Genomic DNA, 56,450 nt, shown 5'->3' with positions numbered 1-56,450 from the left:
CGCGAGGGCGACGCCGGCCACGCCGGCCGACCCGGACGGGTAGGCGCCTGGCGCGGCGCCGCCGCATTCGACGGTGCCGCGCCCGAGGCCGCGGCACCCGAGGGCGCTGTGTTCGAGGGCACCACATGTGACGGCACCGCACTCGCCGGCGCGACGTTCGACGGCACGGCGCGCGGGGGCACAGGAGCGCCGATGAGGTCCGAGGCGTCCACGACGCCCAGCTCATCGAGTCGTTCCCGACGGGTGACCGGCGTCAGCCCAGCCCGGCTGAGATAGCGCCGGGCCCGCACGACGTCGACGATCATCGCCGGGGTGTGCCGGGTCATCCGGAACGTCCCGCCGGGGGTCTCGTTCCAGCGCACCGGAACCTCCGCGATACGGTAGCCCATCGAGCGCGCGATCGAGAGCACCTCGACGTCGAAACCGAAGCCGGTCGACCGGGCGAGGCTGAACAGGATCTTGGCTTCGGCGTGCCGGAAGGCCTTGAAGCCGCACTGGGTGTCGGCCACGTCCAACGCGGCGAGCGAACGGGTGAGCTGGTTGAAGGCCCAGCTCCCGGCCTTGCGCCCGCTGGTCCTGGTCGCGCCGTCACCGATGCGGCGCGACCCGAGCGCGACCTCCGCGTGCTCGAGCGCGGCGAGCAGCAGCGGGAGGTCGTTCACGTCGGAGGCGCCGTCGGCGTCCATGAAGACGATCGACTGGCCGTGGGCGGCGGCGACACCGGCCCGCACCGCGGTGCCCTTCCCGCAGTTCCACGGCAGGCGCACGACCCGATGGCTCGGATGATCCCCGAACAGGTCCTCGGCGATGCCGGCGGTGCCGTCGGTGCTGCCGTCGTCGACGACGATCACCTCGACCCTGGGGATCCGGCTCACCACCGCCAGCAGGTGCGGCAGCGACTGCGGAAGTCGCTGCGCCTCGTTGTAGGCGGGGATGATGACGCTCACGGGCACTCGGTCCACTACTCACCCCTCGGCTGCGACGACAGGTGTGATGACCGGACTCTCATCGGATGGCTTCTGTCCGTGGCGACCAGTCTGAATTGCCGAGTTTCGGGGGAATTGTGTTCCCTGTCAACTTCGCACCATCTTGGCATGGCCAACGCGCCTGAGGGCCACCGGGGCCCACGCTTACCAGCCATGCCGGCACAACAACGGCAACAACTTGACCGTCAGCACACGGACTACCCCGGAGGTCGCACTTTCGGAACGGTCATGGCCGGTTGCCGGCACACCCGCAACCAGAAGGGCGGGACCCAAAGAAACCGCCCCGTCACCCAACGCCATTGCCACCTCCCGGGAGCGTCCGTCCTGTCACCTGCGGAAACGGGACTCGGTGAGGCGACCGGTCGAACGGTCACCGCCGCTGTCGACGTAGACACTTGCACGACAGGTCAGCTGGTGCGCCGCCCGCAAACCGCGCACCAGGCCCCCGCCGGGCCTCACCGGCGCTCCCCATCCGCCGCCCGCGAACCGCCATACCGGGCGGCTCAATCGCGTCGCACCCACTGCTACCAGCGGTTTCACCGGTGATGCCGCGCGGCCGGACCAGGCCCGCCCGCCACCACGAAATGCAGGTCGTCACTGCGGCAACGGAATAGCACCATCGAGCAACCGGACGCTGAGCCACCGGATCGGGCGGAGAAGTCCACCCGCTCGCGGGGCGCCGCGACGCATCCGGGCGTCACCTCGTGCACCATACGGACAGGCACCGCGCGGACGGCCACAGCGGCCACAGCGGCCACCGGTCGGCGCCGCAGGTACACCGGCCCCAGCGCGCCGGTACGCCCGGATCCGAGGGGGCCCGCATGCCAAGAGATGATCAGCATCGAGCGGACGCGATGTTGCGGGGGCTCGTCGGCGGCGGCCGCTCGCGGCTCAGCCTCAGCGCGGCGATGCGGGCACGGGACGTCGCCCAGCTCACCGACGCCGATCTCGCCTGGGCGGAGGCGACCGTGGTGCTACGCCATGCCTATCCGGCGCCACCGCGGCCCGAGCCCGAACCCGGAGCCGAGCCCGGAGCCGGACCGGCGCGGGGGCCCGGCGCAGTCACGGACCCTGGCGAGGCACGCAGGCGCCCGCCGGCGCCGCCCGGCGACCAGGCGGACGCCTCCCGGCGCGCGGCGTCACCGCCGAACGTGCACCCACGGCCGCCAGGCACCGCGGACGGGCGGGGTCGGGGCCGGGGCACCCGCCCCCGACCGGGCAGCGCCCGCCCGGGCGGGGGGAACGGTCAGGACGCCGGCGCGGCCGGTGACGCCTCGGGGAGCTCACCCGAACGCTCGTAGGACGAGATCATCCGCAGCCGGCGGACGTGACGCTGCTCCTCGCTGAACGGCGTCGTCACGAAGGCCTCCACGAACCCGATCGCCTCGGGCACCGAGTGCATCCGGGCACCGACGCTGACGACGTTCGCGTCGTTGTGCTGGCGGGCCAGCGTGGCGGTCTGCTCGCTCCACACCAGCGCCGCCCGCACCCCGGCGACCTTGTTCGCGGCGATCACCTCGCCGTTACCGGAGCCGCCGATCACGATCCCCAGGCTGTCGGACTCGGCCGCGGCCGCGGCCGCGGCGGCCATCACGAAGGGCGGGTAGTCGTCGTCGGGGTCGTACTCGGCCGGCCCGTGGTCGACGGGGGTGTGGCCGAGCTCTGCGAGCCGTGCGACGAGGGCTTCCTTCAGGTGGAACCCAGCGTGATCAGAACCAAGATGGACGCGCATGATGCGCCATCATGCCTGCTCGCCACCCACCACCGCGCGGCCGGTGACGTACCGCTCGCCCCAGCCGCGCCTCGGCCTCACCTCAGGCCGCACCTCGGTCACGCTCCGCGGACCGGTTCAGTCGAAGACCGGGTCCTGATCACGGGTGCGCTTGAGCTCGTAGAAGCCGGGGGTCTGGGCGACGAGCAGGACGCCGTCCCACAGCTTGCCGGCTGCCTCGCCCCGGGGCGCCGGGGTGACCACCGGGCCGAAGAACGCCGTGCCGGCGACGGCGATGACGGGTGTCCCCACGTCCATGCCGACCCGGCTGATGCCGTCGGTGTGGCTCGCGCGCAGGCGCTCGTCCCACTCGGTCGAACGCGCGGCGGCCGCCAGTGCCGGGTCCAGGCCCACCTCGACCAGGGCCGCGGCGAAGGTCTCCTCGGTGAGCTCGGCCTTCTGCAGGTGGCGGCGCTCACCGAGCGCCGTGTAGAGCGGGAGCAGCACCTCGTCACCGGCGGTGGCCGCCGCCGCGATGCAGACCCGGACCGGCCCCCAGGCCTGCCGCATGGCCTCCCGGTACTGCTCGGGAACGTCGCGGCCTTCGTTGAGCACGGCGAGGCTCATGACGTGCCAGCGCGTCCGCACCGACCGGACCTTCTCCACCTCCAGCATCCAGCGCGACGTCAGCCACGCCCACGGGCACAGCGGGTCGAACCAGAAGTCCGCGTCGAGGACCGGCTGGTCCGCCGCGGAGCCGGAATCATTGCTGACGGAGTCGACCGCGAGGGCGGAATCGGCTGTCATGGGTCCTCCTGTACGCCTGTACGGCGGTACGGCTGAACGGGCAGGGCCGCTCGGGCGGAGCCCGCCCGCGCGAGTGGGACGTGACCGGACCGTTCCTCGGACCGGCCACCGCGATCCCCTGCCCACCTCAACCGTCCGCGGGCGTCGGATCCTTCCCTTCTGCGGCGAGATAGGTCGCGACCTTGTTCACCACGGCCACGAAGGGCACCGCCGCGATCGCCCCCGGAATGCCGGCGAGCACGCTGCCGGCTGACAGCGCGATGACGATGGCCAGCGGATGCAGTCGCACCGCCCGGCGCATGATCAGCGGCTGCAGCAGGTGGCCCTCGAGCTGCTGGACGGCGATCACCACACCCAGGATGATCAGGGCGTCACCCAGCCCGTTCGACACGAGCACGACGAGGACGGCGGCAATCCCGGCGACGGTCGCACCGATGATCGGGATGAACCCGCCGAAGAACGTCAGCAGAGCCAGCGGTGCCACGAGCGGCGCGCCGACCGCGAGCAGCCCGATCGTGATGCCGATCGCGTCCACGGCGGCGACGAAGACCGTCCCGCGGATGTAGCCGGTGATCGTGTTCCAGGCCTCCCGGCCGGCGCCGCGAACCCGGTCCTCCGCGCCGGCGGGGAAGCGGGTGACGATCCAGTCCCAGATCCGCTCACCGTCGTAGAGGAAGAAGAAGGTGGAGAACAGCGCGACGAGAATGCTGGTCAGGACCTCCGCGGCCACCGACGCCGTCGACAGCACGCCGGAGACCAGCTTCCCCCGGTTGTCGGTGATGCTCTTGCGGATGTCGTCGACCAGGTCGTCGATCTGCCCCTCGGACAGGTGGAACGGCCCGTCCGTCAGATAGTCGCGGACCTGGTCGATGCCCTCGCTGACCTGGTCGGCCACGGCCGGGATCTCGTTGGCGGCGTTGAAGCCCACGGCCACGCCGGCCCCGGTCACGATCAGGAAGAACACGATCAGCGCCGCGAACGCCGCGCCGAGCCGCGGCAGGCCCAGTCGCTGGAAGCGCTGCGCCAGCGGATGGATCAGCGCGGCGATCAGCAGGCCCGCGATCACCGGGATGACGACGGTACGAACCCTGCCGACCATCATGCTCAGGATGTAGACGGCGGTGCCGATGACGATCAGGCGCCATGACCAACCGGCGGCGACCCGCAGGGCGACCGGGACGTGCTGCTCGGCCCGCCGCACCGTCGAGCCCGCGTGGGCTCCGTTCACGATCGTTCGCCGCCCGGGCGCCGAGGAGCCTCCCGCGCCGTCGCCCCCGGACAGCCGCCGCTCACCCCGCAGGGGCACCCGCCCCAGCCCCGCAACCCGACGCACGGCCCACCCCCTCGCTCCGGCGTCCGACAACCCCGCCCACCGGCCCCTGCGCCCTCCGGCACATGCGCCCGCGGCCCTGCACCAACGGCCCTGCGCCAACGGCCCTGTGACCGCCGGCGCATCGCCCGCCGGCCCCGGGCCCGCTGGCCCGTCAGGTGCTGTCCTCACGGACATCCAACCCGACGGGCCGGGCCGAATTCCACCAAGTCCCCGAAGAACCCGCGCTCCGTACGCGGTCGGGAGGCAACCGGCGTGCCCGCGCGCAGATCGGAACATCCCCGGGGGCGCGGCAACGTTGCGCCGTTTCCGCACCAGAATTCGACGGCCTCCGGCGAGGCCATCCGGCGCTGTGCGGCGTAACCCGTAGGTGGACGGAGCCCACCGCCGGGCGTGGGAGACTGACCAACAAGCAACGCCCATCCCAGCTGACACCGTTCTTCCAGCTGGCACCGCCGTCCCAGCTGACACCGCCGTTCCCCGCCGACACCGCCGTTCCCCGCCGACACCGCCGTCCCCCGCCGACACCGCCGTCCCCCGCCGACACCGCGGCGTTTCCGCGAAAGGATCCGGGTGCCTCACAACCTCACCCGCGACGAGGCGCGCGAGCGCGCCCGCCTGCTGGCCGTCTCGTCCTACGACGTCGAGCTTGACCTCACGGTCGGTGACGAGACATTTCTCTCCAGCACCACCGCCACGTTCACCTGCGGCGAGCCCGGGGCGTCGACCTTCGTCGAGCTGGCGGCGCCCGCGGTGCGCGAGATCGTGCTCAACGGCCGCCCGCTCGACCCGGCCGAGGTCTTCGACGGCTGGCGGATCGCCCTGCCCGGCCTCGCCGCGACGAACGAGCTGCGGGTAGTCGCCGAATGCGCCTACTCCCGGACCGGTGAGGGCCTGCACCGCTTCGTCGACCCGGTGGACGGCGCGGTCTACCTGTACACCCAGTTCGAGACGTACGACGCGCACCGCATGTACACCTGCTTCGACCAGCCCGACCTGAAGGCGGTCTTCACCCTCGCGGTGACCGCACCGGCCGACTGGAAGATCATCTCCAACAGCGTCGTCACCGGAACCGCCGCGGCCACCGGGCCCGCCGACGGGGCCACCCGGACGTCCTTCGCGCCGACCCCGGTGATGTCGACCTACATCACCGCGCTGGTCGCCGGGCCCTACCACGAGGTGCGCGACCACCACGACGGCATCGACCTCGGCATCTACTGCCGCGGCTCGCTGGCCGAGTTCCTCGACCCGGACGAGATCTTCCAGATCACGAAGCAGGGCTTCGACTTCTACCACCGGGTCTTCGACTACCGGTACCCGTTCGGGAAGTACGACCAGCTGTTCGTGCCGGAGTTCAACGCCGGCGCGATGGAGAACGCCGGCTGCGTGACCTTCCTGGAGGACTACGTCTTCCGCGCGAAGGTCACCGAGGCGCGCCGGGAGCGCCGCGCCGAGACGATCCTGCACGAGATGGCGCACATGTGGTTCGGCGACCTGGTCACCATGCGCTGGTGGGACGACCTGTGGCTCAACGAGTCGTTCGCCACCTACGTGTCGGTGCTCGCCCAGGTGACGTCCACCCGGTTCACCAACGGCTGGACGACCTTCGCGAACGCGGAGAAGGGCTGGGCGTACCGCCAGGACCAGCTCTCCTCCACCCACCCGATCGTCGCCGACGCCCCCGACATGGACGCGGTCCGCACCAACTTCGACGGCATCACCTACGCCAAGGGCGCCTCGGTGCTCAAGCAGCTCGTCGCGTGGGTGGGCCAGGAGGAGTTCCTCGCCGGGCTGCGCAGCTACTTCCGCCGCTACGAGTACGGCAACACCTCGCTGCGCGACCTGCTCGTCGAGCTGGAGAAGGCCAGTGGGCGTGATCTGGCGCCCTGGTCGGCCGACTGGCTGGAGACCACCGGGGCGAACACGCTGCGCCCCCGCTTCAGCACGGATTCGTCCGGTCTGTTCACCTCGTTCGAGGTCGTCCAGGAGCCGGCGAGCGCGCCGGCCACCGCGTCGCGCACGCTCCGGCCGCACCGGGTCGCGATCGGCCTGTACGACCGGGGCGCCGACGGCCGGCTGGTCCGGCGCGAGCGCGTGGAGCTGGACGTCGTCGGTGCGAGCACCGAGGTCGCGAAGCTGATCGGGGTGCGCCAGCCCGATCTCGTCCTGCTCAATGACGACGACCTCACCTACGCGAAGGTGCGCCTCGACGAGCGGTCGCTCGGCACCCTGATCGACTCGATCGGGACGATCTCGGAGTCGTTGCCCCGGACGCTGTGCTGGGCCGCGGCGTGGGACATGACCCGCGACGCCGAGCTGGCCGCGCGTGACTACGTCCGGCTCGTCCTGTCCGGGGTCGACGCCGAGGACGACATCGGCGTCGTCCAGTCACTGGTCGCCAAGGCGGCGCTGACCGTCGACAGCTACGGCGATCCGGCTAACCGACCGGCGGCGCTGCGGGAGCTGACGGCCCGCGCCGAGCAGCTGATGCGCTCCGCGGAACCGGGCAGCGACCTGCAGCTCGTCTTCGCCACCGCGTTCGCCCAGACCGAGCAGCCGGAGCAGATCGCCCGGGTGAAGGCGATCTTCGAGGGCGCCGACGTGGTGGACGGGCTCGCCCTGGACACCGAGCTGCGCTGGACCCTGCTGATCCAGCTGGTGGCACGCGGCGTCTACGGCGACGCCGAGATCGACGCGGAGCTGGCCCGGGACAACACGGCGACCGGCGAGAAGCGGGCCGCCACGGCACGCAGCGCCCGTCCGACGGCCGAGGCGAAGGCCGCCGCCTGGGCGGCGGTGATGGAGTCGGACACGCTGTCGAACCATCTGGCGGTCGCCACGATGAACGGCTTCTGGATCAGCGACCAGCTGGAGCTGACCCGGCCGTATGTCGACCGGTTCTTCAACGAGATCGGCGGCATCTGGCAGACCCGGACGTTCGACAGCGCCCAGACCATCACCCAGATGCTCTTCCCCTCCGGCGTCATCGAGGAGGAGACGGTGCGGCGGGTGGACGCCTACCTGGCCGAGCAGGAGCCGGTGCCGGCGTTGCGGCGGGCACTGATGGAAGGCCGGGACGGTCTGGTGCGTGCGCTCGCCGCACGCGCGAAGGACGCCGCCGCGGGTTGAGCGGTCCGTCGGTCCGTCGGCGAAGGGCCGGTCCTGAGAGGGGCCGGCCCTGAGTGAGGGGACCGTCCGGAGAAATCGGGTCCGCCGCGCCGGGCAGGACAGCCGGCGCGGCGGGCGGCTCAGCGACGAGCAGCGGCGTGGCCGGCGGGAACGCGGACAGCGGCGGGCGCCCCGGCGGCGTCGGCTAGCTGGCGCAGACCCGTGACCACACCGCCGACGAGATCGCCCAGCGCGAAGCTGGACGTCATCGCCAGGGTGGCGAGGCCGGCCGCGGCGTCACTGACGCGCTTCCTCGCGGCCGGCGTCGTCACGATCTGGACGAACCGCTGCCCAGGCGAGACGGCGATCAGGACCGCCTCGTCGTGGTGCCCATCAGCGAGGCCCCCCAGCAGACGCTCGGCGGCGAGCTTCGGGTCGTCGCCCAGACCGCCGATGCGGACGGCGAACCGGATGCCGGACTGGCTCTGCGCCGCCTGGCGGGCGCGTTCGAGCCGGTCAGCCTGCTCGGGGGTGAAGGCCTCACCAGGTGCCACTGGCACCACCCGTGCCCGGCGTCGTCGCCGAGCGCTTGTCGTCGAGGTCTTCCGACTTCTCACCGATCCAGGTCGTGTCGTGCTCCCATGGCTGACCCGGACGGTAGCGCGACGGCCGGCTCAGACGGCTCGTCAGCGCGGTGAGGATGAACGCCAGCAGGAAGCCGCCGACGACCGTGCCACCGTAGATCGTCCACGCGTGGACGGCCGACAGCGGGTCGGGGTCGTAAGTGGTCCCCACATCCTGCGCGGACGCGGACACCGCCAGGAACGGCACGGTGAACAGGGACAACGCGGCAACGGTCAGAGCGCGGCGCGCGGCGACCCGTCGGCCCGACCGGGAGGTCGAGGACAGGTCGCTGGCCGCGACGGACCGCCGAGACGTACGGCGCGGACGACGTGGAATCACGACCGGAAGGGTACCGGGAACAGGTGTCACCGTCCGACCTCAGGGGTGCGAGCTAGCTCGCCGAGGTCGCCGACCGGCCCGACCTCGGCGCCGCGAGGTGGGACACAGCGGTTCAGGGGCGCCGGGGGGTGCCGGTGCCCGCCCGATCGACGGTGCGTGCGCCGCGGTCGGCCGTACGCGCACCGAGGGCCTCGGCGAGGCGCCGGGGCCGCGGGTCGGTGAGCAACCGCTCGACGGTGACCGGCCTGCCGTCGCCGTCGAGCACCGGCAGCCGCCAGTTCGGATAGCTGTCGACCGTACCGGGCAGATTCGGCTGGCGAAGGTCACCGAACGCGTCACCGGGAGCGATCAGGACGACCCGGGCCCGCGACCGGCCGAGCACCGCGTGCATCCCGAGCACCACCTCCTCGTCGGCCGGTCCCTTCTCCGCCAGGCCCTCGTCGGGCAGCAGGTTCTCGGCGGCGAGCAGCCGCAACAGGTCGGCGCGCTCGGCGAGCCAGGCCGCGCGCTCGGCGTCCCCCGAACGGGCGAGCACCCCGAGCCGCTCACGCACCCGCACATGCTCGCCGTCGAGAAACCCGGCGGCGGTCGGCAGGTCGTGCGTGGTGACGCTGGCCATGGAACTCACCCGGTACTCATCCGGCCGGCGCGGCGACCCGTCCGCGGCGCGCTCGAACCAGAGCACCGAGGAGCCGAAGATCCCTGCCTCGTCGAGGGCCGTGGCGACCGACGGCTCGACGGTCCCGAGATCCTCCCCGACGACCAGGGAGCCGGCCCGGGCCGCTTCCAGCGCGAGCAGCCCCAGCAGCGCCGACGCGTCATACCGGACGAAGGTCCCCCCGGCAGCGCCGGCTCCGACCGGCACCCACCACAGGCGGAACAGCCCGAGGATATGATCCACCCGGATGCCACCGCCCCGGGCGAGCACCGCGCGGACCATCGCCCGGAACGGGGCGTAGCCCGCCTCTGCCAGCGCCGCCGGCCGCCACGGCGGAAGGCCCCAGTCCTGGCCCTGCTGGTTGAAACCGTCCGGCGGGGCTCCCACGGAGGCACCGGCGGCGAGCACCGCACGCATCGCCCACGCGTCCGCGCCACCCGGATCGACGCCGACGGCCAGGTCGTGGACGATGCCGACCCGCATCCCCGCCGCCCGGGCGGCCTCCTGCGCCGCCGCGAGCTGCTCGTCGCATCGCCGCTGCAGCCAGGTGTGGAAGGCGACGCGGTGCGCGAGCTCGGCGCGCGCGGCGGCGACCGCGGGAGCTGCGGGGTCACGCAGGTCCTCCGGCCAGACCCGCCAGTCCCGGCCGTGTCGCTCCGCGAGCGCCGACCAGAGCGCGAAGTCGGCCAGCGCCGAACGCTCGCCGTCCGGGTCACTCGAGGCGTGCCCGCCGCCGGCTGTGCCGTTCGGCGCCGGCACGCCCGGCACGCCCGGGGCGGCCGGGGCGGCCGGGGCCTGGCTCGCGAACAGAAGTTCCAGCGCGGCCAGCTTCGCCCGCCACACGACGTCCCGATCGATCAGGCCGGCCTGGAGCCCGTCGGCGCGGGCCTGGCCCGCCAACCGGTCGACGTCCGCCCGGACCGCGCCGTCCGCCTGCAGGTACTCGGGCGTGATCTCGGGCCGCAGGTACAGCGGCGAGACGAAGCGACGGCTCGACGGCGAGTAGGGCGACGGCTCGACCGGGAACGTCGGTGCCGCCGCGTGCAGGGGGTTCACCAGCAGGACATCGGCACCGTTGTGGCCGGACCAGGCGGCGATGGTGGCGAGGTCGGCGAAGTCACCGATCGCCCAGGATCCGGCGGAGGCGAGCGCGTACAGCTGGATCATCCAGCCCCAGGCACGCCCGCTGGCGCCCCCGTCCGGAGCACGCCCGCCCGGACCGTTCACGGCGGGCAGTCCGTCGGCGTCGCCGAGGACGTCGGGCACCCGGTCCGGCACCACGATCAGCGGGCACTGTGCCGTGTCCGCGCCGAGCCGCAGCACCAGCTGATGATCGCCCAGCGGCAGGCCGGCCGGGAGATCCACCAGGCCGGCCTGGACCCGGTTGCCGTCCACCTCCCGCGCGCCGTCGGTCAGCCGGACCGCTGCCGCGACCTCACCGCCGTCCGCCAACGCGACGAACGCGGTGGCGGCGGGGACGGGTGTGGGGCTGGGGCTGGGGGTGCCAGCGACTGTCCCGGTGGTCTGCGGGCCTGCGGGCAGGTGCACCGCGACCGGCTCCGGAGCCGAGGAGCGAGCGACTGCCACGGGTGGCAGCGGTCGCCGCCAGCGGGCCGCGTGGGCGTCGTCCAGGGCCCGGGCCGGATCACTGGTGTCGACCCCGAGCAGGTTCAGCACCGCCTGGACCGCCGACGGCGCGACCGTGACCGGCGCGCCGTCCTGCCCGTCGTACGACGTCGCGACACCGAACTCGGCGGCGAGCTTCGCGAGGTCACCGAACTCGGACCAGACCGCCGCGGCCTGGGCATCCGCGGCTGCGGGTGCCTGGTCCGGTTCGTTCCGGGCCACGGAGGGGTCGCGCCGTCGGGAGCCTTCGTCTGCGGACGTCACCTGCCAGATATTGCCCGTTGATCGGGCTGCGCCCACGCACCCGGGGACCGCTCGCCTTCCGGACCGGGTGTGGTAGATGGATCACCACCGCCAGGCGACGGCGCGGCGCCCGGCGCAGGGGGCGATTGCGGCGCCGGATGCGTTGGAGGCGCCGGATGCGTTGGAGGCGCCGGATGCGTTGGAGGCGCCGGATGCGTTGGAGGCGCCGGCGGGCGAGTGGGCGGCGCGGCCGGTCGTTGCCAGGGTGACTCCGGGCCGACTGCATCACCTGGATTAACTGGGCTACCCGGGCCAGAGCCACCAGGCCTCCCCGACCCGCCAGAACCACCGCCCCGACCGTTTCCCGGGCCACCAGGCGCGGCTGGTGGGATCGGGTGAGCGAGACCCACGGGCATCGCGCTCCCAGGCGGGCTGGCGGGCCCAGGCGGCGCGACAGGACCGGGCGGCACTGTCGGGCCCTCCCATGGAAGCCCGGCCGACCAGCCGGGTGCCGCGAGCGGCAGCGTCATACGCATCAGCGCCCCGCCGGACGGCGCGGCCTCCGCGCGGACGGTCCCGCCGTGCATGGCGACCGCGTCCGCCACGATCGCGAGCCCGAGGCCGGAGCCCGGCCGGCCCCGAGCCGACATCGCCCGGTAGAAGCGCTCGAACACCTTCTCCCGGTCGGACGGCGCGATGCCCGGCCCCTCGTCGGAGACCGTCACCTCCCCGCGGCGGCTGGCCACCCAGACGGTGGAGGACGCCGGGCTGAACTTCACGGCGTTGTCCAGCAGGTTGGTCACCGCCCGTTCCAGCAGGCCGGGGCGCCCGGCCACGATCGAGGGCTCCGTGACCACCTCGATGTGGATGTTCCTGGACTTCGCCCGCCGCCGTGCCCGCTCGACGGCGGAACGCACAATGCTGGCGAGGTCGAGCTGTTCCACCTCCTCGGTGGGCGCCTCGTCCCGGGCGAGCTCGATGACCTCGTTGACCAGATCGGTCAGTTCCCGCATCTGCGCGTCGACGTCGCGCAGCAGCGCTGCCCGGTCCTCCGCCGGCAGGGCCCGGTTCGGCGTGGACTCCGCCCGCAGCAGCAGCTCGATGTTGGTACGCAGGCTGGTCAACGGCGTGCGTAGCTCGTGGGCGGCGTCGTCGACGAGCTGGCGTTGCCGCAGCCTGGAGGCTTCCAGTGCCCGCAGCATGCTGTTGAGACTGGTCGCGAGGCGCGCGATCTCGTCGCTGCCGGTCACGGGTATGAGCGCCGACAGGTCCTGGGTCCGCGCCACCTCCTCCGCGGCGGCCGCGGCGGCGTCGACCGGTTTCAGGGACGCCCGCGCGACGAGCCGGCCGGCGATCACCGAGCCGACTACGCCGACCAGGCCGACGACGAACAGCACGACGCCGAGGTCGCGCAGGGTCCGGTCGACGTCCGAGGTGGGGCGGGCGAACTGGAGAGCGCCGGTGGCGTTCAGCGGCGGCGGGTAGCGCAGCGGGACTGTCACCACCCGGTAGCGCGCGCCGTCGACCGTCACGGTGTGCAGGTTCTTGCGCCGCAGCCCCTGGGCGACCTGAACGTCCTGCGCGTCCACGGGGATCGCGAAACTCTTCAGCGAGGGGAACTCGCTTTCCAGCGGCACGCCGTCGGAGTCGAGGAACTGGATCTCCATACCGAAGTTCAGCGCGCCGACGTTGATCTTGGTCGCCTGCAGGTTCGCGCTGGCCTGCACGTTCGCGGCGGAGGCTCTGGCCTGTTCCAGCAGCTGGTCGTCGATCGCCTGGTTGAGCACGATTCTGGTCACGCCGAGCGCGACGCCGGCGACCACGGCGACCGCCGCCGCGACGGCGACGCCCGCGAGCAGTGACATCCGGGCCCGCAACGTCAGCCGCGACAGCAGCCCCGACCAGCCGGGCGGCCGGTGCTCGGGCTCACGAGATGCCGCGGACCCGATCCGCCGCCCTTCCGCCTCCAGGTTCATCGAATGCTCACGCCCGGTCGGCGGCGGGCAGCTCACGCAGGACGTAGCCGACACCGCGCACGGTGTGCAGTAGCCGGGGCTCGCCGTCTGCCTCCAGCTTGCGGCGGAGGTAGCTCACGAACACCTCCAGCGAGTTGGAGGAGGGGCCGAAGTCATAGCCCCACACCTTCTCCATGATCGTCGAGCGGGAGAGCACCTGGCGCGGATGGCTCAGGAACAGCTCCAGCAGCTCGAACTCGGTCTTGGTCAGGGTGAGCTCGCGCGGGCCGCGCAGGACCTGGCGGCTCACCGGGTCCAGCCGGACGTCCGAGTACAGCAACGCCGAGGCCCCGTCCCGATCGGCTGCCTGGCCCTGGCCGGCCGCGCCGCGCGTGGTCAGCGTGGCGCGGCGGATCAGGGCGCGGAGCCGGGCGAACAGTTCCTCCAACGCGAACGGCTTCACCAGGTAGTCGTCGGCGCCGACGTCGAGGCCGCTGACCCGGTCGGCGAGGGCGTCGCGCGCGGTCAGCATGAGGACCGGCACGTCGTTGCCCCGCCCTCGCAGCCGCCGGCAGGTCTCCAGCCCGTCCATCCGGGGCATCATCACGTCGAGGACGACGATGTCCAGCTGTTCGCGCCCCACCAGGTCGAGAGCGTCCACGCCGTCCGCGGCGGTACGCACCTCGTACCCCTCGAAGCGCAGCGACCGCTCCAGTGACTCACGGACAGCGTCATCGTCGTCCACAACCAGTACGCGCACGCCCCCAGTGTGCCTGCCACCGCGGACAGTTCCGGGCTTTGGACGCGCCTCTCAGCAAGACCTTCCGGGATCCTCAGCCCAGCTTCAGACAACGAGGCCGACGCGGCGCGAACGGGGTCAGCGCGGACCTCCCGCGCCGGCTCCGGGACCCGGGCCAGCCCCCGCACCGGCTCCAGCGCCAGCGCCCGCACCGGCTCCAGCGCCAGCACCGGCACCGGCACCGGCACCGGCCTGGCCGCCGCCGGATGTCGACGAGGACGGCAGCGGCGGATCGATCCGCGGCGCGGGCAGATCGCCACCACCGCGGCCGGAGGAGTCGGTGGAGCCGTCGTTCGAGCTCGTCTCGTCCTCCTCCGCGGCCGCCTCCTCCTCGTCATCGTCGACGACCACGACCTCACTGCGCTGTACCGTGCCCAGCGCGATGCCCGCGGCACTGAGCACGGCCCGGACCCGTTCACGAAGCTCGCGGGCCACATCCCACTGCTTGAGGGGCTGGGTCTTGATCGCGATCCGCAGGGTGTAGCCGTCGGCGGTCATGGTCTCCATGCCCCAGACCTCGGGCTCGTCGAGGATCAGCGCCGACCACTCGTCGTCCTGCCACAGCTCGTCCGCCGCCCGGCGCAGGAGGCGCTTGGCCTCGGTAACCTCGGTGTCGTAGTCGAGCGGAACGTCGAGAACCGTGCGGGCCCACTGCTGGCTCTTGTTCCCGACCCGGGTTATCTCGCCGTTACGGACATACCAGACCGTGCCCTCGACGTCCCGCAAACGCGTCATCCGCAGGCTCACCGCCTCGACGGTGCCCGAAATCGGGCCGACGTCGATCACGTCGCCGACGCCGTACTGGTCCTCCAGAAGCATGAACATGCCCGACAGGAAGTCGCGCACGAGGTTCTGCGCGCCGAAACCGACCGCGATCCCGAGCACACCGGCGCTGGCGACGATCGGCGCGAGATTGATCCCCAGCTCGCCGAGGATCGTCAGGAAAGCCAGCCCGAAGATAAAGATTGACGTCACGCTACGCAGCAGGGAACCGACGGTCGCGGCACGCTGGCGGCGGCGTTCGATCAGCACCGTCGGATCGCCGAATGCACCCAGCAGGGTGTTGGAGCGCAGCCCTCGCAACGGACCCGAACTGCGGCCGGACGCAGCTCGCCCGGTGGCCCGCCGGATGAATCTGTGCAGGAGCGATCGCACCATCAGCGCGATCATCAGAATGAGCAAAATCTTGATCGGAGTACCGAGAAACACCTCGGCACCAGACGCAAGATAGTCACTGTGAGTGACGTTGTAGACGGTCCGGCAGGTGATGCTGGCGTCGGTGCCGCAGGCCTCTCGCAACGCCTTGCCCACCCCCTCGATCGAGACGATCGGATCGTCCGTCGCGCCGGGTGACACCGAGGGAATCGGGGTCGGCGAGGCGGACCCGGCCGCCGTGGTGGGCGCGGGGGTCGGGGACAGGAACGCACCGAGCATCGGGATGACCGACTTGGCCGTCACGGGCGGACCCGGCCCCGCGACGACGCATGGCACCCGGGCCCACGGCGGCTTGACGCGAAGCACGCCGAACCGGAAACGCTAGATGGGCACACCGTTGGCCATCCTCCGTAGCTGGTTCTGTCGGTCAGATCTGGCGCATCGGCGCCGGCTCGGGACCCGCCCGGCGCCACCCACGACCTGGAGGGTCGGCGGAGGCCAGCGGACGGCCAGCCGTGGACGAACGCCCACGCTCCCGCGCTCGGCCACCGATGTCGACCTTGACAGTGTCGCCCATCGGCGACCTTCGACGGCCGGACACCCCCACCTCGACCACGAACAGACACAACGCTACCCGTGACCACGCAACGTAATTACGCGGTCACGACACATGACCTGATGGGCTTGTTATTGGTCACAAACCGGGCCGGATATGCACATCAGCGCTTAGGCCGGGCCGATGACCATGCAAACAGGCTCGCGTTCCGACGCAGAAGAAGGTTGACTGTCCATTGTCACCGGAGACGCTGGGTAGGACGGTCCGCGAGGGCCCTCGGGTGGGCAGGAGGTCGGCGCGTGGCAGAGGCGCTGGTTCTCAATGCCACGTACGAGCCTCTGTGCGTGGTGTCACAAAGAAGAGCACTGGTGCTGGTCCTGACCGACAAGGCCGTCATGGTCGAATCCGCCGGTCAGGTACTTCGTTCGACGACGAGCTCGGTCGAGGTGCCGATCGTGGTGCGGTTAGCGCGGTTCGTGCGCGTGCCATACCGTTCCCAGGTTCCGCTAACCCGCAAGGGCGTCCTGGCACGTGACCATCATCGGTGTGTGTATTGCAACGCCCCGGCAACGTCGCTGGACCACGTCATCCCCCGCTCTCGCGGCGGGCCGCACGTATGGGAGAACGTCGTGGCGGCCTGCGGCCGCTGCAACCATGTCAAAGCCGACCGAGCGGTTGCCGATCTCGGTTGGCGGCTTCGCACGGCACCTCGAGCGCCGAGCGGAGCCGCCTGGCGCATTCTGGGGTCCCGGCGGATGGATCCACGGTGGTCGCGCTACCTGAGCACCGTGTCCGACGTCCCGACGGACATCTCGGGGGCGGCCGCCAGCGCCTGATCGTGCTACACCGAGCCCGCGCTCGGGTGCCTGACACGCCGCCCGCACGGTCCCGCGCCATCGGCCCGGTGCCCGCGGGCTGACAGGCGCCCGGCGCGCGGCCGCGTCGGGCGGCACGCGTTCGCCTGGTGGTACGCGTACCTCCCCACGCGTCCGCCGGCAGGTTCCTGCCGGCGTGCGTCCATACTCGCCGGGGCGTGGTAGCGCGCCGCGGCACCGGGGCAGGTACACCGCGTGCGCGTACTCGTCACCGGCGCGACCGGCTACATCGGCGGCCGGCTGGCCCCCCGCCTGCTGGCGGGCGGTCACCACGTCCGCTGCCTGACCCGCGATCCGGCCCGGCTCGCGGACGTCCCCTGGGCACACCACCGCAACGCGGAGATCATCCGCGCGGACGCGCTGGATCCGGCCTCGCTTCGCCCGGCCCTGGCGGGCGTCGACGCCGCCTACTACCTGATCCACTCCATCGACAGCGGGGGTGACTTCTCCGCCGTCGACCGCGCGGCCGCCCACGCCTTCGCCGACGCCGCGCGGGCCGCCGGCGTGCACCGGCTGATCTACCTGGGCGGTCTGAGCCCCGCGACCCCGGCGGGGGCGGCGGAGGCGGGCAGCGGGGCGACGGCCAGCCAGCCAGTCGACGGGCCGAGCCGCGGAATCTCGGAGCATCTGGCGTCGCGCCAGGAGGTGGCCCGCATCCTGCTCGGCTCCGGCGTTCCGACCGTCGTCCTGCGGGCCGCGGTCATCATCGGCAGCGGCAGTGCGTCGTTCGAGATGCTGCGCCATCTCACCGAGCGACTGCCGATCATGGTGACCCCGCGCTGGGTGCGGACCCGCATCCAGCCCATCGCCGTCCGGGACGTCCTCTATTACCTGATCGGATGCCTGGACCTCCCGGCCACGGTCAACCGCTCGTTCGACATCGGCGGCCCGGACATCCTGACCTATGCGGGCATGATGCGGCGCTTCGCCGCCGTCGAGGGGCTGCGTGAACGAATCATCATCCAGGTTCCCGTGCTGTCACCCGGCCTGTCCTCACTCTGGGTGGGCCTGGTCACGCCGGTGCCCCGGGCGATCGCGCGCCCGCTGGTCCGCTCGCTGCGCACGGAGGTCGTCGCGAGTGAGCACGACATCGCCGACTGGGTGCCCGATCCACCCGACGGACTCGTCCCGTTCGACACCGCCGTGGCCTACGCGCTCGCGAAGGTGCGCGACCGGGCGGTCGAGACACGCTGGTCCACCGCCCGCTGGCCGGGCGCCCCGATCAGCACCCCCTTCCCGCAGGCCATAGCCGCGCTCGTCGGCGTCCCGGGGCCGCCCGGCGAGCCCGCCGTCACCGATCCGACCTGGGCCGGTGGCTCGCTCTACACCGACGAACGCACGCGCCCGGTCGCGGCATCGGCGGACCGCCTGTGGGCCGTCATCGAGGGCATCGGCGGCGAGAACGGCTGGTACAGCTGGCCGCTGGCCTGGTCCGCGCGGGGATGGGTGGACATCCTGGTCGGCGGGGTCGGGCACCGGCGCGGACGGCGAGATCCACGGCAGCTCAGAACCGGCGAGGCGATCGACTTGTGGCGGGTCGAGGAGATGGTTCCGGGCCGGCTGCTGCGGCTGCGCGCGGAGATGAAGCTGCCCGGTCAGGCCTGGCTCGAGCTTCGGGTCGAACCAGCCGACGGCGCGGACAGTGGCGGCGGCGGGGGTGGCGGCGGCACGGAACGCGGCGCTGGGGACGGTCAGCGTGGCGTCGTCTACCGGCAGCGGGCGTTGTTCCTGCCCCATGGGCTGCCCGGGCATCTCTACTGGAAGGCGGTCAGCCCCTTCCATGCCGTGGTCTTCGGTGGCATGTTGCGGACAATCGTGCACCGAGCCGAGGCCGACCAGGACGTCCCACTCCCGCAGCACGCGGCCGAGCACCATCGAGCGGTCCGGTAGGAGCTGCCGGCGCGCCGGTAGGCGCAGTCGGCACGGCAGCAGGCACGGTCAGCACGGTCGGCAGGGGAACCACGGTCGGCACGGCAGGCGCCGTGGGGCGGGCCGTCAGGCCTCGTCCGGGATCTCCATCTCGAACCAGACCCGCTTTCCGTCCGGTGTCGTCTCGACGCCCCAGGCCTGGGCGAGTGCCTCGACGAGCAGCAGGCCCCAGCCGTGCTCGGCGTCGATCTGGTCGGTCGACTCGTCACCGGGCCTCGGCAGCGCCGATCCCTCCCTGTCCTCGACGCTGATCCGCAGCCGCCCGGGTTCCAGGGTCGCCCGCAGCACAAGGTCACTGCGCGCATGCAGGACCGCGTTCGTGACGACCTCGCTGACCAGCAGGATCGCATCATCGAGGGAGCTGATCCCGGCGTCGTGCAGGGCCGCGCGCACGGAGGTCCGTGCCTGGCCCGCGGAGGCCGCCACCGCGGGCAGCGCGAGCTGGATCAGGGGTGGGCGCACCGACCTGGTCACCAGCACCAGCAGCGCGATGTCGTCATCCGTGCGGGCCGGCAGCTCCGCGGCGAGCAGGCAGCGCTCGAGCACCGTCCGCGCGGTCTCCTCAATGGGGCCGGGACCGTCCCACGTCACGGCGTCGGGGCCGGACCAGCTCCGGGCCGCGAAGGAGCCCGCACGGCGGCGGTCACCGGCGTTGCGTGACCTGCGGTAGCCACCGCGGCGGTCCCGGCCGGACCGGCGCTCGCGGATCCGCCGCTCAGGCAGCACAGCGGACGCAGATGCCGTGGCCGCCGGGCCACCGACCGCGGTGCCGTTGGCATCAGCACCGCTGGCTGCGACAACGCTTCCACCGGTACCGCCGGCACCGGTACCGCCGGCCACAGCGCCAGCGGCCACCGAGTCGCCGGCCACCGAATCGGCTGGCAGGACGTCCGCCTCGGTCCCGTTGTCGGCGGCCCCGTTGGACGAGGCCCCGTTGGACGAGGCCCCGTTGGACGAGGCCCCGTTGGACGAGGCCCCGTTGGACGAGGCAAGGTCGCGTGCGGCCCGTGGACGGGTGACCTGGTCGGCCAGGCCGGACCGCAGGTGTTCCAGGCCGTCGGCGAGTGAGCGCCGACGTGACTCGACGAGCCCGTCGGTGAACAGCACCAGGGCGGAGCCCGGGGGCAGCGTGATGGTCGTCTCGGAGAACGAGTCCGCCTCCCCCGTCCCGAGTGGCAGACCGGGTTCGAGGACGAGATAGTCCGGCTGCTCGTCGGGCAGCAGCAGCAACGGCGGCGGGTGGCCGGCGCTGGCGATCGTTGCACGGCCGGAGTACGGGTCGTACACGGCGTACATCGACGTGGCGAGCTGCAGCCCGGGCAGCGAGTCGACGACCCGGTCCAGACGCGCGAGCAGTTCGGCGGGGCCCCAGTCCTCCAGCGCGTAGGCCCGGAGCGCGGCCCGGAGCTGGCCCATCACCGCCGCCGCGTGCAGCCCGCGCCCCATCACGTCACCGATGGCGATGCCGGCGCGGCCACCGGGCAGCGGAATGACGTCGTAGAGATCGCCGCCGACCTCGGTCCCGGCAGTGCCTGGCCGGTACTCCATCGCGATCTCCATCCCGTCCAGGGCCGGCGGGTGGGCGGGGAGCAGGGAGCGCTGCAGGGTCAGCGCGGACTCCTCCACGTCACGGAAGAGCTGCGCGTTGTCGAGCGCCGCACCGCCGCGCCGCGCGAGCTCCTCGACGAGATGGATGTCGAGTGCCGAGAACGGCTCCATGCCCGCCCGGTCGACCGTGAGAGCGCCGAGCACCCGCCCGCGCGAGTGGATCGGCACGGTGATGGTGGGCCCGGACGGGAACTCCCAGAACCTGTCGTACGCCTCGCGGGCGAACAGCTTTCCGACGATCTTCTCGGTGTATTTCGGGACGTAGTACGACTGACCGGTCCGGACGACGGAACCCGGCGGGATCTCCTGGTCGACGGTGGCCGGGCGGATCTGGTACGCGGCCCGGACGAAGCCCGCGGCCTTCGGGTCCAGGAAGGACGACGCGGCGATCGGGACGGAGTTGCCCTCCCCCCGCAGCCAGACGATCGCCGCGCTCCCCAGCCGGGGCACCGCCAGCGCCGCCGTCATTTCGACGATCCGCTGCGGGTCGAGGGAGGTGCCCAGGACCATGCTCGCGTCGGCAAGGAAGGAGCACTGCGGCAGCGCCGCCTCCTCCGCGGACCGCGAACGGCGCCGCCACGCGCCGGACAGCTCCCGGACCACCGCGCGCCCGACCGAGGCTGTCGTTGCCGCCCAGCCACCATTGGCCGGATCGGAGCCGGCCCGATCGGAGCCGGGCCGATCGGCACAGGCGGGGTCCACGCAGGCCCGATCCATGCCAGCCGCGGCCATATCGGGCACGGCAGTGCCGGGACGTTTCGCCACCAGGCCACCTCCACCCCATGGAAGCAATCCATAACGGACTGTGACGTCATCCACTCGCGGAAGTGTAGGCCGGTAGTCGGATATCGCGCCCGACGAGCGGCTCGGCCACCACTTTCCGTAACCATGCCCCCCGTTTACTTCGCACCCGCGAAGAAGGTTTGATGCGGTCATGGATCCCGTTGTCACGGACCGTGCGGACGCTCCGACACCAACCGACGGCACCCCGACGAAGCCGACCGGCGGTGGCGGGCCGGGCTCCGGGCCGGCAACGGCTCCCTGGTGGCGCGACGCCGTGATGTACGAGGTCTACATCCGCAGCTTCGCCGACACCGACGGCGACGGAGTCGGCGATCTCGAAGGCATCCGGGGCCGGTTGCCGGACCTCGCGGACCTGGGCGTCGACGGGATCTGGATCAGCCCGTTCTACCGCTCCCCCATGGCCGACCACGGGTACGACGTCGCGGACCACACCGACGTCGACCCCCTGTTCGGCACGCTCGACGACCTCGACGCGCTGCTGCGTGACGCGCACACCTGCGGGTTGAAGGTCATCGTCGACGTGGTCCCCAACCACTCCAGCGAGCAGCATCCGGCGTTCCAGGCCGCGCTCGCCGCCGGGCCCGGCTCACCCGAGCGGGAGCTGTACCTGTTCCGGGACGGACGCGGGCCCGACGGCGCGCTGCCGCCGAACAACTGGATCTCGGTCTTCGGCGGCCCGGCCTGGAGCCGCGTTCCGGACGGCCAGTGGTACCTGCACCTGTTCGCCCGGGAGCAGCCCGACTGGAACTGGCGGCATCCGCAGGTGCGCGCGGAGCACCGGGAGATCCTCCGCTTCTGGCTCGACCGCGGCGTCGACGGCTTCCGTATCGACGTCTCGCACGGCCTGGTCAAGGACGACGCGCTGCGCGACCACCCCACCCTCGCTGCTCACCCCACCGCCGGCCACGCCGACGGCCACGCCGACGGCCACGCCGGCGACCACGAAGGCCACGGAGAAGGCGACGGAGGAGCCGACGGAGGAGCCGACGGAGGAGCCGACGGCGAGGCCACCGGAGCGGCTGGTGCGGCTGGTGCGGTCCCCACCCCGGAGACGGGTTTCCGGGAGCTGTTCGAGCCCTACTCCTGGGATCAGGACGGCGTCCACGAGATCTACCGCGAATGGCGGGCGATCCTGGACGACTACGACCGTCGCGACGGGCGGGACAGGGTTCTCGTCGGCGAGACCTGGGTCGCCGACCCCGAACGGCTCGCCCGGTACGTCCGCCCGGACGAGCTGCACCTGACCTTCACGTTCTCGCTGCTGTACGCGCCGTTCTCGGCACCGGCGTGGCGCAGCGCCATCGACGCCGCCCGGGCCGCCACGTCCGCGGTCGGCGCGGTGCCCACCTGGGTGCTGGCGAACCACGACGTCGTCCGGCCGGTCAGCCGGTACGGCGGCGGCGCGACTGGCCTGCGCCGGGCCCGGGCGGCCCTTCTGGCCATGCTTGCGCTGCCCGGGACGGCCTATCTCTACCAGGGCGACGAGCTCGGGCTGCCGCAGGTCGACGTACCGCCCGACCGGCGCCGTGACCCGGTGTGGGAACGCTCCGGGCACGCCTCACCGGGGCGGGACGGGACCCGGATTCCGATGCCGTGGTCCGGCCAGTCACCTCCGTACGGCTTCACCGACGACGAGGTCGAGCCGTGGCTCCCGCAGCCACCGGACTGGGGTGCGCTGACCGCCGCCGCCCAGTCCGAGGACCCGCTGTCCACCCGGGTGCTCGTGCACGGCGCGCTGGCGTTGCGCCGGGCCCTGCCGTTCCTCGGCAGCTCGGCTGGCCCGGACGAGGCCCAGCCCGGGTTCCGCTGGCTCGCCGACCTGCCCGTCGACTGCCTCGCCTTCGACCGCACGGCACCACCGGCCCGCACGGCACCACCGGCCCGCACGGCACCATCCGGCGACACAGCACCATCCGACGACATTCCCCCGCCTGCCGCCGGTGCGCCCACGCTCGGTTCCGCGCTGACCTGCGTCATGTCGACCGACGAGGAGGTGCGCCTCGCGCTGGCCGGGCGTCTGGTCCTGGCGAGCAGTCCCGTCAGCTACGACGGCGCGACGCTCGTTCTCCCACCCGCCACCACCGTCTGGGTCGTCCCCCGTTCGGGTTGACTCGGCCGAGAGAGAACAGATCCGTATCTGCGGCACCGATCGACCGGTTCACCTGCAGATGAGGGATGCCTGTCGCCCTTCTATGCCATGAAGGCCAAAACCGGACGGCGCCGCGGCGGAGCCGCCGCCTTCTGGTGGCGCAGAATGGATGGGTGAACCAACCGTCACCCGTACGACCACGAGCAGACTTCTACGAAGCCGTCGGCGGCGAGGCGACGTTCCGGGCGCTGGTGGCACGGTTCTACGAGGGTGTGGCGAGCGACCCTGTCCTGCGCCCGCTCTACCCGGACGAGGAGCTTGCCGAGGCCGAGGAGCGGCTGCGGATGTTCCTCATCCAGTACTGGGGTGGGCCGTCGACGTACAGCGAGCTGCGGGGGCATCCGCGGCTGCGGATGCGGCACGTGCCGTTCGCGATCGGCCCGGCGGAGCGGGATGCCTGGATCCGGCACATGAAGGCGGCCGTCGACAGCCTCGACCTCGCTGCGGACCTGCACAAGGAACTCTGGGACTACCTGCTGATGGCCGCGAACTCCCTGCAGAACCGCCCCGGCTGACCCGCCGCCGGCCTGGCTGCCGACCCGCGGCCAGGCCCCACCGTGCCTGGATGCCGCGCCTGCCTGGATGTCCGTCTGGTCGAGATGTTCGTCTGACCGGGATGCCTGCTGCCGCTGAGGCCGGTTGGCGTGACCGGCCTCAGCAGGCGGAAGGTGCCAGCGGGCGGCGGGCGCCGCCCGCGGCGGTCAGTCTCGGGTGAGCTTGCGGTAGGTGACCCGGTGCGGACGTGCCGCCTCGGGGCCGAGGCGCTCGACCTTGTTGGTCTCGTAGTCGGCGAAGTTGCCTTCGTACCAGAACCAGCGGGCCGGGTCGGTCTCGGTGCCCTCCCAGGCCAGGATGTGCGTCGCGACGCGGTCGAGGAACCACCGGTCGTGGGAGACGACCACCGCGCAGCCCGGGAACTCCAGCAGCGCGTCCTCCAGGGAGCGCAGGGTCTCCACGTCGAGGTCGTTGGTGGGCTCGTCGAGGAGCAGCAGGTTGCCGCCCCGCTTGAGGGTCAGCGCCAGGTTCAGCCGGTTGCGCTCACCACCGGACAGCACGCCGACCGGCTTCTGCTGGTCAGGACCCTTGAAGCCGAAGGACGACACATACGCCCGGCTGGGGATGTCGGTCTTGCCGACGACGATGTGGTCCAGCCCGTCGGAGACGACCTGCCAGACGTTCTTCTTCGGGTCGAGCCCGGCACGGCCCTGGTCGACATAGGCGATGTCGACGGTCTCGCCGACCTGCAGCTCGCCACTGTCCGGCGTCGCCTCACCGGAGATCATGGTGAACAGCGTGGTCTTGCCGACACCGTTCGGGCCGATCACGCCGACGATGCCACCGCGGGGCAGGGTGAACGACAGGTCACCGATGAGGATCCGGTCGCCGAAGCCCTTGGACAGCTTCCTTGCCTCGATCACCAGGCTGCCCAGGCGCGGGCCCGGCGGGATCTGGATCTCCTCGAAGTCGCGCGGACGCGCCTTGTCCGCCTCGGCGGCCATCTCCTCGTAGCGGGACAGCCGCGACTTGCTCTTGGCCATGCGCGCCTTCGGGTTCGAGCGGACCCACTCGAGCTCCTGGGCGAGCATCCGCCGCCGCTTGGCGTCCTTCTGGCCCTCGACCTTGAGACGGGCAGCCTTGTTCTCCAGGTAGGTGGAGTAGTTGCCCTCGTACGGGTGGGCGCGGCCGCGGTCGAGCTCGAGAATCCAGCCGGCGACGTTGTCGAGGAAGTACCGGTCGTGTGTGACCGCCAGCACCGCCCCCGCGTAGCGCGCCAGGTGCTGCTCGAGCCAGGCGACGCTCTCAGCGTCCAGGTGGTTGGTCGGCTCGTCGAGCAGCAGCAGGTCGGGCGCCTCCAGCAGAAGCCGGCACAGCGCGACCCGGCGGCGCTCACCACCGGACAGCGGAGCGACGTCGGCATCACCTGGCGGCAGGCGCAGCGCGTCCATCGCCTGGTCGATCTGGCTGTCGAGCTCCCAGGCGTTCGCCGCCTCGATCTTGTCGATCAGGACGGCCTGCTCGGCCAGGAGTGTGTCGAAGTCCGCGTCGGGCGCGGCCATCTTCTCGTTGATCGCCTCGTAGCTTGCGAGCACCTCGCGGATCTCGCGGACACCGTCCTCGACGTTGCCGCGGACGTCCTTGCTCTCGTCGAGCACGGGCTCCTGGGCCAGCATCCCGACGGTGTAGCCGGGGCTGAGGACCGCGTCGCCGTTGCTCGGATGGTCGAGGCCGGCCATGATCTTCAGCAGCGACGACTTCCCCGCGCCGTTCGGACCGACGACACCGATCTTCGCGCCGGGCAGGAACGCCAGGGTGACGTCGTCGAGGATCACCTTGTCGCCGTGGGCCTTGCGGGCCTTGCGCATCTGGAAGACGTACTGCGCCATGTGCCAACCCTAGGGCATGGTGCCCGGATACCTCACGGCGGTGATCCGAGGGATGACCAGCGGACACATCCACCCGTGTTCACCCCACTCCCAGCCGGGTACTAACCGGAGTCGGACGACCACCATCAGGCACCATCGGACATCAGGCCACCATCGGGCACGGGGGTCGCTGGGAGGCGGCATGCGCGCGGATGACCAGCGGGTCGGGCTCGCGGCGGAGGCGTTCAGCTTCGGCTATCCGATGGTCTGCGCGGTTCGGCAGATCATCCGGGCCGCGGATGAGGGCATCGGGCCGATCAGACCGGTCGGTTTCAACGCGTTCGCCCACGAGACCGACCCGCCGGGGCCGCTCTCGCCGTTTCTGAACGTGAACCCCGACGTCCTGTTCTCGATGGCCCAGGTGGATCTCGGCCCGGGCCCGGTGGTGCTGCGGGTCCCGCCGGCGCCGGACCGATATCACGTCCTCGCGTTCTACGACCCCTGGCTGAACGTGTTCGCCTATCTGGGCACCCGCACCGGCACCAACACCGGGGACGGCGACGGGCGGGGCCACGAGGTCCTGCTGGTCCCACCAGGCGGCGACGCCGATTTGGATGCTGCGGGTACGGGCTCGGGCAGCCGGCTTGTGATCGAAGCTCCCGCGCGGGTGTTCAGCATCGTCGCCAGGTTCGCCTTCCGGGGCCCGCGGGACCTGCCCGCTGTCCGCGCGCTTCAGGACCAGCTCACCCTGAGCCCGCTCGACCCGGGCGCACGCCGACCGGAGGGGCCACCGGATCGGTCCAAGCAGGTCTGCGACGACCTGCGGTTCTGGGAGGAGCTGCGCACCTGGATGCGCGCCTTCCCACTGCCGCCGATGGAACGCGAATACGCCCGCAGGTTCGAGGCGCTGGGCCTGCTCGCCGACCCGTCCCCCTACATAGATCCCGATCCGACGCTCGCCTGGTCGCTGCGCACCGGTCTGCGCACCGGTCGGGACGAGCTGGAGCGACTGGCGGACGCCGGCCGGCGGACCAACCTGGGATGGTCCAGCACCCTGCACGAGGCCGACTACAACCTCGACCGGTTCGGCCCCGGCGTCCTCGACGACCGCGCCTGGGAGATTCCGGACCGGGCGCAGGCCCGCATCGCCCGGGCGCTGGCCGCCCGGCGCCCGCTGGGCATCGTCCACGCCTACGAGGAGACCGCCGCGCACTGTGCGGTGGACCTGGAAGGCCACCACCTCACCGGCGCGCACGACTACCGGCTACGCCTGCGGCCGCCGCCCGTGGACTCCTTCTGGACCCTCACCATGTACGACGAGCCCGACGGCTACCTCGTCGACAACCCGCTGGACCGCTACTCGATCAGCAGTCTGGACGATCTCGTCCACGAGCCGGACGGGTCCATTCCCGTGGTGATCCAGAGCGAGCCCCCCGGCCGGAAGCACTGTCACGGTCGTCCTCCGGGCCGTCGGGACCACCAGGACCTTCGGCCTCGGCGCTGAGACCGGCATCGACGCCCCGATCGACGTCCGCGGCGGCTGCGGGGACGGCGAACTGGCTGCCGGCGGCCAGCGGCGACTTCCGCCTCGTCCTGCGCATGTACTGCCCGGGCGAGGAGGTCCTGCGCGGCGCCTACTCACCACCGGCGATCCACCGGCTCGACTGACCACGCCACCCTGCCGGGGGCACCACACACGGCTGCCGGGCGGTGCGGCGCCCCGAGGATGGTGCGTCGCTCTGGGGAGCTGGGGAGCATGCGTTGCCCCCGGGGGGTGCGTCCCGACCGGTCAGGGCAGCGTTATGCGTACCGGCAGCGTGCTACCGGTTCCGACCTCGTCGATCTGGGCGCTAGGCGCGAGCACGGCGATGTCCGCGCCCTGCTCGACCAGGACGGGGAGCACCTGGCGGTCGACGGTCCGCGCTCGGCCTCCCGACGCCGGTGTCGCCAGCAGGGACACGGTGATGGACGCCCCGGCGCCGGGCACCGTGCTGATCCGCGGTCTGCCGAGGGGGCTGCCGGCCTCGCGCCCGGTGGGGGATCCGCGGGTGCGCGCACCGTCGTAGCTGACCGCGTCGGTGACGTCGTCGGCGTCGAGCCCGTCCGCGTCGACGGTGAGCCGCGCGGCGGACTGCCCGGTGACGGGCACCGGGTAGGACAGCCTGGTTCCGCCGGCTTCGAACACCAGCTGCGCCGCCCGGCTTCCGGCGGGAGCCGCGCCGACGCTCACCTCGACGTCGACGGTGCGGCCCGTCGCGAGGGTGAGCGCGTCGACCCGGGACCGTGTCGGCGACTGGGGCGAACGGTTGTAGCCGGCCGGCATCCGTAGCAGGTAGGGGGTTCGGTCGGGGTGATCGGCCACGACCTTCAGGTCCGCGACCCCACGCGAGACGGCGAACAGCAGGTCACCGTCGCCGTCCGCCCCGTCGAGATCCGGGCCGTTCGCGGTGACAGCACTGGGATGGCCCAGGTAGGCCGGGGTGGCCGAGACCAGCACCAGGGACCGGTCGGGCAGCGAGCGCAGCATGCCGGCGAGCTCCCGGTCGTGCCGGGTCATCGTCGCGTTCGCGTCGACCGCGCCGACCAGGATGAAGGTCGTGAGGCCGACGACGCCCGCGGTTCCCACCCCGGTGAGGCCACGTGCGACCCGGCGCCGGGACCAGGTGGCCAGGTCGACGACTCCGCGGGCACCGAGATGCACCAGCCCGATCATGACCGGCATCAGGTAGAAGGGCCCGACGTACCGGATCCCGCCCCACAGCTCCGCCGCGTTCCAGGCCCCCCAGAAGCCGAGGTAGCCGACCAGGAAAAGCAGCGACCCGAGGCCCAGCAGGTAACCGGGTGCGTCCAGCCGGCGGCGGGCCACCGAGACGATCGCGGCGACTGCCAGGAGGACGCCGCCGCAGGCCCAGCCCCCGAGCAGCCACAGATGATCACCCACGGACGCCAGCCCGTCGCCGAGCCCGAAGTTGTGCCCGCCATCCGACGGGTACAGCCGGCGCCAGCCGAACCCGAGCTTGTCATCGGGTTCCAACAGCGCGAACGGCAGCCTGAACGGGCTTCCCGTGGCGGCGGCGTTGAAGGCCAGCAGGAGCCCGGTCGGCAGGGCCAGCCCCGCCGCCGCCCAGCGCAGCGCCCACCCGAGCCGGGCGTCCCGGCGAACCTTCACCACCGCCCAGATCACCACCGGGGCGAGCACCAGCACCACGTCATAGGGACGCACCGCCACGGCCACCCCGGCGGCGAGCCCCGCGCCGGCGAGTGCCACCCCGCCGACCCGCCGACCCCTGCCGCGCAGGCCCCGCAGCAGGCCGAGCAGGGTCAGTTCCAACAGGACCAGCACCGGCAGGTAGCTCAGCACCAGCGCGCTCTGCACGATCATCAGCGGGGAGAACGCCAACAGGGTCGCCGCGAGCGCCGCGACCCTTCGATCACCCGACAGCTCGGCGCCGAACAGGTACGTGACGACCACCGCGGCCGCCGCGACCAGCGCCAGCACCGGGGAGATGCTGCCCGTCAGAAGCAGGCCGAGCGCGAAGAGCCCGGGGACGAACGGCGTGTACTTGAGGACGTAGTGACCGTCGGACACGGCGGCCAGCCAGGGCGCGTAGGAGGCCGCCGGGTCGGGCGCCGCGGGGAACAGATGACCACCGGCCATCGCCCGGGCCTGGGTGAAGTAAATGACCTCGTCGTTGTTGATCGACAGGTAGGGAAACAGGTTGTGCCGGAGCACGACCGCGGCAGTCGCACTGAGCACCGCGAGCACGGCCACGTATCGACCTGGCGCGCTGATCTCACGGGCCCGCCGCCACAGCCGGTCGAACGACAGCCCGGCCGCCCCGGTGGGAGCCGGCGGCAGCCCCGGGCTGCCCGTCTCCTGCCGGGGGACCGCGGCGCCCGGCTGCCCGGACGGTTCGTCCAGCGCCGGGCCCGCTCCGCCACGGGGTTCGTTCGCCCTGCTCACCCTCGGCACGGTACCGAGCGGAACATGCCCCGATGCCGCAGGTGGGCCCATCGGTAACAGCATGTCGGTGGCCTCACACAACCCGCGACCACACCGCCGCCCCCGCACGCGGGGCGGCGTTCCCACGGACATCACCGCGGATCGGGCCACGATCAGCCCCCCGCCGCGCCCCCCTGCCCCAGCAGGCGGTGCTCCCCCACGACATCGGCAAGCCCGAAACCCGCCGCCCCCAACCGGCCGGTCACGCCGCGGGAAGGCGCGGATGACCTCCGGCTGGACCCCCGGTGCCCGGCGGTCAGCCGCCCCTCGATCGGGGGCTGCGGCGAGGAGACCACCCGCTCGCCCTGGGCCGTCGGCGGGGCCGTGCCGTCGGTGCTCTCGGGCCCCGTGCCGCCCCGAACCGCCTGGTCGGCCCCGATCACCTGCTCCAGGTGGACCTGGCCGGCCTGGCCCTGCTCGGCCGCGAAGCCGTGCCCTGCCGGCTGCCCCGGCGGATCCGCCAGGGCCGCGGAGATCGTCTGGGCGGCCCCGCCACCCGCCATGCCGCCGGAACCGGGCGCGCCGCCAGCCTCGCCGGCCTGGACGGCATCGACCGCGCCGGGATCTCCGGCCTCCTCAGCGTCGAACGCCGCGTCATCGTGACCGAACGGATCCCCCTGGGCCGCCCCGGGATCAGCCAGCGGGTCGGGGTAGCCCGACGAGGCGGCGAGCGAATCCGCCGGCCCGGCTGACGAGCGTGCCACCCTGCGCACCTCGACAGGCCGCCACGTCAGCTCCGCCGCGACCGCTTCGGCGTCGACCTCGTAGCTGACCCGGCGGTCACCGTCCTGCGTCTCGTAGTTGTTCTGGCGCAGGCGGCCGACGACGAGCACCCGGTCGCCTCGGGAGAGGCTGGCCGCCACGTTCTCGGCGAGCTGGCGCCAGCAGGACACCCGCAGGTAGAGCGTGTTCCCGTCGACGAAACGCTGCTCGGCACGGTCATAGCGACGCGGCGTGGACGCCACGCGGAAGCCGCAGACGGAGACCCCGCTCGCGGTGATCCGCAGGACCGGGTTCTCGACCAGATTGCCGATCATCGTGATCTCGGTGTCAGGCATGGAGCACTCCTCGGAGAGCATCTCGGGGGCAGGGAGACGACTCGGTGACCACCGGCCAGCCAATCCGCCGCCCGTGCGCCGCACGTGAGGCGGATGGAGACTGGTCCGCAGCCACGCCACGACTCTGCGCCACCGACTCCGAGTTGGGAACAACTTCTTCGCTCACTGTGGATAACTGCGCGCTGTCCACAGGACGACGACCCGGCTGGTCTCAGCCGCGTCCGTCCACGATGCTCGAACCTGTCGCCACCCGCCGCACCACACGACGCGCCGACCCGGAACGCGGCCGCGGCTGAGGCCGAGCTCCATGAGCACTCAGCACGCGCGGACGCGGGAACATCGAGCGTGCGCGCCAAAGTTGCTCCCAGACGGGCTGACGCTCCGCAGCAGAACCCCGCGCCTACACAGAATGGGACGGTATGTCGACACAAGCGGCAAGCTCCGACGTGAACGCGGCGGCGAGCGGAACCTTCCAGCTCGGCGGCGACCTGCCGGTCAACCGGCTCGGCTTCGGCGCGATGCGGATCACCGGCCCAGGAGTCTGGGGCCCGCCCGCCGACCACGACGAGGCCATCGCCGTGCTGCGGCGCTCCGTGGAGCTCGGCGTGAACTTCATCGACACGGCCGACTCGTACGGGCCGGAGATCAGCGAGGACCTGATCACCGAAGCCCTGTACCCCTACCCCGCCGATCTCGTCATCGCGACGAAAGGCGGCTTCACCCGGCAGGGCCCGAACAAGTGGACCGCGGTCGGGCGCGCCGAGTACCTCCGCCAGCAGGTCGAGATGTCGCTGCGCCGGCTCAAGCTCGAGCGGATCGACCTGTACCAGCTCCACCGCATCGACCCCAAGACCCCTGTCGAGGAGTCACTCGGTGAGCTGCGTGCCCTCCAGCAGGAGGGGAAGATCCGCCACATCGGTCTCTCCGAGGTCAGCGTCGCCGAGCTGGAGCACAGCCGGACCCTCGCCGACATCGTCAGCGTTCAGAACCGCTACAACCTCGCCGACCGCGCCTCCGAGGACGTCCTCGACTACGCCACCCGCGAGAACATCGGCTTCATCCCCTGGTTCCCGATCGCGACCGGCACCCTCGCGCGCCCGGGCGGAATCCTCGACGAGGCCTCGAAGCGCCACGGCAGCAAGCCCTCCCAGCTCGCACTGGCCTGGCTGCTGCGCCGCTCCCCCGTGATGCTGCCCATCCCCGGCACTTCCTCGGTGGCCCACCTGGAGGAGAACGTCGCCGCGGCCGGCGTCACCCTCACCGACGACGAGTACGAGGACCTCGCCAAAGCGGCCGGCTGACAGTCAGCCAGACCCTCGCCTCGGCGACCCGCGGCCGGTGGGTGGATGCGGATCGGGCATCCACCCACGGGCCGCCCGCGCAACCCCCGGCGCATGCGGCACTATGTGGGACGGTGGCCTCACCCTGCGCCGACACGGCCACCACCCACGACCAGACCGGGGGCCGATTGCGACATCAGATGACGTGAGGTGGACACTGTCCATCCCACCTGGGATCCGTCCGCGGACCCCACAATGGAGCAGCGCGCCCGTAGCTCAGCGGATAGAGCGAGTGCCTTCTAAGCACCAGGTCGCAGGTTCGATCCCTGCCGGGCGCACCAGCCAAAACGCCCCCGCCGATCTTGCTGGCGGAGGCGATTTGTAGCAACGGGTGTAGCAACGGCCCTCAGCCCCGCGGCTCGGTCAGGTGCCCGTCGAGCTTGCCCAGCGCGCGGCGCTTCTCCCCCATCGATGCGTGCGCGTAGATCGTCATCGTGACTTCGATCGCCGAGTGGCCCGCGATGTCGCGGACGATGTGCGGCGGCACGCCGAGGTCCAAGAGCAGCGTGACGCAGGTGTGCCGCAGCCCGTGGAACACGACCCCGTCGAGCCCGGCCGCGCGCCGGAGCGGCATCCAGAACCGGCGCAGGTTGTCCGGCTCGATCGCCGTTCCGATCTTCGTGGTGAAGACGTGGTCGGTCGTCACCCAGCGTTCGCCGGCCGCTTCCCGTTCCGCCTGCTGGAGCTTGCGATGCTCGGTCAGCGCGTCGGCCACCAGGCCCAGCAGCGGCAGCGTGCGCTCCGAGTCCTCCGTCTTCGGCGGGAGCAGCCGCAGCTCCCCGCCGACCCGCTGGAGCGTGTGCCGGATCGTCAGCGTCTCCCGGTCGGTGTCGATATCCGACCACTGGAGCCCGAGCAACTCCCCGCGGCGCATCCCGAGGAACAGCGCCAGGACGAGCAGGGCGTACAACCGATCGCCGGCCGCTTCGTCCAGGAGCCGGTGAGCCTGCTCCACGGTCAGGCCCCGATCGACGCCGTAGCGCGGAGTCGAGACCTGCACCAGCTTCGCCACGTTCCGCCGGATCAGTTCTTCCCGGACGGCCGCCTGGAGAGCGTTGCGGAGCACGGCATGAACGACCTGAACCTGACGCTTCGACGGACGACGGTTGCAGCACTGGCCGACCGCACAGCAGCGCCGTTCCTCTTCCGGCCGCGCCTTGTCCCTGCCCATCTCGCAGCATCGGCAGGTGGTTTCCGTCCGCCGGATGAACTGCCGGACGTCCGCGCCGCTCAGCCTGTTCAGCCGCTTCTTTCCAAGACCCGGGATGAGATACAGACGGACCGCTTTCTCATAGGTGACATAGGTGTTCGGCTGACGGTTCGGCTTCACCGTCTGCTCAAGCCAGACCGTCAGGAAGCGTTCGACGGTCCACCCGGTGGCGTCCGCCGGAATGCCCTGATCCGAGTTGGCCTGAAGCTCCGTCAGCTTGCCTCGGACGATCTCTTCCGACTTGCCGTAGACCGGCCGCCGCTTGGTCGTCCCGTCGGGCATGAGGACGTAGGCCGCGCCGACCCACAGGCCGTCTCCGCGCTGGTAGATCGAGCCCTGGCCGTTGGCGCGCTTCCTGCGCTCCTTGCGCCGGCCGTTCGACGAGCCGGGGGTGTTGCTGGGCATGGCTGGCTTCTCCTTGCCGGAAGAACGGGACAGGTTCACTCCGGCCGCGGGCGACGTCGCCCGGTTCCGGTGGGGTTCCGTTCTCTGGCGTTGGAATGGTCTGCCGGGGCGCCGGCCGCGTCCAGGGCGCTTCGCGTGGCTACGCCATCGGCCTACGGCCGGCCCTGGACACGTCCGACACCCCGACAGCTTGAAACGCCACCAGAGAACGGAAGAAAATGTGGTGAAGGGCAGGCAGGACTGCCGTTACGGACGGGTGATGCTTGCCGCCGCCGGGTCCGCCGAGGGCTCTCCGCGCGCGGGGACCATTGCCGGAAGTCCGGGCACCTGGCGGAACACGAGTACCGCGTTCACGTCGCCGAAGTGCTCGGTGAAGAAGGCGTCCGCGGGCAGTGTCGCGAGGATCGCCACCAGGTCGCCGACGTCCGCGCCGGGACGGATGGTCAGCTCGTGGTCACCGGCGCCGGTCACGCGGGAGGCGACGAGCGGAGAGTCTCCGCCGGGGGTGCGCCACGCGCCGAAGTTGCCAGACGAGAAGATGCTCATAGGGCTTCGCTCCTGTTACAGGCAGGGGTGAGGTCTCAGGCCCCGGTTGGTGTTCCAGCACCCGCCGGGGCCGCCTTGCCGAAACTCCGGGCGATCCGGAGGTCCGCGCGCCGAGTGGCCGGTCGGATGGGCCGTCACGCCGCTTCCCCTTCGCTGCGCAGCCGGTCGACGTAGGCGAGAACCGCGGCGCGGGGAACGCGGCGGGAACGGCCGATGCGGACGGATTCGAGCCGGTGGCCGCGGATCAGGTCGTACACGGTGCTCCGGCCGACGCCGAGCAGTTCGCCGGCTTCGTCGACCGTCAGCAGAAGCTTGCTGGTCACGACTTCGCCTCCCACGGGTCAGGGCGGAAAGATCAGGCAGCGCGAACCGGAGCCGCGGGCGGGCCGGTTGCCGGAAGCTCGCCGGCCAGGGCACGGCGGGCCGCGTCGAGCTGTGCGCGCCAGGCGTGACGTTGCGCGACCGCCTGGAGAAGCAGGTGTTCGCGGCGCGGTGCGGCCGGGTCACCGGGCCGGAGCAGCACCCACGCCGTTCGAGCCGGGTCCGGGCCTGGACCCGAGGCCACCGAGGCAGCCGAGCCAGCCGGGCCGGTGGCGGTCTGGCCGAGGGCTTCAAGCTGTTCGCGGACCCAGGCCACCCGATCCTGCTTGTGGTCGGTCAGCGTCTTGCCGGACCACTTCCGGCTGACCAGGACCCGCCGGCCGCCGAACCCGAGCGTCTCCCGCCGGTGTGCCTTGCCCCTGCACCGCCCAGGCGCGAGGCCCGGTTTCGGGTTCTTCGGCTGAACGCCGAAGCGGAGCCAGTTCGCGCAGGTCGGTGAGCACGGTTCGTAGCGCGCGCCGCCGCCAGCCGGTCGACGTGCCGACGTTGCGCGTCGGACGTGGCCGCGTGGCAGGCGTCGAGGCTCTTCGTCAGGTACTTGGTCAGATAGCCGATCATCCGGCCGGTGTTCGCCGAGTTCGCCGTGACGCCGTCCGCGCGCAGTTGCGGGCCGAAGCGGACGACGTGGGACGGTTCGTCCTCGTCCCCGATGGCGTCGAGTGCCTCATCCCAGGTGGGCAGCGGATGGGCCGAGTCCGGGTCGAGGTAGGCCCCGGCATCGCCGTCCCAGATCGGCAGATGGTCGTCTCCATAGATGGGCCGGTCGACCGCAGGCCACCAGACCTGGTGATACGTAGCCGCCGCGACCTGGCGGAGCAGCAGCCGCGGGACCGTGCCACGAATCGCCGCGTGCAGATGCGGAGCGAGCCGCCGTTGCGGTTCGAGCGCGGCGAAGTACTGGACATCCCAGCCCACGGCACGGCGGAGGTTCTGCCAGAAGCGGTCGATCAGCTTCGGGAAGTGGATCGCGTCGCGGGCCGCCCGCCGGTAGTCGTACGAGGCCGGATCGACCGGAGTCCCGTCGGAGTTCACCCTGCCGTAGGTGTCGCAGGTCAGGGTCAGGAACATCGACGGCCGCCAGGTCGTACCGTCCGCCGCTTCGTACGTCCGGCCGACCGTCCGCTTCTCCACCGGGAGCCGAGGCAGGTCGGGAGCGTCCTGCCGTCGGCGGGTCGACCGGGCACGGCGAGCCCGCTCCCGGTTGTCCGGAGCAGCCTTGCCGCGGACGCCCAGGGCGTTGAGTTCCTCGTCCACCTGGCCGATAAGCGCGTCGATCTCAGCGACGCCGGCCGGGTCACTGTCCCGTTCGGCCTCCCGCCGGACGATCTCCAGATCCGCCCGGAAACCGGCAAGGATCTTCGCTTCGTCCGTCGGCGGGTCCGGGTCGGGAAGCGGTTCGTCGTCGAGATGCCAGCCCGCCTTGCACTGCGCCATCCGCAGCCGACGCGCCTTCTCCGCGCACGGCGGGCACTTGCTGGCCAGGGTCGCGCCGCAGGGCACGGGGATGATCTCGGTTTCGCCGGTGTCGAGGTTCGTCCGCCGCATTGCCATCGGCCGGACGCACACCCCGTTCTCCACAGCGACGGCTTCGACGACCTCACGGGCGAGCGGCATCCGCATCCGGGCCGCCCGGGAACCCGGGCGATCGTCACGATCGTCACGGCCGGTCGGTTCGGGCGAGCCTGCCGGGTCGGGGCCGGGAACAGGAGTGGTCACGCGGGAGGGTCCTCCGTGACGTCGGGGTCCTGGTGTCTGCCTGTCGGAGCGGACGACGGTTCGGTGAAGCAGGTGCAGCGGAAGCGACTGGACCTGCCGCCGTCACTTGCCCGGCATCGGCGCCGCCGGTGGGCAATCCACAGATGTCCGCAGGTCGCGCACACCGGCAGCGCCGGAATCGGTGCGATCGGGTCCGGAGCGCCGACCGGACCAGCCGATCTCATGCCGCCGGGTCGAGGCGATCGCCGTCCGGCCATGACCCGGAGTCCCAGTCGACGAGGTCAGCGGGCAGGTCGGGCACCCAGCTGCCCGGAACGGGCCGGTAGCTGTCGACGGTCCGGGCGATCTCGCCGTCGTCGACGTGGGCGGCCCGGACGCGGACCGGATCGGGATCACCGTCGTGCAGGACGTAGCCGACCCCGGGCAGCGACAGCGGGATCTCGTCCGCCCGCGCCCCACGGTCCCGAGCGCCGGAGCCGAGCACGAGATCGGCCTGTTCCGGTTCGGTCATCCGCAGCGCGACCCGGACCGGGAACAGGTCCCGGAACGGCAGCACTTCCTTTCGCGGGTCCTGCACCGCCGCCAGGACCACGACGCCGGGCGCACGGCCCTGCGACAGCAGCAGCGGCAGCGCCGCCCCGATCCGCTTCTTCACCTCCCGGTCGGTGACGTACGCCGTCAACGAGGCGATCTCATCGACGACCACGACGATCAGCGGCTCGCCGACCGTCGGGGCGTGCAGCCGGGTGTTGCCCGCGAGCCGAGCCGTTCGGTCCTGCATCACGGTCACCGCGTCGTCGAGGAGATCCGCGATCGTGTCGGACGTGGTGGCGAACCGGGTGAACATCTCCCGCCCGAAGGCGAGTTCCATCCCGCCCTTCGGGTCGCACACCCACAGCTCCACCAGCCCCGCCCGGACAGCCGGGCCGAGACCGCGGATAACCGACCACAGCACCGAGCCCTTGCCGGCACCGGTCGCCCCGGCGACGAGCACGTGAGTTCCCCGGACCGGCAGCGTCCAGGATCGGCCGTCCTCACACCGCCCGACGGGCACCGCGGACAGCCCGGCCACGAGATGAGCCGCACCCACGCCACCGCGGACGACGCCATGGGGATCGATGCCAGCAGGGTCAGAGCTGGCACCGTCAGCGGAGTTGTCGAGGTTGGGCGGAGCGACCGGCCGGGTCAGCGTGTCGCGGTGGTGGAAAGAGACGCGGATGAACCGGGACGTCTCCGCCTGCACCTGGCAGCGCCGAGCGCGGAACACGTGCCGCAGCGCCTCAGCCTGCTCCGCCCACTGCTCCGGAGTCTGGCCCGGCAGCAGCTCCACCCGCAGCACGTCCACCGACCGCGACGAACGGATCTTCCGAATCCGCGGGAAGTACTCATCGAAGTTCACCTGATCACCGGTCGACGTCGGCATGCGGATCGCCAGGTCGGTATGGACCATTGCCGGCTTCCACCGCCACCGGTAGACGAACGTCAGCCGCCCACGGCCCCACAGCCACCAGGCCACCGGCCCGAACGACCGCGGATGCACCTGCCACCATGCGACCGCCACCAGGACCAGCGCCGCGACGAGCGCGACCAGGCCGACGAGCCCGACCCGGTGCACGACCAGGAACAAGCCGACCACAGACGTAACGCCGACGCGATGGCGCCAGCAGCCCCGCAACGCCAGCCACAGCACCTTGCCGACCACTGCCAACAGCAGCATCCACACCGGCACGCGCACCTTGTCAGCCCGCGAAGGAACCCGCGGGAAACGCTGGTCACCGTTGATTCTGGACATGGAAATACCACCTGTTTTCGAGCGCACGAAATACAGACCGATGGGTTTGAACAAAGAAAAGGGGAGTCGAAGAACAGGAAAACTAGGCTGCGCGCGACCCGGTCACATCGTCAGGCACCACGGCGTCCGCGGCTTCCTGGGATTCGAACTGGTACTTCTCGTAAGCGATCAGGTAGTCGTTGACCGCCGCGAGCAGCTTGTACGCGAAGTCAACGTGCCGGGTGTCCGGTTCCCGCTCCAGCGCCGAGACGCTCAGGCTCACCCGGCCCGCGTCCACGACCAGGATCGGCGCGCGGCCGGGGTAGGTGTGGCAGAGCACCGACCAGTCCGCGCCGACGTGCAGGCCGAGCATCGTGTACGACTGCTTTGTCTCGCCGTTCACGCCGCCGCCCCCGTCCGCCGCATCGGGCCGATCGGCCGCAGGCTCACCGCACGCAGGGCGTATCCCTGCTTGGGGAACTTCCCGTTGGTGTCCACCCACGGCGTGATCGTCAGCCCCTCAAACAGCACCGGCCGGAACGGCGTACCCGGCATCGCTTCCGGCAGGACCGGCTGTACCGCAGCGGCAACCTTCACCTTCAGCTCTGCCTGCCGCGCCGTCGGGTCGGGGTCCAGCACCCGCACCACCCAGACCCGCTCACCGGTGTTCGGGTCGCGTTCCTGCGGGTCGGGAGCGTTCGCCTTCACCTTCTCGTAGTCGTTCGCCGCCTCCACCCCAAGGACGAACGCCCCCGCGGGGAACACGTCTTCGAAACGCACCGGAATGCGCCGCGGTACCGCCATGGTTCGTCTACCTCCGTAGGGTCAGCCCCGCCGCCGGTACTCCGGCCACTGTCGGGCAACACCTACTCTGAACCGCTCACGAACCGATAGCCAAGCGCTTTCGTATCTATGTATACGGACTGCGGATGGAAATTATCCGGTGACCGTCTGGAATACACGCCCACAGCAACGATATCTTTGCCTCGTGACAAACACACGGGGGATTCCCCCGTACACGGCTCGAGGCAAGGTCGAGGGTGAGGACTGGCAGGCAGTCGCCGACGCCCTCAACGCAAGGATGAACCAGAAGCGGATGGGACAGCAAGCACTCGCCACCGCATCTGGTGTGTCCGTCGCGACGCTTCGCCAGCTCCAGCGCGGAGCCCACGGCCGCCGGGTCCAGGACGCCACGCTCACCGCCATCGCCCGCGCCCTGGACTGGCCGGACGACCACCTGACCCGCGTGCTCGTCCACGGCTCACAGCCCACAGAGACAGCGCCAGCCCGACCCACCAACCGGCGAGAGCCCGGAGTGGGCACCGACCGACAGATTCTCGCCGTCCTGCTGCGGATCGAACAGCGTCTCGCCGACCTCTCGGAGCGCATCGCACCCGTCGGAGCGACCCAGGACGACCGCGCCCGAGGCAACGACGACGGGCCGACCCCGGCGGAGTAGTTCCCGCCCGAGCCGGCCCGTCGAGGTCCGGAACGTCTCTGTGTCGATCAGCCGGGCGCCCTGGCCCTGACCGTGGGTACTCCGATCGCGTCGAGCACGGTCCGGCGGACCGCTTCGAAGGCTTCCGCCTGCCCAGCCCGGAAGGCCGCCCGCTCCCCACGGGTCATCCACCGCGAGCCGGGCAGGGTCGGGCCCAGGGCGAGCGCCATCCGCACCGCCGCGCCCCCGCACCCCCGCCGCGACGGGCCCGGATCGTCGACCCCGACCGCCGCCGCACGGTCGCCGTCCGGCAGCCGGTAGACGAGCACCACGTCGACATCGCCGAACGATTCGGAGAACTTCAGCCCGCCCGGCATCCGGGACACCGCCCGCATGAGGTCCGCCGAGTCCGAGCCCGGCTGGACGACGACCGCCCACTCGTCCAGACCCCACGGCATCATCACGGCCGCCGGCAGCGACTCATCCGCGGCGCCCGAAATGCCGACGTCCACGGGGACCGGGGGAAGGAACGGGCCCGACCTAGCCGACGAGGTCACGACCACCGCCGACGGACCGCGAAGCGCGTTGTCAGGTCGTCGAACCTCGTCCAGTCGAGGGCCGGTGGCCGCAGGTCGTGGACGAAGAACCGGAGCGGCGTCACCTGGTAGTCGTGCCAGCCGTTCTCGATGGCGAACAGGTCCGCCGTGGTCGGTTCGTTGAAGGTGATGACCGTGTCCCGCACCAGGCGATCCCCGCCGGCTTCGAAGCGGACCACGCCGAACAGCAGCGGATGCGGGCCACCCCCACTTCCCTTGTCGAACATAACGATCCGTCCTCCCCTGGTCGGTGGTGTGCGACGAAGCGCCGAAGCCGGCTTGCGACGGGTGTCCGTCGCGAAGCGGAACCGGCGCCCGCCCACCGTCCAACCGGACAGCCGGTCACGTAAGGCCGCCAGGCGTATACACCGAGACTTCCGATCTATACGGAGACCGGATATGCTCTGCGCGCCCGACCGAGGACAGACGGTCCTGACCTACCGTCCGGAGGCGACTCATGGTGTCCGTCCGCCGCCCGTTACCCCAGACCCCGCCGGGGCTCTGGGACCGACCCGAGATGTCCGACGCACTCGCCCGCCGCGACATCGGCGCCGCGTTCAAGATCTACCGCCAGTGGACCGGCGCGACCCAGACCCAGATCGCCGCCGTGTGCGGCCTCCCGCAGTCCCACGTCAGCGACATCATGAACGGCCGCCGCCAGGTCACCAGCCTGGAGATCTTCGAGCGGATCGCCGACGGCATCGGCATCCCCCGCCGACGCATCGGCCTTGCCGAAAAACTGGGCACCGTCCCCGAGCCCCGCAGCGAGCCCGGGACGCCGGCGGCGGACGTGCCGAGCGACATCGTGCGCGTCTACCCCACCCGTGCCGCCGTCCCCGGAGACCTCTGGCGGACCCTGTTCGCCGGCGCGCGCCACCAGGTCGACGTCCTGGTGATCGCCGGCCTGTTCCTCCCCGACGGGCACGCCGACTTCGCCACCGTTCTCCGCCGCAAAGGCGCCGAAGGCGTGACGATCCGCTACGCCCTGGGAAACCCGGATTCCCCCGCCGTCGCCTTGCGAGGCGCCGAGGAGGGCATCGGCGACGGTCTCGCCGCCCGGACCCGGATCACCCTCACCTACCTGGCATCGTTGCGCGACGCCCCGGGCATCGAGCTTCGGCTACACGCCAGCACGCTCTACAACTCCATCTACCGTTTCGATGACGACATGCTGGTGAACACCCACGTCTACGGCGCCCCCGCCGCGCACTCCCCCGTCATGCACCTACGCGCCCAGCCCGGCGGACTCTTCGACCACTACGCCGCCAGCTTCGAGCGCATCTGGGCCACAACCGAAGGAGCCTGACCCCTTGGCACGGATCGACTACTTCAACGACCCGAACGCCCCCAAGGCCAACAGCGTCGTCCCGTCCGTAACCGCCGTCGTCACCGACGAGGCCGGGCGGATTCTCCTGGTCCACAAGACCGACAACAACCTGTGGGCTCTGCCCGGTGGCGGCATGGATCTCGGCGAGTCCATCACCGACGCCGCCGTCCGCGAAACCAAGGAAGAGACCGGCATCGACATCGAGGTGACCGGACTCATCGGGGTCTACACCAACCCCCGGCACGTCCTGGCCTACGACGACGGCGAGGTCCGCCAGCAGTTCTCGCTCTGCTTCACCACCCGCAATCTCGGCGGAGAGCTACGTACCTCCAGCGAGACCAAGGAGGTCAAGTTCGTCGCCCCCGAGGACCTGGACGCGCTGAACATTCACCCGTCGATGCGCCTCCGCATCGATCACTACCTGGAGAACCGGGTCACGCCCTATCTCGGCTGAACCGCCGCGAGCCGTGCAGTCGTGCGCTCCACGGTGCCTTGCAGGTCGGCCCGCGCCCGGGTGATCGACCGGTGCACGATCGATCCGTCGCCGTAGCGCGAGAGGATCTCGGCGATCCGTTCGTCGAAGGTGAACCGCTGGCCCTGCGGACCCGTCGTCATGTCCGCGGCGCACAGCGCGTCCATCACCGGCGACACCTCCAGCTCCCACGCGGAGAGCTCCGCCGTCAGGCCCCGTTCCTCGGCTTCGTACCGGGCGCACGAGTGATGCGCGACCAGGGCACACAGCCGCTTCGGAGCTTCCTGCTCTTCGAGGAACCGGGCACCGTCCACGGGGTGGAACCGTAGGTGACCGATCGGCGGGGCGTACCCGATGTCATGCAGCCAGGCCGCCGCGACGAGCAGGTCACGCTCCTCCGGATCGACGGCCGCGGACACCTCACGGGCAGCCGCCGCCACAGCCTGCACATGCAGCCACCGATCCCCCAACGGGGTCAGCAGCTCGCTCGCCAACCGCTCAGCAACCGCTACCTCCACCCGATCACGGTACGGCGAGCACCACCAGGCCGTCAGCAAGAGCCCGAGACTGCCGAATTGCCCTGGTTGAGATCAAGATGCGGCACTGGCCGCGCCGCGCGACGGCTGCGCGTGGCGCTGGCGCGCCATGCTCGCCGGCCCGTCGCAGCACAGCAGTAAGGTCTAGATCGACTCAACCTAGGACGCAGGGGGACCGTAGTGCCGGAAGACGCTCGAGTCGTGCAGCGCTTCACCGCGGCCCAAGACGCACTCGTGCTACAAGCGTCCGATCTTTCACTCGAAACAATAGCGGCAATGGTCGATAGTCAAGCCATCGACGTATCGCCGCAGTTTCAGCGTCGCGAAAGATGGGATGCCGGCCGACAGTCAATGCTGATCGAGTCGTTCTTGATGAATATACCAGTGCCTCCAGTATATCTATCGGAGGACGATTTCGGCAAGTATTCAGTCATCGACGGAAAGCAGCGCATTACAGCGATTCACGAATACATGCGCGGAAGATTCTCACTGACGATGCTCGAGCGATTTCCCGAGCTAAATGGATATAAGTTTTCCCAGCTACCTCCGCAGCTTAGTAATGCACTATTGGTGCGCCCCTATATTAGGGCCGTAACCCTTCTGCGCCAATCGGACTGGCAAACGAAGTATGAAGTCTTCCATCGTCTGAACAGCGGCGGAGAGCCCCTGAATGCCCAGGAGATCCGAAACGTTCTGTATCGTGGCCCCCTTAACGATCTACTAGTTAAACTCTCCGATGCCCCTTTTCTCCGTCGGCAGCTAAAAATACGCGACGCACGAGCGCCAGCCTACCGGGCTATGGCAGATGTTGAGTACGTACTTCGTTTCTTGACCCTAAAGGACTCTTGGCAGAAATTTTCAGGCGACTTCCGTGAGTCTATGGACAACTTCATGGCCCGCCACCAGAACATCGATAACCACGAACTATCGGGACTTGAAGGTGACTTCAATCGCACACTTCAAGCGTGCGAAGAAATATGGGGTTTTGACGCATTCAAGAGACCGGACAAGGATGGCTGGAGAGACCAGACTCTTGCTGGAATGTATGACAGCCAGATGGTGGCAGTTTCACTGTTCACCGAACGCGAGATCCGGCTCCTAACCGCAGCAAAGGACGACGTTGTTGCCGCGACCCGGGAACTTTTCTCGGACGAGAATTTCGAGGCTGCGGTAAGAGTAGCAACTAACACCCCGGCCCGGGTCAAGTATCGGATCGGGAAGATGCACGCAGCCATGCTTAAGATAGCCCGCTAGAATGTCGAAAGCCCGGGAGATAATTCTTCAGCGACTCGCAACGACGGGATCCGCAATTCAGGAGCCGCTGCTTATCGATCGTACCCTCACAGACAACGAATGGAACGATCGAGCGCGGCTCCTTAGAAATGGCCTGATGGTAGTCGCATTTAACTCATTGGAGGACTTCGTCCGACAAAGAACTGCGGAGCTGCTGAGTTTCGCAAGTCGCACGACGCTAAAATTTGCAGATCTTCCAGCAGAACTTCGCAAGGCTTCGGTTCTTCATGCTTTCCAATCAGCCCACGCATACGCGCAGATGGCAGCACGACAGGGCGAAGATGCAATGGCAATTCTTCAAACTGTTGCAGCCGAGGTAGCTAGCACTGTAGCGGGCCCTCTCTCAATATCTCGATACAGCCTAGGGTACAAAGGATCCAACGTCACTAAAGACGAGATTGGAGGGATGCTAAAAACACTCAATGTTCGCGACGCATGGCGGGAGATAGCCAGCCTGAGTTCCCGTGCTGGGCTTGGCGTAATTGCGATCGATACATCCTACGACCAGGCGCAGCGGCTACGCAATGCTGCGGCCCATCGGCCTGATGCGGGAGTTCAGCCCACAGACCTGGGGTCTTTCTGTCAGACGGCCTTTGCGGTGGCATTTGGGTTCGACGTTCTTGCCAGTCGCGCCGCTCGTCTTATACATGAAGGCGATCGAACGTTCGTAGATCAACCGCAGCAGAAAGTTTCCGGGTCGGTCAAGCTATTGTTTGTGGACGAACGAGGAGGAGAGTTCTTCGTAAAGCGAGAGGGCGGAAGCAGATCCTTAAAGAGATTTACTGATCGCGAGTCCGCGTGGAATGACGCTGTGACACGTGCACGTCAGAGCTGGGAGGTAGTGGTCGAGCGTAACCAAGCCGGTTCCCCAGTTCGGTGGACAAGCACGGATGCCCCCTGAACTGCTGCAATCGCGGACAGCTGCGACCAGGTATAGCCTTCAGCGTACGCAGGCCCGGGGTGATGAACATGGACGCGGACGAGCTCGGCCTCGGTGAACGCGCGGATCAATCATAAACCGAGCGGTCAGGAACCTCGCTGGTGTAGCTACGCCTGTAGCAACAAACACGGACGTCGGTGGACGTGGGCAGATGTCGGCGGACTTCGCGAGCAGGTGGTGTCGCTGGGACACCTGGTACTTTCCGTGCCTTCTAAGCACCAGGTCCAACATCACGACCCACAAGGACGCCGACACCCTCCCTGACCTGCGGCGTCAGGGCAGCTCCGGCAGGTTCTTCCGGCGCACAGCGCGTAGACACCTGATAACTTTCGCCTTTTTACCGGCCGTAGAAGATCCCCGGTTGACGGTGGGACCAGCTCCAGAGCGCGCACCCCTCGCAGGCTCCGCCGCCCCGACCGGCCCGGGTACCAGCCAACGCCGTACGAGCACAGTCTGACCCGTCCTGTCCCGGTGGCACACTGTCCGGGTGAGCAACGGGGTCAACACGCGCAGTACCAGCGGTAGCGGTGTCGGGTGGGACTTCTTCGTCTCCTACACCCAGCCCGACCGGCCATGGGCCGAGTGGATCGCCTGGACCCTCGAAGACGCCGGCTACCGGGTGCTGATCCAGGCATGGGACTTCACCCCCGGGTCGAACTGGGTCACCGGCATGGACCAGGGTGTCGCCGCCGCGGCGCGGACGATCGCCGTCCTCTCGGCCGCCTACACCGGCTCCGTCTACGGCGCCGCCGAGTGGCAGGCCGCCTGGTCCGCTGATCCGACCGGCGCCACCCGCAAACTCCTCGTCGCACGCGTCGAGGACTGCCCCCGCCCCGGCCTGCTTGGCCAGGTCGTCTCCCTCGACCTGTACGGCATCCCCCAAAACACCGCCCGCACAGACCTGCTGCGCACCGCCGACCTCGCTGTCTCAGGCGGGCGAGCGAAACCCGCCGCCGCACCCCCGTACCCTTCCAGAACAGCCATATCCTCACCACCGTTCCCTGAGCCGGACGCTGACAGCGGGCCACCCGGAGGGATCCGTGTCCGGGACGCCCGCGGTCGCGCGCTGGGCGTCCATGCCTCAATCAGAGCCGAAGGGTCGATCGGCGAACTGCCAGAATATGTGCCACGCGATGTCGACTATGATCTTGACAGAAGATTGAGCGCAGGAAAATCAGGTGGATGCTTTGTTCTACTGATGGGCGGTTCGTCCGTCGGGAAGACGCGGACCATCTTTGAGGCCATGCGAAGGATCATTCCGGACTGGTGGATAGCGACGCCCTCAGATAGCAACCAGGTTCGGGATCTTGCAGAGCGACCCCACGGGAAGGTCGTAGTGTGGCTTGATGAAGTGCGCAGATTTCTCGACTCACCGGTGGGACTACTATCTGCGGTCCACCACCTGCTGCAGGATGGTGCGATCCTTTTGGCCACCGTATGGCGCGATGATTATACGTCCTGGGTCAGCCCTACCGGGGACCATCCTGACCCTTACGCTGAACATCGCCAGATCATTGACCTTGCCCATATCATCGACATTCCGGAAGACTTGTCCGAAGCTGAACGCGCGCGTGCAGAGGCGCGAGCCAAAAAGGACCCGCGCCTGCGTCTCGCGTTGAATAGCGAGGATCAAGGTGTGATCCAGGTCATCGCAGCGGGACCGGACTTGGTCCGGCGCTGGGATCAGGCGCCGAATCCATATGGCAAAGCCATCATCACTGCGGCGGTGGACGTGCGACGTCTTGGGGCACGCACTCCTCCCAGCCGAGCGCTCCTTGAGGCGCTCGCCCCAGCCTATTTGAAGCCCACAGAATTGGCGCTCGCTTCGCCGGACTGGTTTGAGCAGGCGGTACAATACGCTACCGCCCAGGTTCGCCGTGCCGCTGCGGCCCTAGCTCCAGTTGGAGAGCGAATCGGGCACACAGCGGGCTATATTGTCGCGGATTACCTATACCAGTACGCTAGCCGCCTTCGACGCAGCGAGACGTTGTCCGATGCCGCTTGGCAGACAATCGCCACATATCACGATCCAAGTGACACTCACCGACTTGCGGAGGCCGCTACCCGTCGTCTACGTTATGAAGACTGCGAGGCGATCTATCTACGAGCAATACAGAATGGCGACACCAACGCCGCCCGCAAACTTATCGATAATCTAACTACGGAATCGCGAATCGATGATGCCATCGAGATTATGAGGCGCTACAAGGTAGCCTGCAGCGGTATGTCCGCGGTCCGCATAGCAGACTATTTGATAACGCAAAACGAGACGGAGGAAGCTATATCTCATCTACACGCCCACGTGGGAAGATGCGGATTCTACGTTCTCAACCATCTGATTTCGACACTGTGCAAGTTGGGGCGCACGGACGAGGCTATTGATGTCCTACGCCCTCACGCCGATGCCTACGTTGAGCCGACATTCGCAGAGATCGCAGCGCAGTACAGCGATCCCGCCCGACGCCCGTCCAGCCTAGTCGACCTGCTTGATTCTATGCCCGACGGTTCGCCCGATCTACTTGCGAAGATGCTGGCAGAAAAAGGAAATATCGAAGAACTACTCCAACGCGAGAAGAATGGAGACAAAGCAGCTGCAGATCGCCTTGACCGACTTCTAGCCGAGGAAAGACGAATTGACGATCTTTACGCACGCCTGAACGGGAGGGGATATTATACGGCCACACTGCTCGCCAAAACACTCATTAGCACAGGTCGGCGAGACGAGGCGCTCTCCTTGCTGAGAGAAAGAGCTGACGGCGGCGATCATCCTGCCGCGCTGATGCTGGCACAACAGCTCGGAGAGTCCGGTCAGATTCAGGAACTTCAACAACGCGCCGATGGGGGCGATGAATTTTCGGCATCCGAGCTTGCCGACAGGCTCGCCGCCCAAGGTGACCTCGATAAACTGCAAGCTCGCGCCAGAGAAGGGGAAGATTCTGCATTCATTCATGTTCTCAATCATTTCCTGGAGACCCCCAGCGAAGAAGGGCTGCACATAATCCGTGAGATCGCCGCCACGCGCACATACCCAAGCATTGAACTAGCCATGATACTTGCAAGAATGGACAAAATTGACGAACTAGAGCTGATGGCTGAGAGCGGCGATAAGTTCATAGCTGGACGGCTGGCCGATACCTATGAACGGCTCGGTATGACTGAGAAACTAAAGGCTCGCGCAGATTCGGGTGACACGTACGCGGCTGGACTGCTGCTAGACCTGATTGAAGGCCGCGGAGGGATCAAAGAGTTGGTCACCGAAGTCGATGCCGGCACGCACGGCGCAGCAGAAAGGCTGATACGGATCCTTAGCGATGAACCTCGCCGACCCTAATCAATAAATTCTACTGTAACCTTCTACCGGGGCGGATTAGTCCGGCCACCCTATCCTGTTTACGCATAGAGCGCACTCCTCGTATCACCATTAACGGCGACCAGCCAGATATAACACGATCACAGTAGCGACGTCACCCAGCGCCATCTTTCCGCCAGACCCCTCGATCCGCAATCTCACCACTAAACGCCAGGCTACAACGGCGCCGAGCCACCAGCAGCTCAGCACAGCGCATCCCAGCAGTGTTTGTCGGTCAGCGAAAATCCGTTCGAGCACAGCGCAGGAAACAAGCCGTCAGACAGCGGAAACCCGCCCCGTCAGACACCTGATAACTATCGCTCCAACGCTCACGCACCACCTGTGAACAGGCAGTTCAGCATTGCGCACCAGCCTCAATTGCTTCTAAGCACCAGGTCGCAGGTTCGATCCCTGCCGGGCGCACCCGACTTTGCCGACAAAGATCGGCATGTGTTGCCACCTGCACTTTTGATGATCATCTGCTGGCGGGCGTCCGGACGGGGCCGAAGACTGCAACGCGTCGACCTGCGGCTTTAGGTTCGAGTCTTGCTGGGTTTCGACACCCAGAGCCCTGCCGAACAGACGTCCATGCCAGTCCGGATCGAAGGGACACGCGGTTAGAGGCCGGCCGCGTCGAGATGGGCGATGAACGTGGGCCGGCGCCTGTGTTCTGTGCGCAGATGCTCGATGTAGGCGCGGAACCCGGCGGCGTCACCGATGGCGAGGTGGGCTGCGCGCAGGTCGCGGAGCAAGCTGACCGCAGCCCGGTAGCTACGTTTGTCCGCCGTGGCGAGGACGCGGGTCTCGATCAGCTTTCGGTAGGGCGCCAGCACATCACCCGGATGACTCGTCCGCCGCAGGTCCAGGAGTTCGGCCAGCCTTCGATCGAAGAGCACGTCGACAGCTGGAGACCGACATCCCACGCCTGGTCGGCCTCGCCTTCGGCGAGCAGGACAGCCACCAGGTCGTCGACGTAGGCCGGCTGCCGAGCGACCCGCGCGCGCAGAACAGCCATTGCCCACGCGGCGAGTCCGGTATCCGCCGCGCATCGCCTCTCGGTGTCGAGCAACGCCCGATAGGCGGTCACCGTAGGCCGGCGCTCGAAGTCGTCCCTGCGCAGGGCGACAGCGGCTGCCGGGTCACCGGCGTCGATCACCAGGTCGACCAGCAAGTCACGGAGACGGTCCTCCTGCGGCCCACCGCCATGCTCGGCCAGGCCACGGCGGGCCCAGTCGATCGCCTCCGCGGGACGGCCAGCGTCCCGCAGAGCCACGACGATCCGTTGGTACTGCCGGGCGCTGGTGAGGTTCTCCGCGAGGACGGCGACATGCCGATCAACGTCACCGGACACCTCGGCGAGCTGTTCCCGCAGGTCCCGGGCCGCGACCAGATGGCCCCAGGAACCGGGCTCAGCCGCGGCAGAACACCGCTCCACCTCGGCGCACAGCTCGGACAGACCCTGGGCGCCCAGGGCGGGCGCGAACTCGGCCAGCCGGATCTCGGGCCAGCCCGGCCCGTCGAAGGACAGCGCTGCCAGCCATCGCGCAAGCTGTTCCGGATCCGGCGGGGCCTCGGTACAGGCACGGGCGTACAGGCTCATCATGTGACGCAGGTCCGTGCCGACGATCCCCGACGAGTCGTCCATGTACATCAACGCCCTGGTCATCCGGTCCACCGCCTTGCGCAGCACCGGCACCACGGCTCGCGCGCCGCCGTCCGCCAGCAGCCGTTCGCAACAATCGGCCAGCTCCAGTGCGGCCTCCGAGTACTCACGCCGACCAGCGCGCGGGTCACGACGCCGATCCCGACGCAACGCGTTCACAAGCGTCGTCAGGTCATCGCTCCCACTCACCCGCTCATCCCACCAGACCAGACGCCCTTGGGGCGGTAGCCGGTGGCCGAACACCACAGGCAGTGGGCAAAACCGATGACAGACCACCGAACGAGATCAATCTTCAGAGTAGACTTCTGAGCTTGTGGACCTGTCGGAACTCCTGGCCCGACCTGAGGGCAAGACCCTCGAGTTCAAGCGTGACCTGTCGTCGCCTCGGGGTGTCCTGCGGAGTCTGGTCGCCTTCGCCAACACCGCCGGCGGTGTGCTGCTGATCGGTGTCGAGGACGGCACACGCCACGTCCGCGGGGTGTCGGAGCCGCTGGACCTCGAAGAACGGCTAGCTAGCCTGATCAGCGACGCGATCGCGCCCCGCATGGTTCCCGACATCGAGATCGTGCCGTGGCGCGGCACGCAGCTCGTCGCCGTGCAGGTCTACCCAAGCCCGTCCCGGCCGCACCACGTCAGCCAGGAGGGCCCGGTGAACGGTGTCTACGTCCGGGTCGGTTCGACCAATCGGCGGGCCGACTCCGACCTGGTCGAAGAACTGCGCCGCTACGCACGGGGCGAAGCCTACGACGAACAGGCAACGCCGGAACTGACCTCGGACGCGATCGACTTCCCGGCGGCCACCGAGGCGTTCAGCCAGTTCCGAGAGCTACGCCCCGCCGATCTGGAAACCCTCAGACTGGTGACGGCACACCAGGGACGGCTCGTCCCGACCGTCGGCGGCCTTCTGCTGTTCGGCCGCGACCAGGACCGTGGCCGCCTTTTCCCCGACGCCTGGATCCAGGCCGGACGATTCCTCGGCACCGACAGGTCCCAGATCGTCGACCAGGCCGAGATCCGATCCAACCTGGTACGCGCGGTGGAAGACGCGCTCGGGTTCGTCCGCAAGCACAGCCTGCACGGCGCCGACATCGGTCCCGTCCGGCGGACAGACCGGTGGAACCTGCCTCCGGTCGCGGTCCGGGAAGCGGTCGTCAACGCGGTGGCGCACGCCGACTACCGGCAGCGCGGCGCACCCATCCGCATCGCGGTCTTCGACGACCGCCTCGAAGTGGAGAGCCCCGGCCTGCTGCAGTTCGGACTGACGGTCGACGACCTCCGCCGTGGAGTGTCCAAACTACGCAACCGGGTCATCGGCCGAGTCTTCCACTCTCTGCGGCTGATCGAGCAGTGGGGCAGCGGCATCCAACGGATGACCGCCGCATGCCTCGACGCGGGCCTTCCCCCACCAGACCTCGAAGAGATCGGCACCCGGTTCCGTGTCACGCTGTGGACTCAGCGCATCCAGCCACCGACCCTGGATGCCAAGGACCGCGCGATCCTCGCGGCCATCCCAACCGGCGGCGCGCTCACCAGCGAAATCGCCAACGCCATCGACCTGTCCACCCGCGCGACGAGGACCAGACTCATCAAACTGGTCGACCGCGGACTCGTCCGTGAACTCGGCGCCGGCCCGCGAGACCCGAAGCGCCGCTACTACCGCTCCCTGTAGCCGGCCCGCCGGCGCTGGCAGCTCGTAGAGCCACCACCAACACGTCCCAGGGCGGAGGCCAAGGCCGAGAGCTTAACTTCCGACTCAGAAGTAAGCTCTGAAGTTCGTGGCTTCCGAGTGCTTCTGAGCACTTCCGAGCACGGGCGCCGCCAGACCGCGCATCACAGGCAGAAGGATCCCCGCCTCCTCTATCCGTAAGCCCCAATGCGGCTCACCACGACCTCAAGGCCACGGATCTCCCAGGCCCCATCGCGTCCACGACGTGGCTTCCGTCCACGCGGACAGGAAGCTCAGAAGCGCCCAGCGTTCCTGTTGCCGGCGTAGCCGGCCCGGCGGATCTTCGCGTGGGCGGGTTCGATGGACACGGTCGGGCCGTTGACCTGCAGGTTAGGTTCGCATTAGTGCTGGTTGGGTGCACCCAACACTATGGTCGGGCCTGTGAGCTGCGAGAACAGGTTCGCGCAGAGGGCGGTAAGGCCGAGGTCCGCTACCACGCCTGCTGATCTCTCGGCGGCTGTGGCCATGCGCAGGGTGCTGGGCCGTCACAGTCGTTCAGGTACCAGGCTCGGTGGCTCCCGGTTCGGTGGGTTGGGCCCAGATGCCCGGACCGAGCAGTTTGGTTTTCTCGATCGGAGGTAGGCCGTCGTCACCGGCGCGGAGGCGGCTGTAGAGGGAGCGCATCGCGGCGCGGTCGGGAAGATGCTCTCCGCCTGCCGCGCGTTCCAGAACGGTCAGCGTGCTCACCAGCCTCAGTCCGCCTACAGATCTTCCCCGCATACGCAGCCGTTCCAGGCGCCTCCGTTCGGCGGTGGCGACCGCGGCGCCCGCGCCGTCGTCGATGAGCACGGTGACCATCGCCCCGGTTTCGGCCGCGACGACGGCGTGCGCGACGACCATGGTCTCGCCCAGGTCTCTGCCGTCCTTCATGCGCTCGTGCACGGGAAGCCGGCTGATCCGGGAGACGACAACCGCGAGCTCCGGGGTGACGTCGTCGGGGAGTATCTCGATCCAGGTCGGCGTCAGCTTGTTCCAGACCGCTTCGGCCGCGCGGAACCGATGGTCGGAACGGGCTTTGCGGATCACTTCCGCGGCGACGGTCTCCGGTGCGCTGAGTCGACCGAGAACGCCGATGAGTAGCCGTTCCTTGTTGACGGCGAGGAAGCTGAGGGCGGGCCCGGCGTCGATGACCGGCCGTGCGGTCACCGTGTGGGGGCCGGGGAGGACTCGCCGTCCGCGTCGTCGAGACCGCTCAGATCGATGTCGACGTCCGGCAGATCGGCGCTGTCAGTCCACGCCCGGGACGGCTCTCCTGCTTCGATGCCTGCTTCGCGGAGCTCCGCCTCAACGGTTGCGACGTCGACGCCGCGGAGCGTAGCCAGAGCCTGCGCGGAGACAACGTGTTCCAGATAGCCGTTGATCGCGCGCGCGAGGAGCCGCTGGGGAGCCCGACGCCGGTCGGACTCGGCCTGCAGGGCACGGTACTGGTCGATCCAGCCGAACCGCGCTGCCAGCCAAGGCGTGGCGACAGCTCGCCACAGCGCTTTCACGGCTTCCGTGATGTATCCAGCCTGCTCCAAGGCGATCGCGGCGATCGGCGTGGATACCAGGAAACGCTGCGTCACCTGTGAAAGCAGCGCAAGGTCCATGTCCTCAGGGCCGCGGTCGCCGAGGAACTCGCGCAGCCCTTCCACGGGTATGAGCAGGTGCCGGGCGAAGGCGTCGGCTCGTACCTCCTCTGGCCGACGCTCGCTCCACGTTCCTTCCGCGGCAGGCGACCAGTCCTCGAACAGGACATGCGCCAGTTCGTGGGCGAGGGTGCTGCGCTGCCGCATCGGCCGGTCGGTACGCGCCACACCGATGAACACCGAGTTCCGGAGCGGGTCGCGCACCGTGAGCCCGTGCTCGTCCGGGCCTGCGTCGAGTACGGCAACGTCGATCCCGGTGGTCTGCTCGACGAGTGACACGAGATCGCCCAAGGCCTGTGCCCCCAGGCGATGGTCGTGACGGAACCGCGCCGCCGCGGCCCTCCCGTCCTGCTCGGCGCTCACGCCACCACCGGGAACGGCGGGATGCCCTGGTCCTCCAGATAGGCGTCCAGATCCAGGTAGTGCAACAGCTCCCGGCGCATCGCGGCCATCTCGGCGTCGTTCGTGGCGTGGGCCGCGTACTGGGCACGGTCGGCCACGGAACCGACACCGGTCAGTTCCGCCACGGAGTGGCCGGTCGCGCCGGCGATCGCGATGATCTCCGTCATCTTGGCTACCCGATCACCAGCGACGATCCGAGACAGGGTCGGCTGCGAGATACCGGTGACCTGAGCCAGGGCACGTTGGGTCAGCTGGGCAGCGTTCATGGCGTGCCTGATCCGTTCGGCCACACCGATCGAATCCATACCGCCACCCCCTTGAATCAGATCAAGCATACCCGATTCAGGCCTGGTTCCAACCCGTTCGACCGCACGCCTTGCAGATCATCGAATCTGCCTTACCCTCGCCACCCCGGCGGGCGTCGGCGATGCGCCGCCAAGGCCGCACCGTCAACGATCTTGATCACTCGACCAAACGCGCCGGCCATGGACAGCGGACACCGAACACCCGAACCAGCAGTGAGATCGCCAGCCGGGCTCGGGATCAGCACGGACGACGACACGGTGGGGCCCGCAGGCTGTCGCACCCCTGCCGCCCCGGCGCCCTGGCCCGCTCACAGTCAGAGCGGGGCTGAACCGCTCGGACGTCCACACACGCGCACCAATACCACCGGCCTACCGGGTTCCTGCCGCATTCTCGTTCCGGGCGTAGCCGGCCCGTCGGATCTTCGCATGGGCAGGTCCGATGGACACCGCCGGGCCGTTGACCTGCAGGTTCAGGTTCGCATTAGTGCTGGCTGGGCGCACCCAAGCTTGCGATCAAGGCCGTGAGCTGCGAGAACGAGTTCGCGCACGGCCCTGACGGCGGAAGTGGGCCGCACCGTACGCCACTGGTCACAGCGGCCGTTGGCCACCAGGCCGGACCGAGGAGCCCCAGGGCAGGCACGCGGTGTACGCAACGGCCGTGCACAGTGTCGGTCACGTCTTGGGCGCGACCCTCGTCGTCGATGCGGGCAGGAGCAGAGCCCGATTCGCCGAGACATGTCCGGTCCTCACCGACGACTCCGGGTCGCCCCTTCAAGGATCTTGGTGATGTCCTCGACGGAATCCCGGGCGCCGGAGGCGACACTCATGACGAGGTCGTAGGCCTCATCGTTGGTCAGCGTCAGGCGACGCCCGTTGACACCGTAGAAGGCGATCAGACCGGCGAGCGCAAGCCGCTTGTTCCCATCGACGAGGGCACGATTGCGGGCCAGCGAATGCAGGAGCGCGGCAGCCTTGCCGTCGAGCGTGGGATAGGCGTCACCACCGAACACCGTCGCCCGCGGGCGCGCGAGAGCCGATTCGAGCAGGCCGTGGTCCCTGACCACCGGCTCGGAGCCGATGGCCCGCTCGGCGATGTACAGCAGTTCACGAAGCTTCAGATAGATCATTCGCCGAGCCGACGAAGCGCCTCCGCGTACCGCGGCAGCTCCTCGTCCAACACCTGATCCAGCAGCTCCGCCCGACTGTGTGCCTCGATGTACTCCCGGATCGCCTCCCGGGCGATCTCCTGCATCGACCGCTGTTCCAACTCCGAACGCAGACGCAGAGCCTCCGCCTCGTCATCAGTCAAGCGCAGTGTCATCGCCACCACCCGACGGTATCACCATTGATACCACCACCGGGACTCGTGCCGTGGTCACGGCGCCCGGTTCCTATCCGATCTTCTTGGCGTTCGCGTCGCCGGCGTAGCCGGACCGCCGGATCTTCGCGTGGACGGGCTCGACGGAAACGGTCGGGCCGTTGACCTGCAGGTTTAGGTTCGCATTGTGCTGGTTGGGTGCACAAACCCCTGTGCCACAGTCCTTTTCACCTCGGCAGACCGTCGCGGTGAGCCCCACGACGGCGCAGACAGCTGGTAATTGTCCGCATCCTGTGGCGCCCTCGGCTCACCCCCGCGATCGAGGAGACACCGACGAACCGGGACGTCTGTCCACCTGATCACCAGTCGCGTACCCACGTCCGGGGCCCACCTTGGTGTCCGTCCGCCGCCTGTTACCCCAGCCCCCGCCGGGACTCTGGGACCGGCCCGAGATGGCCGACGCACTCGCCCGCCGCGACATCGGACCGCCTTCAAGATCTATTGCCGGTGGACCGGCGCGCCCCAGACTCAGATAGCCACGGTCTGCGGCCCCCCGCAGTCGCACCTCAGCGACATCGCCAACGGCCGCCGCCAGGTCACCAGCCTGGAAGGACATGCTGGTGAACACCCACGTCTACGGCGCCCCCGCCGCACAGTCCTGGCCTACGACGACGGCTCGCCAACCGCTCAGCAACCGCCACTTCCACCCAATCACGGCACGGCGAGCACCACCAAGCCGCCCCGGTCTGCGGGACGCCCATGTGACAGCGTTGCGTTTGACGACGAAGGATAAATTACAGTTATCGTGCCGATGCCGACAAGTTGATCTGCGGTGGCGGTGGCCTCAAACCCAGCCGCCGCCACCGCAGATTTCAGTAATCAAACAATCCAGATGGATGACACACGGTCGTTCCATCCGGCGACAGGTCTATCGCCGCCAGACCGCAGTCCCGCGATTCAGTCGACACCCGATTTCGGGTGTACCAGCGCGACGCATTAACTCTAGTACGTACCAACCCTAGTCGGCTCCCACCGTGCCGCGCTCGTGCTTTCCGTTCTTCCAGACACACACCCCGTGCGGTGGAAAGTCGATCCATCCGTCAGTGGCGTTTCTCCCCTGCACCCACTTGGCATTGACGCCCGTGACGTCGGCCTTGTCGGCATGGACAATCCCCCACTGAGCACTTCCAGTATTGATGTTCACGCCGTCCTCGACAAAACTGATGTACCCGTCAGCGGAGCTCCTCCCCTGCACCCACTTGGCATTGACGCCGGTGACGTCAGCCTTGTCGGCATGGACAATCCCCCACTGAGCACTTCCAGTATTGATGTTCACGCCGTCCTCGACAAAACTGATGTACCCGTCAGCGGAGCTCCTCCCTGCACCCNCTTGGCATTGACG

General features: G+C 69.5%; 44 protein-coding genes, 1 tRNA gene and 1 pseudogene. 15 read left to right on the top strand and 31 right to left on the bottom strand.

Annotated features, from left to right (window positions below; translation table 11 throughout):
* On the bottom strand, window positions 1–947 hold a 947-nt coding region (locus tag FREUN1FDRAFT_RS17495), incomplete at its 3' end, for a dolichyl-phosphate beta-glucosyltransferase (protein ID WP_232295240.1).
* An 860-nt stretch (window positions 948–1,807) separates the two neighbouring features.
* Between FREUN1FDRAFT_RS17495 and FREUN1FDRAFT_RS17490 the strand changes: the two genes are divergently transcribed.
* Window positions 1,808–2,287, top strand: coding sequence for a hypothetical protein (locus FREUN1FDRAFT_RS17490; protein ID WP_157474908.1), 480 nt, complete (start codon window positions 1,808–1,810; stop codon window positions 2,285–2,287).
* On the opposite strand, the gene FREUN1FDRAFT_RS17485 is transcribed toward FREUN1FDRAFT_RS17490, so the two are convergent.
* The 3 genes from FREUN1FDRAFT_RS17485 to FREUN1FDRAFT_RS17475 all read right to left on the bottom strand — a co-directional run bounded on the left by FREUN1FDRAFT_RS17485 (window position 2,233) and on the right by FREUN1FDRAFT_RS17475 (window position 4,837).
* Window positions 2,233–2,718 (bottom strand): ribose-5-phosphate isomerase, encoded by a 486-nt coding sequence (locus tag FREUN1FDRAFT_RS17485; protein ID WP_006541445.1) that lies wholly within the window; start codon window positions 2,716–2,718, stop codon window positions 2,233–2,235. The genes FREUN1FDRAFT_RS17490 and FREUN1FDRAFT_RS17485 overlap by 55 nt on opposite strands.
* A gap of 117 nt (window positions 2,719–2,835) precedes the next feature.
* Window positions 2,836–3,504 (bottom strand): hypothetical protein, encoded by a 669-nt coding sequence (locus FREUN1FDRAFT_RS17480; protein WP_006541444.1) that lies wholly within the window; start codon window positions 3,502–3,504, stop codon window positions 2,836–2,838.
* A 127-nt stretch (window positions 3,505–3,631) separates the two neighbouring features.
* Window positions 3,632–4,837, bottom strand: coding sequence for an AI-2E family transporter (locus FREUN1FDRAFT_RS17475; RefSeq protein WP_006541443.1), 1,206 nt, complete (start codon window positions 4,835–4,837; stop codon window positions 3,632–3,634).
* A gap of 570 nt (window positions 4,838–5,407) precedes the next feature.
* Here FREUN1FDRAFT_RS17475 and pepN point away from each other — a divergent pair.
* On the top strand, window positions 5,408–7,963 hold the full coding sequence (gene pepN, locus FREUN1FDRAFT_RS17470) for an aminopeptidase N (protein ID WP_006541442.1): 2,556 nt from the start codon (window positions 5,408–5,410) through the stop codon (window positions 7,961–7,963).
* 119 nt (window positions 7,964–8,082) lie between these two features.
* On the opposite strand, the gene FREUN1FDRAFT_RS17465 is transcribed toward pepN, so the two are convergent.
* The 6 genes from FREUN1FDRAFT_RS17465 to FREUN1FDRAFT_RS17440 form a co-directional block, all read right to left on the bottom strand.
* The gene (locus tag FREUN1FDRAFT_RS17465) at window positions 8,083–8,496 is read right to left on the bottom strand and encodes a DUF5130 family protein (RefSeq protein WP_006541441.1); all 414 of its coding nucleotides are present in this window, start codon (window positions 8,494–8,496) and stop codon (window positions 8,083–8,085) included.
* Entirely contained in the window at window positions 8,483–8,788 is a 306-nt protein-coding gene (locus tag FREUN1FDRAFT_RS17460) for a hypothetical protein (protein ID WP_232295239.1), read from the bottom strand. Before FREUN1FDRAFT_RS17460 ends, FREUN1FDRAFT_RS17465 begins: the two co-directional genes overlap by 14 nt.
* Window positions 8,789–9,017: 229 nt before the next feature.
* On the bottom strand, window positions 9,018–11,411 hold the full coding sequence (malQ, locus tag FREUN1FDRAFT_RS17455; RefSeq protein ID WP_232295238.1) for a 4-alpha-glucanotransferase: 2,394 nt from the start codon (window positions 11,409–11,411) through the stop codon (window positions 9,018–9,020).
* Window positions 11,412–11,449: 38 nt separating this feature from the next.
* Complete coding sequence (locus FREUN1FDRAFT_RS17450) at window positions 11,450–13,408, bottom strand: HAMP domain-containing sensor histidine kinase (RefSeq protein WP_006541438.1); 1,959 nt, start codon at window positions 13,406–13,408, stop codon at window positions 11,450–11,452.
* Between the two features lie 7 nt (window positions 13,409–13,415).
* On the bottom strand, window positions 13,416–14,147 hold the full coding sequence (locus FREUN1FDRAFT_RS17445) for a response regulator transcription factor (protein WP_006541437.1): 732 nt from the start codon (window positions 14,145–14,147) through the stop codon (window positions 13,416–13,418).
* Between the two features lie 117 nt (window positions 14,148–14,264).
* Window positions 14,265–15,620 (bottom strand): mechanosensitive ion channel family protein, encoded by a 1,356-nt coding sequence (locus FREUN1FDRAFT_RS17440; protein ID WP_050795905.1) that lies wholly within the window; start codon window positions 15,618–15,620, stop codon window positions 14,265–14,267.
* A gap of 576 nt (window positions 15,621–16,196) precedes the next feature.
* On the opposite strand from FREUN1FDRAFT_RS17440, the gene FREUN1FDRAFT_RS17435 reads away from it, so the two are divergent.
* Window positions 16,197–16,733 carry an HNH endonuclease gene (locus tag FREUN1FDRAFT_RS17435; protein WP_006541435.1) on the top strand — a complete coding sequence of 179 codons (537 nt, stop codon included), beginning with the start codon at window positions 16,197–16,199 and terminating at the stop codon, window positions 16,731–16,733.
* Between the two features lie 234 nt (window positions 16,734–16,967).
* The gene (locus tag FREUN1FDRAFT_RS17430) at window positions 16,968–18,662 is read left to right on the top strand and encodes an SDR family oxidoreductase (RefSeq protein WP_006541434.1); all 1,695 of its coding nucleotides are present in this window, start codon (window positions 16,968–16,970) and stop codon (window positions 18,660–18,662) included.
* Window positions 18,663–18,767: 105 nt separating this feature from the next.
* Here FREUN1FDRAFT_RS17430 and FREUN1FDRAFT_RS17425 read toward each other — a convergent pair whose 3' ends face one another.
* Complete coding sequence (locus tag FREUN1FDRAFT_RS17425) at window positions 18,768–21,074, bottom strand: SpoIIE family protein phosphatase (RefSeq protein WP_006541433.1); 2,307 nt, start codon at window positions 21,072–21,074, stop codon at window positions 18,768–18,770.
* Between the two features lie 169 nt (window positions 21,075–21,243).
* Here FREUN1FDRAFT_RS17425 and FREUN1FDRAFT_RS17420 point away from each other — a divergent pair, with 169 nt between their 5' ends.
* On the top strand, window positions 21,244–23,223 hold the full coding sequence (locus tag FREUN1FDRAFT_RS17420; protein ID WP_006541432.1) for a glycoside hydrolase family 13 protein: 1,980 nt from the start codon (window positions 21,244–21,246) through the stop codon (window positions 23,221–23,223).
* Between the two features lie 134 nt (window positions 23,224–23,357).
* Window positions 23,358–23,777, top strand: coding sequence for a globin (locus tag FREUN1FDRAFT_RS17415; RefSeq protein ID WP_006541431.1), 420 nt, complete (start codon window positions 23,358–23,360; stop codon window positions 23,775–23,777).
* Window positions 23,778–23,963: 186 nt separating this feature from the next.
* Here the strand turns inward: FREUN1FDRAFT_RS17415 and ettA are convergent, their stop codons facing one another.
* Window positions 23,964–25,646, bottom strand: a complete 1,683-nt coding sequence (gene ettA / locus FREUN1FDRAFT_RS17410; RefSeq protein ID WP_006541430.1) for an energy-dependent translational throttle protein EttA — start codon at window positions 25,644–25,646, stop codon at window positions 23,964–23,966.
* A gap of 181 nt (window positions 25,647–25,827) precedes the next feature.
* On the opposite strand from ettA, the gene FREUN1FDRAFT_RS17405 reads away from it, so the two are divergent.
* Window positions 25,828–27,129 (top strand): DUF1254 domain-containing protein, encoded by a 1,302-nt coding sequence (locus FREUN1FDRAFT_RS17405; protein ID WP_006541429.1) that lies wholly within the window; start codon window positions 25,828–25,830, stop codon window positions 27,127–27,129.
* Between the two features lie 285 nt (window positions 27,130–27,414).
* Here the strand turns inward: FREUN1FDRAFT_RS17405 and FREUN1FDRAFT_RS17400 are convergent, their stop codons facing one another.
* Window positions 27,415–29,589: a glycosyltransferase family 39 protein gene (locus tag FREUN1FDRAFT_RS17400; RefSeq protein ID WP_369809802.1), complete on the bottom strand. Its 2,175-nt coding sequence runs from the start codon at window positions 29,587–29,589 to the stop codon at window positions 27,415–27,417.
* A gap of 152 nt (window positions 29,590–29,741) precedes the next feature.
* On the bottom strand, window positions 29,742–30,686 hold the full coding sequence (gene ssb / locus FREUN1FDRAFT_RS17395) for a single-stranded DNA-binding protein (RefSeq protein ID WP_006541427.1): 945 nt from the start codon (window positions 30,684–30,686) through the stop codon (window positions 29,742–29,744).
* 419 nt (window positions 30,687–31,105) lie between these two features.
* Here ssb and FREUN1FDRAFT_RS17390 point away from each other — a divergent pair, with 419 nt between their 5' ends.
* Both FREUN1FDRAFT_RS17390 and FREUN1FDRAFT_RS17385 read left to right on the top strand, forming a co-directional pair.
* Complete coding sequence (locus FREUN1FDRAFT_RS17390; protein WP_006541426.1) at window positions 31,106–31,987, top strand: aldo/keto reductase; 882 nt, start codon at window positions 31,106–31,108, stop codon at window positions 31,985–31,987.
* A 244-nt stretch (window positions 31,988–32,231) separates the two neighbouring features.
* Window positions 32,232–32,307, top strand: a tRNA-Arg gene (locus tag FREUN1FDRAFT_RS17385).
* Between the two features lie 65 nt (window positions 32,308–32,372).
* Here the strand turns inward: FREUN1FDRAFT_RS17385 and FREUN1FDRAFT_RS17380 are convergent.
* From FREUN1FDRAFT_RS17380 to FREUN1FDRAFT_RS17350, 7 genes and pseudogenes are all read right to left on the bottom strand, one after another.
* The gene (locus tag FREUN1FDRAFT_RS17380) at window positions 32,373–33,641 is read right to left on the bottom strand and encodes a site-specific integrase (protein ID WP_006541425.1); all 1,269 of its coding nucleotides are present in this window, start codon (window positions 33,639–33,641) and stop codon (window positions 32,373–32,375) included.
* Window positions 33,642–33,887: 246 nt separating this feature from the next.
* Window positions 33,888–34,187 (bottom strand): hypothetical protein, encoded by a 300-nt coding sequence (locus FREUN1FDRAFT_RS17375; RefSeq protein ID WP_006541424.1) that lies wholly within the window; start codon window positions 34,185–34,187, stop codon window positions 33,888–33,890.
* 134 nt (window positions 34,188–34,321) lie between these two features.
* Window positions 34,322–34,510, bottom strand: a complete 189-nt coding sequence (locus tag FREUN1FDRAFT_RS17370) for a helix-turn-helix domain-containing protein (RefSeq protein WP_006541423.1) — start codon at window positions 34,508–34,510, stop codon at window positions 34,322–34,324.
* Window positions 34,511–34,542: 32 nt separating this feature from the next.
* A pseudogene (locus tag FREUN1FDRAFT_RS17365) lies at window positions 34,543–36,113 on the bottom strand (replication initiator).
* Between the two features lie 391 nt (window positions 36,114–36,504).
* Entirely contained in the window at window positions 36,505–38,076 is a 1,572-nt protein-coding gene (locus FREUN1FDRAFT_RS17360; RefSeq protein ID WP_006541421.1) for an FtsK/SpoIIIE domain-containing protein, read from the bottom strand.
* An 82-nt stretch (window positions 38,077–38,158) separates the two neighbouring features.
* Window positions 38,159–38,458 (bottom strand): hypothetical protein, encoded by a 300-nt coding sequence (locus tag FREUN1FDRAFT_RS17355; protein WP_006541420.1) that lies wholly within the window; start codon window positions 38,456–38,458, stop codon window positions 38,159–38,161.
* On the bottom strand, window positions 38,455–38,859 hold the full coding sequence (locus FREUN1FDRAFT_RS17350) for a hypothetical protein (RefSeq protein WP_006541419.1): 405 nt from the start codon (window positions 38,857–38,859) through the stop codon (window positions 38,455–38,457). Before FREUN1FDRAFT_RS17350 ends, FREUN1FDRAFT_RS17355 begins: the two co-directional genes overlap by 4 nt.
* A 184-nt stretch (window positions 38,860–39,043) precedes the next feature.
* Between FREUN1FDRAFT_RS17350 and FREUN1FDRAFT_RS17345 the strand changes: the two genes are divergently transcribed.
* Window positions 39,044–39,514, top strand: coding sequence for a helix-turn-helix transcriptional regulator (locus tag FREUN1FDRAFT_RS17345; protein ID WP_050795902.1), 471 nt, complete (start codon window positions 39,044–39,046; stop codon window positions 39,512–39,514).
* A 47-nt stretch (window positions 39,515–39,561) separates the two neighbouring features.
* On the opposite strand, the gene FREUN1FDRAFT_RS17340 is transcribed toward FREUN1FDRAFT_RS17345, so the two are convergent.
* Both FREUN1FDRAFT_RS17340 and FREUN1FDRAFT_RS17335 read right to left on the bottom strand, forming a co-directional pair.
* On the bottom strand, window positions 39,562–40,005 hold the full coding sequence (locus FREUN1FDRAFT_RS17340; protein WP_232295237.1) for a hypothetical protein: 444 nt from the start codon (window positions 40,003–40,005) through the stop codon (window positions 39,562–39,564).
* Between the two features lie 41 nt (window positions 40,006–40,046).
* On the bottom strand, window positions 40,047–40,316 hold the full coding sequence (locus FREUN1FDRAFT_RS17335) for a hypothetical protein (protein ID WP_006541416.1): 270 nt from the start codon (window positions 40,314–40,316) through the stop codon (window positions 40,047–40,049).
* Between the two features lie 290 nt (window positions 40,317–40,606).
* Here FREUN1FDRAFT_RS17335 and FREUN1FDRAFT_RS17330 point away from each other — a divergent pair, with 290 nt between their 5' ends.
* Together FREUN1FDRAFT_RS17330 and FREUN1FDRAFT_RS17325 are read left to right on the top strand one after the other, a co-directional pair.
* Window positions 40,607–41,395, top strand: a complete 789-nt coding sequence (locus tag FREUN1FDRAFT_RS17330; RefSeq protein WP_232295236.1) for a helix-turn-helix domain-containing protein — start codon at window positions 40,607–40,609, stop codon at window positions 41,393–41,395.
* A gap of 4 nt (window positions 41,396–41,399) precedes the next feature.
* The gene (locus FREUN1FDRAFT_RS17325; protein WP_006541414.1) at window positions 41,400–41,870 is read left to right on the top strand and encodes an NUDIX hydrolase; all 471 of its coding nucleotides are present in this window, start codon (window positions 41,400–41,402) and stop codon (window positions 41,868–41,870) included.
* Here the strand turns inward: FREUN1FDRAFT_RS17325 and FREUN1FDRAFT_RS17320 are convergent.
* Entirely contained in the window at window positions 41,858–42,406 is a 549-nt protein-coding gene (locus FREUN1FDRAFT_RS17320; RefSeq protein WP_006541413.1) for an HD domain-containing protein, read from the bottom strand. The genes FREUN1FDRAFT_RS17325 and FREUN1FDRAFT_RS17320 overlap by 13 nt on opposite strands.
* Window positions 42,407–42,625: 219 nt before the next feature.
* Between FREUN1FDRAFT_RS17320 and FREUN1FDRAFT_RS17315 the strand changes: the two genes are divergently transcribed.
* Both FREUN1FDRAFT_RS17315 and FREUN1FDRAFT_RS41610 read left to right on the top strand, forming a co-directional pair.
* Entirely contained in the window at window positions 42,626–43,678 is a 1,053-nt protein-coding gene (locus FREUN1FDRAFT_RS17315; RefSeq protein ID WP_157474904.1) for a DUF262 domain-containing protein, read from the top strand.
* A 1,466-nt stretch (window positions 43,679–45,144) separates the two neighbouring features.
* Window positions 45,145–47,988 (top strand): TIR domain-containing protein, encoded by a 2,844-nt coding sequence (locus FREUN1FDRAFT_RS41610; RefSeq protein ID WP_006541410.1) that lies wholly within the window; start codon window positions 45,145–45,147, stop codon window positions 47,986–47,988.
* 635 nt (window positions 47,989–48,623) lie between these two features.
* Here the strand turns inward: FREUN1FDRAFT_RS41610 and FREUN1FDRAFT_RS17300 are convergent.
* Together FREUN1FDRAFT_RS17300 and FREUN1FDRAFT_RS17295 are read right to left on the bottom strand one after the other, a co-directional pair.
* Window positions 48,624–48,839 (bottom strand): hypothetical protein, encoded by a 216-nt coding sequence (locus FREUN1FDRAFT_RS17300; RefSeq protein ID WP_006541409.1) that lies wholly within the window; start codon window positions 48,837–48,839, stop codon window positions 48,624–48,626.
* A complete protein-coding gene (locus FREUN1FDRAFT_RS17295) occupies window positions 48,815–49,858 on the bottom strand; it encodes a lipopolysaccharide assembly protein LapB (RefSeq protein ID WP_006541408.1) in 1,044 nt (347 codons plus the stop codon). The genes FREUN1FDRAFT_RS17300 and FREUN1FDRAFT_RS17295 overlap by 25 nt, the downstream gene beginning before the upstream one ends.
* Window positions 49,859–49,982: 124 nt before the next feature.
* Between FREUN1FDRAFT_RS17295 and FREUN1FDRAFT_RS17290 the strand changes: the two genes are divergently transcribed.
* Entirely contained in the window at window positions 49,983–51,338 is a 1,356-nt protein-coding gene (locus tag FREUN1FDRAFT_RS17290) for a helix-turn-helix domain-containing protein (protein ID WP_006541407.1), read from the top strand.
* Between the two features lie 552 nt (window positions 51,339–51,890).
* On the opposite strand, the gene FREUN1FDRAFT_RS17285 is transcribed toward FREUN1FDRAFT_RS17290, so the two are convergent.
* The 5 genes from FREUN1FDRAFT_RS17285 to FREUN1FDRAFT_RS17265 form a co-directional block, all read right to left on the bottom strand.
* A complete protein-coding gene (locus FREUN1FDRAFT_RS17285) occupies window positions 51,891–52,541 on the bottom strand; it encodes a hypothetical protein (RefSeq protein ID WP_006541406.1) in 651 nt (216 codons plus the stop codon).
* A complete protein-coding gene (locus tag FREUN1FDRAFT_RS17280; protein WP_006541405.1) occupies window positions 52,538–53,386 on the bottom strand; it encodes an ImmA/IrrE family metallo-endopeptidase in 849 nt (282 codons plus the stop codon). The genes FREUN1FDRAFT_RS17285 and FREUN1FDRAFT_RS17280 overlap by 4 nt, the downstream gene beginning before the upstream one ends.
* Entirely contained in the window at window positions 53,383–53,730 is a 348-nt protein-coding gene (locus FREUN1FDRAFT_RS17275) for a helix-turn-helix domain-containing protein (protein ID WP_006541404.1), read from the bottom strand. Before FREUN1FDRAFT_RS17275 ends, FREUN1FDRAFT_RS17280 begins: the two co-directional genes overlap by 4 nt.
* Window positions 53,731–54,476: 746 nt before the next feature.
* Window positions 54,477–54,857: a type II toxin-antitoxin system death-on-curing family toxin gene (locus tag FREUN1FDRAFT_RS17270; RefSeq protein ID WP_006541403.1), complete on the bottom strand. Its 381-nt coding sequence runs from the start codon at window positions 54,855–54,857 to the stop codon at window positions 54,477–54,479.
* Complete coding sequence (locus tag FREUN1FDRAFT_RS17265) at window positions 54,854–55,051, bottom strand: ribbon-helix-helix protein, CopG family (protein WP_006541402.1); 198 nt, start codon at window positions 55,049–55,051, stop codon at window positions 54,854–54,856. Before FREUN1FDRAFT_RS17265 ends, FREUN1FDRAFT_RS17270 begins: the two co-directional genes overlap by 4 nt.
* Window positions 55,052–56,450 lie beyond the last annotated feature (1,399 nt).

The organism is Parafrankia sp. EUN1f (genome assembly GCF_000177675.1).
GTDB lineage: Bacteria > Actinomycetota > Actinomycetes > Frankiales > Frankiaceae > Parafrankia.
Note: the sequence above shows the minus strand (reverse complement) of the source record. Positions and strands in the feature narration are given on the sequence as shown.

Bases quoted from the DNA above. Each gene is read 5' to 3' on its own strand.
- ssb (WP_006541427.1), bottom strand. From the start codon at position 30,686: ATGCCTGACACCGAGATCACGATGATCGGCAATCTGGTCGAGAACCCG.
- FREUN1FDRAFT_RS17350 (WP_006541419.1), bottom strand. From the start codon at position 38,859: ATGGCGGTACCGCGGCGCATTCCGGTGCGTTTCGAAGACGTGTTCCCC.
- FREUN1FDRAFT_RS17330 (WP_232295236.1), top strand. From the start codon at position 40,607: ATGTCCGACGCACTCGCCCGCCGCGACATCGGCGCCGCGTTCAAGATC.
- FREUN1FDRAFT_RS17360 (WP_006541421.1), bottom strand. From the start codon at position 38,076: ATGTCCAGAATCAACGGTGACCAGCGTTTCCCGCGGGTTCCTTCGCGG.
- FREUN1FDRAFT_RS17335 (WP_006541416.1), bottom strand. From the start codon at position 40,316: ATGTTCGACAAGGGAAGTGGGGGTGGCCCGCATCCGCTGCTGTTCGGC.
- FREUN1FDRAFT_RS17450 (WP_006541438.1), bottom strand. From the start codon at position 13,408: ATGAACCTGGAGGCGGAAGGGCGGCGGATCGGGTCCGCGGCATCTCGT.
- ettA (WP_006541430.1), bottom strand. From the start codon at position 25,646: ATGGCGCAGTACGTCTTCCAGATGCGCAAGGCCCGCAAGGCCCACGGC.
- FREUN1FDRAFT_RS17275 (WP_006541404.1), bottom strand. From the start codon at position 53,730: ATGGATTCGATCGGTGTGGCCGAACGGATCAGGCACGCCATGAACGCT.
- FREUN1FDRAFT_RS17375 (WP_006541424.1), bottom strand. From the start codon at position 34,187: ATGAGCATCTTCTCGTCTGGCAACTTCGGCGCGTGGCGCACCCCCGGC.
- FREUN1FDRAFT_RS17405 (WP_006541429.1), top strand. From the start codon at position 25,828: ATGCGCGCGGATGACCAGCGGGTCGGGCTCGCGGCGGAGGCGTTCAGC.
- FREUN1FDRAFT_RS17380 (WP_006541425.1), bottom strand. From the start codon at position 33,641: ATGCCCAGCAACACCCCCGGCTCGTCGAACGGCCGGCGCAAGGAGCGC.
- FREUN1FDRAFT_RS17485 (WP_006541445.1), bottom strand. From the start codon at position 2,718: ATGCGCGTCCATCTTGGTTCTGATCACGCTGGGTTCCACCTGAAGGAA.
- FREUN1FDRAFT_RS17480 (WP_006541444.1), bottom strand. From the start codon at position 3,504: ATGACAGCCGATTCCGCCCTCGCGGTCGACTCCGTCAGCAATGATTCC.
- FREUN1FDRAFT_RS17390 (WP_006541426.1), top strand. From the start codon at position 31,106: ATGTCGACACAAGCGGCAAGCTCCGACGTGAACGCGGCGGCGAGCGGA.
- FREUN1FDRAFT_RS17265 (WP_006541402.1), bottom strand. From the start codon at position 55,051: ATGACACTGCGCTTGACTGATGACGAGGCGGAGGCTCTGCGTCTGCGT.
- FREUN1FDRAFT_RS17490 (WP_157474908.1), top strand. From the start codon at position 1,808: ATGCCAAGAGATGATCAGCATCGAGCGGACGCGATGTTGCGGGGGCTC.
- FREUN1FDRAFT_RS17420 (WP_006541432.1), top strand. From the start codon at position 21,244: ATGGATCCCGTTGTCACGGACCGTGCGGACGCTCCGACACCAACCGAC.
- FREUN1FDRAFT_RS17440 (WP_050795905.1), bottom strand. From the start codon at position 15,620: ATGCTCGGTGCGTTCCTGTCCCCGACCCCCGCGCCCACCACGGCGGCC.
- FREUN1FDRAFT_RS17270 (WP_006541403.1), bottom strand. From the start codon at position 54,857: ATGATCTATCTGAAGCTTCGTGAACTGCTGTACATCGCCGAGCGGGCC.